At 65.5% G+C, this 47,286-nt stretch carries 41 protein-coding genes and 2 tRNA genes (1 of these 43 only partly in view); 11 read left to right on the top strand and 32 right to left on the bottom strand.

Annotated features, from left to right (window positions below):
• Positions 1-886, top strand: partial view of an NAD(P)/FAD-dependent oxidoreductase gene (locus A9975_RS20025; RefSeq protein ID WP_183034290.1) — the 3' portion only. 224 nt of this gene lie to the left of the window's left edge; 886 of the gene's 1,110 nt are visible here — the last part of the coding sequence; the start codon falls outside the window, past its left edge; it ends in the stop codon at positions 884-886.
• Between the two features lie 210 nt (positions 887-1,096).
• Positions 1,097-1,172 (top strand) — tRNA-Asn (locus tag A9975_RS20030).
• A gap of 176 nt (positions 1,173-1,348) precedes the next feature.
• On the opposite strand, the gene A9975_RS20035 is transcribed toward A9975_RS20030, so the two are convergent.
• From A9975_RS20035 to A9975_RS20060, 6 genes are all read right to left on the bottom strand, one after another.
• Entirely contained in the window at positions 1,349-2,434 is a 1,086-nt protein-coding gene (locus A9975_RS20035; RefSeq protein WP_255503320.1) for a tripartite tricarboxylate transporter substrate binding protein, read from the bottom strand.
• A 57-nt stretch (positions 2,435-2,491) separates the two neighbouring features.
• Positions 2,492-2,773 carry a hypothetical protein gene (locus tag A9975_RS20040; protein ID WP_183034293.1) on the bottom strand — a complete coding sequence of 94 codons (282 nt, stop codon included), beginning with the start codon at positions 2,771-2,773 and terminating at the stop codon, positions 2,492-2,494.
• A gap of 75 nt (positions 2,774-2,848) precedes the next feature.
• Complete coding sequence (fusA, locus tag A9975_RS20045) at positions 2,849-4,957, bottom strand: elongation factor G (protein ID WP_150983136.1); 2,109 nt, start codon at positions 4,955-4,957, stop codon at positions 2,849-2,851.
• 200 nt (positions 4,958-5,157) lie between these two features.
• Positions 5,158-7,560: a penicillin acylase family protein gene (locus A9975_RS20050; protein ID WP_183034295.1), complete on the bottom strand. Its 2,403-nt coding sequence runs from the start codon at positions 7,558-7,560 to the stop codon at positions 5,158-5,160.
• On the bottom strand, positions 7,557-8,753 hold the full coding sequence (locus tag A9975_RS20055) for an SDR family oxidoreductase (RefSeq protein WP_183034297.1): 1,197 nt from the start codon (positions 8,751-8,753) through the stop codon (positions 7,557-7,559). Before A9975_RS20055 ends, A9975_RS20050 begins: the two co-directional genes overlap by 4 nt.
• Positions 8,754-8,763: 10 nt before the next feature.
• Positions 8,764-9,498, bottom strand: a complete 735-nt coding sequence (locus A9975_RS20060) for a MipA/OmpV family protein (protein ID WP_183034338.1) — start codon at positions 9,496-9,498, stop codon at positions 8,764-8,766.
• Positions 9,499-9,753: 255 nt separating this feature from the next.
• On the opposite strand from A9975_RS20060, the gene A9975_RS20065 reads away from it, so the two are divergent.
• Together A9975_RS20065 and A9975_RS20070 are read left to right on the top strand one after the other, a co-directional pair.
• Complete coding sequence (locus A9975_RS20065) at positions 9,754-10,488, top strand: response regulator (protein ID WP_183034298.1); 735 nt, start codon at positions 9,754-9,756, stop codon at positions 10,486-10,488.
• Positions 10,489-11,826, top strand: a complete 1,338-nt coding sequence (locus A9975_RS20070; protein WP_183034300.1) for an ATP-binding protein — start codon at positions 10,489-10,491, stop codon at positions 11,824-11,826. It abuts the gene before it with no gap.
• A gap of 200 nt (positions 11,827-12,026) precedes the next feature.
• Here the strand turns inward: A9975_RS20070 and A9975_RS20075 are convergent.
• A tRNA-Met gene (locus tag A9975_RS20075) sits at positions 12,027-12,102 on the bottom strand.
• 129 nt (positions 12,103-12,231) lie between these two features.
• On the opposite strand from A9975_RS20075, the gene A9975_RS20080 reads away from it, so the two are divergent.
• Both A9975_RS20080 and rpsU read left to right on the top strand, forming a co-directional pair.
• A complete protein-coding gene (locus A9975_RS20080) occupies positions 12,232-12,429 on the top strand; it encodes a cold-shock protein (RefSeq protein WP_006158572.1) in 198 nt (65 codons plus the stop codon).
• A 34-nt stretch (positions 12,430-12,463) separates the two neighbouring features.
• Positions 12,464-12,676 (top strand): 30S ribosomal protein S21, encoded by a 213-nt coding sequence (rpsU, locus tag A9975_RS20085; protein ID WP_006158571.1) that lies wholly within the window; start codon positions 12,464-12,466, stop codon positions 12,674-12,676.
• A gap of 408 nt (positions 12,677-13,084) precedes the next feature.
• Here the strand turns inward: rpsU and A9975_RS20090 are convergent, their stop codons facing one another.
• Both A9975_RS20090 and A9975_RS20095 read right to left on the bottom strand, forming a co-directional pair.
• Complete coding sequence (locus A9975_RS20090; protein ID WP_174425066.1) at positions 13,085-13,702, bottom strand: LysE family translocator; 618 nt, start codon at positions 13,700-13,702, stop codon at positions 13,085-13,087.
• Between the two features lie 97 nt (positions 13,703-13,799).
• On the bottom strand, positions 13,800-14,333 hold the full coding sequence (locus A9975_RS20095; protein WP_174425065.1) for a PaaI family thioesterase: 534 nt from the start codon (positions 14,331-14,333) through the stop codon (positions 13,800-13,802).
• 202 nt (positions 14,334-14,535) lie between these two features.
• Between A9975_RS20095 and nodI the strand changes: the two genes are divergently transcribed.
• From nodI to A9975_RS20120, 5 genes are all read left to right on the top strand, one after another.
• Positions 14,536-15,447 carry a nodulation factor ABC transporter ATP-binding protein NodI gene (nodI, locus tag A9975_RS20100; RefSeq protein ID WP_370565052.1) on the top strand — a complete coding sequence of 304 codons (912 nt, stop codon included), beginning with the start codon at positions 14,536-14,538 and terminating at the stop codon, positions 15,445-15,447.
• Between the two features lie 24 nt (positions 15,448-15,471).
• Positions 15,472-16,332, top strand: coding sequence for an ABC transporter permease (locus A9975_RS20105; RefSeq protein WP_174425064.1), 861 nt, complete (start codon positions 15,472-15,474; stop codon positions 16,330-16,332).
• Between the two features lie 391 nt (positions 16,333-16,723).
• Positions 16,724-17,869 (top strand): efflux RND transporter periplasmic adaptor subunit, encoded by a 1,146-nt coding sequence (locus A9975_RS20110; RefSeq protein ID WP_370565063.1) that lies wholly within the window; start codon positions 16,724-16,726, stop codon positions 17,867-17,869.
• Positions 17,863-19,929, top strand: coding sequence for an ABC transporter permease (locus A9975_RS20115; RefSeq protein ID WP_183034304.1), 2,067 nt, complete (start codon positions 17,863-17,865; stop codon positions 19,927-19,929). Before A9975_RS20110 ends, A9975_RS20115 begins: the two co-directional genes overlap by 7 nt.
• A gap of 195 nt (positions 19,930-20,124) precedes the next feature.
• A complete protein-coding gene (locus A9975_RS20120; RefSeq protein WP_183034306.1) occupies positions 20,125-20,355 on the top strand; it encodes a hypothetical protein in 231 nt (76 codons plus the stop codon).
• Between the two features lie 29 nt (positions 20,356-20,384).
• On the opposite strand, the gene A9975_RS20125 is transcribed toward A9975_RS20120, so the two are convergent.
• From A9975_RS20125 to A9975_RS20235, 23 genes are all read right to left on the bottom strand, one after another.
• Positions 20,385-21,590: an O-succinylhomoserine sulfhydrylase gene (locus A9975_RS20125; protein ID WP_150983124.1), complete on the bottom strand. Its 1,206-nt coding sequence runs from the start codon at positions 21,588-21,590 to the stop codon at positions 20,385-20,387.
• Positions 21,591-22,014: 424 nt separating this feature from the next.
• On the bottom strand, positions 22,015-23,550 hold the full coding sequence (gene purF, locus A9975_RS20130) for an amidophosphoribosyltransferase (protein WP_043347975.1): 1,536 nt from the start codon (positions 23,548-23,550) through the stop codon (positions 22,015-22,017).
• Between the two features lie 98 nt (positions 23,551-23,648).
• Positions 23,649-24,146, bottom strand: a complete 498-nt coding sequence (locus A9975_RS20135) for a CvpA family protein (RefSeq protein ID WP_183034345.1) — start codon at positions 24,144-24,146, stop codon at positions 23,649-23,651.
• A 78-nt stretch (positions 24,147-24,224) separates the two neighbouring features.
• Positions 24,225-24,968, bottom strand: coding sequence for an SPOR domain-containing protein (locus tag A9975_RS20140; RefSeq protein ID WP_150983122.1), 744 nt, complete (start codon positions 24,966-24,968; stop codon positions 24,225-24,227).
• A gap of 110 nt (positions 24,969-25,078) precedes the next feature.
• On the bottom strand, positions 25,079-26,389 hold the full coding sequence (gene folC / locus A9975_RS20145) for a bifunctional tetrahydrofolate synthase/dihydrofolate synthase (protein WP_183034308.1): 1,311 nt from the start codon (positions 26,387-26,389) through the stop codon (positions 25,079-25,081).
• A 750-nt stretch (positions 26,390-27,139) separates the two neighbouring features.
• Positions 27,140-28,012, bottom strand: a complete 873-nt coding sequence (gene accD, locus A9975_RS20150) for an acetyl-CoA carboxylase, carboxyltransferase subunit beta (protein ID WP_043347984.1) — start codon at positions 28,010-28,012, stop codon at positions 27,140-27,142.
• A gap of 182 nt (positions 28,013-28,194) precedes the next feature.
• Positions 28,195-28,992, bottom strand: coding sequence for a tryptophan synthase subunit alpha (gene trpA / locus A9975_RS20155; RefSeq protein WP_183034310.1), 798 nt, complete (start codon positions 28,990-28,992; stop codon positions 28,195-28,197).
• A gap of 2 nt (positions 28,993-28,994) precedes the next feature.
• Positions 28,995-29,903, bottom strand: coding sequence for a site-specific DNA-methyltransferase (locus A9975_RS20160; protein WP_043347990.1), 909 nt, complete (start codon positions 29,901-29,903; stop codon positions 28,995-28,997).
• A complete protein-coding gene (gene trpB, locus A9975_RS20165) occupies positions 29,903-31,096 on the bottom strand; it encodes a tryptophan synthase subunit beta (RefSeq protein ID WP_043347992.1) in 1,194 nt (397 codons plus the stop codon). Before trpB ends, A9975_RS20160 begins: the two co-directional genes overlap by 1 nt.
• 127 nt (positions 31,097-31,223) lie before the next feature.
• Positions 31,224-31,925, bottom strand: coding sequence for a phosphoribosylanthranilate isomerase (locus A9975_RS20170; RefSeq protein ID WP_183034312.1), 702 nt, complete (start codon positions 31,923-31,925; stop codon positions 31,224-31,226).
• A complete protein-coding gene (truA, locus tag A9975_RS20175; protein ID WP_183034314.1) occupies positions 31,909-32,733 on the bottom strand; it encodes a tRNA pseudouridine(38-40) synthase TruA in 825 nt (274 codons plus the stop codon). Before truA ends, A9975_RS20170 begins: the two co-directional genes overlap by 17 nt.
• Positions 32,734-32,920: 187 nt before the next feature.
• The gene (locus A9975_RS20180; RefSeq protein WP_183034316.1) at positions 32,921-35,806 is read right to left on the bottom strand and encodes a FimV family protein; all 2,886 of its coding nucleotides are present in this window, start codon (positions 35,804-35,806) and stop codon (positions 32,921-32,923) included.
• 326 nt (positions 35,807-36,132) lie between these two features.
• On the bottom strand, positions 36,133-37,269 hold the full coding sequence (asd, locus tag A9975_RS20185) for an aspartate-semialdehyde dehydrogenase (protein WP_183034318.1): 1,137 nt from the start codon (positions 37,267-37,269) through the stop codon (positions 36,133-36,135).
• Positions 37,270-37,597: 328 nt separating this feature from the next.
• Positions 37,598-38,665 (bottom strand): 3-isopropylmalate dehydrogenase, encoded by a 1,068-nt coding sequence (gene leuB / locus A9975_RS20190; protein ID WP_183034320.1) that lies wholly within the window; start codon positions 38,663-38,665, stop codon positions 37,598-37,600.
• 48 nt (positions 38,666-38,713) lie between these two features.
• Positions 38,714-39,364, bottom strand: a complete 651-nt coding sequence (leuD, locus tag A9975_RS20195; RefSeq protein WP_183034322.1) for a 3-isopropylmalate dehydratase small subunit — start codon at positions 39,362-39,364, stop codon at positions 38,714-38,716.
• Positions 39,365-39,374: 10 nt separating this feature from the next.
• Positions 39,375-39,506 (bottom strand): entericidin, encoded by a 132-nt coding sequence (locus tag A9975_RS20200; protein ID WP_183034323.1) that lies wholly within the window; start codon positions 39,504-39,506, stop codon positions 39,375-39,377.
• A 16-nt stretch (positions 39,507-39,522) separates the two neighbouring features.
• On the bottom strand, positions 39,523-40,932 hold the full coding sequence (gene leuC, locus A9975_RS20205; protein WP_174428408.1) for a 3-isopropylmalate dehydratase large subunit: 1,410 nt from the start codon (positions 40,930-40,932) through the stop codon (positions 39,523-39,525).
• Between the two features lie 294 nt (positions 40,933-41,226).
• On the bottom strand, positions 41,227-41,928 hold the full coding sequence (locus A9975_RS20210; protein WP_183034325.1) for an ABC transporter ATP-binding protein: 702 nt from the start codon (positions 41,926-41,928) through the stop codon (positions 41,227-41,229).
• A complete protein-coding gene (gene livG, locus A9975_RS20215; RefSeq protein WP_150993320.1) occupies positions 41,928-42,707 on the bottom strand; it encodes a high-affinity branched-chain amino acid ABC transporter ATP-binding protein LivG in 780 nt (259 codons plus the stop codon). Before livG ends, A9975_RS20210 begins: the two co-directional genes overlap by 1 nt.
• Positions 42,704-43,978 (bottom strand): high-affinity branched-chain amino acid ABC transporter permease LivM, encoded by a 1,275-nt coding sequence (locus tag A9975_RS20220; protein WP_183034327.1) that lies wholly within the window; start codon positions 43,976-43,978, stop codon positions 42,704-42,706. The genes livG and A9975_RS20220 overlap by 4 nt, the downstream gene beginning before the upstream one ends.
• A 7-nt stretch (positions 43,979-43,985) precedes the next feature.
• Positions 43,986-44,912, bottom strand: coding sequence for a high-affinity branched-chain amino acid ABC transporter permease LivH (gene livH, locus A9975_RS20225; RefSeq protein WP_150993324.1), 927 nt, complete (start codon positions 44,910-44,912; stop codon positions 43,986-43,988).
• 195 nt (positions 44,913-45,107) lie between these two features.
• The gene (locus tag A9975_RS20230; protein WP_150993326.1) at positions 45,108-46,223 is read right to left on the bottom strand and encodes a branched-chain amino acid ABC transporter substrate-binding protein; all 1,116 of its coding nucleotides are present in this window, start codon (positions 46,221-46,223) and stop codon (positions 45,108-45,110) included.
• 643 nt (positions 46,224-46,866) lie between these two features.
• The coding region (locus tag A9975_RS20235; protein ID WP_304523911.1) for a citrate/2-methylcitrate synthase at positions 46,867-47,286 on the bottom strand (420 nt) is incomplete at its 5' end.

Here is a 47,286-nt window from a genome sequence, read left to right on the forward strand (position 1 = left end):
CATCTACGACATCCCGGCCGTGCCCATCTGCACCGGCCAGGAACTGACGGACAACCTGCTCAAGCAGATCGAGCCGTTCGAGCCGACCTTCCACCTGGGCCAGGAAGTGGCCGTGGTGGAGCGCCGCGAAGATGGCCGCTTCTTCGTCGAAACCTCGCTCGGCACCCGCTTCATCACCAAGACCATCTTCATCGCCGCCGGCGTGGGTTCCTTCCAGCCGCGCACGGTCAAGGTGGACGGCATCGACAAGTTCGACGGCAAGCAGCTGTTCTACCGCGTCAAGGATCCGAGCCGCTTCCACGGCCGCAACCTGGTCGTGGTCGGTGGCGGCGACTCCGCGCTCGACTGGACGCTGGACCTGGTCGGCAAGGCCGAATCGGTGGTGATGATCCATCGCCGCGACGGCTTTCGCGCCGCGCCGGCATCGGTCGCCAAGATGAAGGAATTGTGCGAGCAGATGGAAATGCAGTTCCTGGTGGGCCAAATCAGCGGCTACGAGGAAAAGGACGGCCTGCTCACAGAGATCAAGGTGACGGGCGCCGACGGCGTGACCCGCCGCCTGCCGCTCGACGACCTGCTGGTGTTCTTCGGCCTGTCGCCCAAGCTGGGCCCGATCGCCGAATGGGGCCTGGACCTGGAGCGCAAGCAGATCAAGGTGGACACGGAGAAGTTCGAGACCAACATCCCGGGCATCTTCGCGGTGGGTGACATCAACACCTACCCGGGCAAGAAGAAGCTGATCCTCTCGGGCTTCCATGAAGCCGCGCTGGCCGCCTTTGGCGCCGCGCCCTACATCTTCCCCGAGAAGAAGATCCACATGCAGTACACGACCACCTCGCCAAAGCTGCACAAGATCCTCGGTGTCGATTCGCCGGTGTTCGACTGAGCCTGGCGCGCCTGACTCAGTGCATGGTGCAAAAAAATCGCCCTTCGGGGCGATTTTTTTATGGCAAAGACCTGAAAGACCTTCTATAATGCGGCCCTGCCTCGGAACATCGGGGCGGAACCAGAAGTTCCGCAGCACTGGCAGTAAGAAATTACAGCGCAGGTATTGACGGATAAACGAGAAACTGGTTAAAATCCTTTTCTCAGCTGTTCCCTGATAGCTCAGTTGGTAGAGCGACGGACTGTTAATCCGCAGGTCGCTGGTTCGAGCCCAGCTCGGGGAGCCAAAGAATGTGAAAGGCCCGCAAGAAATTGCGGGCCTTTTCCATTTGTGCATTGCTGTTTGTGCATCGGAATCGGACTTGTTCGATGCATCGTGCTTCGGCACCGTAACGCGGCACCCAGCCGCGGAACCGCTGCGGGTCCCAGCCCCGCAGCCACATCCCGCCCATCCCACCTCCCCCTACTCGATCGCAATGCCGTTCTGCTTGACCAGCCGCGCCCAGCGCGTCAGCTCGGTTTGCAGGAATTGCCCGAAGGCCTGTGGCCCACTGCCGACCGGCACCACGCCAAGATCCAGCAGCCGGGCATGCACCTTGGGATCGTTGACCGCAGCCTGCACGGCCGCTGCCAGCCGCTCCACCACCTGCGGCGGTGTGCCCTTGGGCACGAAGAAACCATTCCACTCCAGCACGTCGAAGCCCGCCAGCCCGCTTTCCACCAACGTCGGCACGTCGGGCAATGCCGACATGCGCTTGGCGGAAGTCACCGCCAGCGCCCGCAGCTTGCCGGCCTTCACATAGGGCAGGCCCGACGCCGCGTTGGCGAAGTAGGCGTCGACCTGCCCGCCCATCACGTCGGTCAGCGCCGGTGCGCCGCCTTTGTACGGCACATGCAGCAGGTCGACCTTGGCCTGGCTCTTGAGCAGTTCCCCAACCATGTGTGCGGGGCTGCCGGGACCGTACGACGCATAGGTTGTCTTGCCGGGATGCTGACGTGCGTAGCCGAGGAACTCGCCAACCGTCTTGTAGGGGGCGTTGGGTGGCACCACCAGGATATTGGGCGCCGTGACCGCCAGCGAGATCGGCAGGAAATCCTTGGCCGCATCGAACGGCAGCTTGCGCAGCGCCGGATTGACAACGAAAGTGGACGCGTCGTACAGCACCACATAACCATCGGCCGGCGCCTGCGCGACCGCCGCGGCGCCGATGGTGCCGCTGGCGCCTGGCTTGTTGTCGATCACCACCTGCTGCTTGAGCAGCACGCTCATCTGGGCGGTGATGACGCGCGCCGCGTTGTCCGCACCGCCGCCCGCCGAATAAGGCACCACGACGCGAATCGGCTTGGAGGGATAGCTATCCACGGCCTGTGCCGCGACCAACGCCGGCAGGCCAAGGAGCGCGGTGGCGAGCCATGCGGCAAGTTGCCGGCGCCGGCCGGCACGCGCGGCCGGGGACGACGAGGCAAAATCCGGCGGGAAGGCAGGCGAAAAAGATGGCCAGAAAGAACGTACAAGCGCTGACATGCCTGCCGGCAAACCCTGCTGCATAGATTGTCTCCTAACTATTTGTTTGGCGCGGCAGGACGCCGCGCCGATACGTGGGCACTAGGCTGGCGCCTGCCCTGAAGGTTGCCCGAACAGGCCGCACTCGAGATCGCTCTCGAACTCCTCGATCCAGCCGGCCCCTTCGCTCGCGTCATACGCGCTCTGCGCATCCATCGCGGGGCGCCGCACGCTGACCTGGCGTTGCGCCGGGTCGCCGTCATCGGGCTGGAAGCCTTCGTCGGTGATCTCGAAGTCCTCCGGCACAAAGCCGAGCCGCGTGCACAGGGCCACGACTTCTCGTTGTTCGTCCTCGGGGAATTGGGAAAACGGATGCTTGGCCATTGCACTCTCCCGTCAGGTCGAAGCGGCGCCGCGTGGCGCGCGGCGCCATTTCTCTGCCCGGCCATTCCATGCACGCTAGCGCGTGTGCCGGCTGTTGATGACTGCCTCGGCCACGCTCGCCGGGGCTTCCGTGTAGTGCTTGAACTCCATGGTGTAGGTGGCGCGGCCCTGGGTCAGGGACCGCAGCGAGGTCGAGTAGCCGAACATGGTGGCCAGCGGCACTTCTGCGCGCACCGACTTGCCGCCTCCGCCCGCGATGTCCTCCATGCCGTGCACGATACCCCGGCGCGACGACAGGTCGCCCATCACGTTGCCAGTGAATTCCTCGGGCGTTTCGACCTCCACGGCCATCATCGGCTCGAGCAGGATCGGCTTGGCGCGACGCATGCCCTCCTTGAACGCCATCGAGCCGGCCATGCGGAAAGCATTCTCGTTGGAGTCGACATCGTGATAGGAGCCGAACACCAGCGTGGCCTTGACGTCCACCACCGGGTAGCCGGCCAGCACGCCCGACGCCAGCGTTTCGCGGATGCCCTTGTCCACGGCGGGAATGAACTCGCGCGGCACCACGCCGCCCTTGATGGCATCGACGAACTCATAGCCCTTGCCCGGCGCCTGCGGCGCCAGGTCGAGCACCACGTGGCCGTACTGGCCGCGCCCGCCGGACTGCTTGACGAACTTGCCCTCGATGTCCTTCACCGCCTGCTTGATGGTCTCGCGGTAAGCCACCTGCGGCTTGCCGACCGAAGCCTCCACGCCAAACTCGCGGCGCATGCGATCGACCAGGATTTCCAGGTGAAGCTCGCCCATGCCAGAGATAATGGTCTGGCCCGACTCCTCGTCGGTATGCACGCGGAACGAAGGGTCTTCCTGCGCCAGGCGATTCAGCGCCAGGCCCATCTTCTCCTGGTCGGCCTTGGTCTTGGGCTCAACCGCCTGCGAGATCACCGGGTCCGGGAAGCTCATGCGTTCGAGGATGATCACGTGATCTGGATCGCATAGCGTGTCACCGGTGGTGGCCTCTTTCAGCCCGACCGCCGCGGCAATGTCGCCAGCGCGCACTTCCTTGATTTCGCTGCGCACATTGGCGTGCATCTGCAGGATCCGCCCCAGCCGCTCCTTCTTTTCCTTGACCGGGTTGTAGACCGTGTCGCCGGAGTTCACCACGCCCGAGTAGACGCGGAAGAAGATCAACTGCCCGACGAAGGGATCGGTCATGATCTTGAAGGCCAGCGCGGAGAACGGCTCGTCGTCATTGGGATGGCGCTCGGCCTCCTTGTCGTCCTCGGTATGGCCGAGAATCGCGGGAACGTCCGCCGGCGACGGCAGGTAGTCGATCACCGCATCAAGCAGCGTCTGCACGCCCTTGTTCTTGAACGCGCTGCCGCACAGCATCGGCACGATCTCGTTGGCAATGGTGCGCTTGCGCAGCGCGGCCCTGATCTCGTCCTCCGTCAGCGGCTGGCCACCGAGATACTTGTGCAGCAGCTCATCGCTGGCTTCCGCCGCGGCCTCGACCATCTTCTCGCGCCATTCCTTGGCCAGTTCCAGCAGTTCGGGCGGCACCTCCCGATACTCGAAGTGCAGCCCCTGGCTGGTGTCGTCCCAGACGGTCGCCTTCATCTTGACCAGGTCGATCACACCCTGGAAGCCGTCCTCGGCGCCAATCGGTATCTGGACCGGCACCGGCGTGCCCTTGAGCCGCTCGGCAATCTGCGAGCGCACCCGGAAGAAGTCCGCGCCGACGCGGTCCATCTTGTTGACAAACGCGATGCGCGGCACCTTGTATTTGTTGGCCTGGCGCCAGACCGTCTCCGACTGCGGCTGCACGCCGCCTACCGCGTCATAGACCATGCAGGCACCATCGAGCACGCGCATCGAGCGCTCCACCTCGATCGTGAAATCCACGTGCCCGGGGGTGTCGATGATATTGATGCGATGTTCAGGATAATTGCCGGCCATCCCCTTCCAGAAGGCCGTGGTTGCGGCCGAGGTGATGGTGATGCCGCGCTCCTGCTCCTGCTCCATCCAATCCATGGTGGCCGCGCCGTCGTGGACTTCGCCGATCTTGTGGTTGACCCCGGTGTAGAAGAGGATGCGTTCGGTGGTAGTGGTCTTGCCGGCGTCGATGTGCGCGCTGATACCGATGTTCCGATAGCGCTCGATGGGGGTTTTGCGGCTCACAGTGATCTCCTGGTAGGCATCACTCAAAAGAGTAACACTTCTGCAGGCGCCGCATCGTAAGGCACGCCACGCGCGGCTCGCCGGGCCGGCACGGCCAGTGCCGGCCTACCTCGCCCTAGCTCATGCGCAGGCGATAAGTACCGTACAAATCACATTCACGATAGTACCGGGCGGGCAAGCGTGCCGCGAGCAGGCCCCCTTCATTGCGCGAGCTGCCTCTCGCTGAAACCAGGGTCGGCGTTAATCTCCGCGTCGGTAAATGGCAGGGCAATCCAGCGCTTGTCCGAAAAACGCTCGGTCTGGTCGGCTGCATGCGGCGACGCCGGGTCCGACGACTGCGAATAGGCAAGGAACGCTTCGGCATGCGGCCCCGCAACGCTGAACGACACCACTTGCAGGTAACTGGTGCCATGCACGACCTCGCGCTTGCCATCGGGCAGGTCCCGGGTTTCCATCATGTTGTAGACACCCAGCGCATCGGCGCCACCATGGATGGGAACCCTGCGCGTGCCGCGCTGTGCGCCCTGCACCTCGCCCCAGGTGATATCAGGCCGCATGCCAGTGCTATCCACCGCATGCACCGCGTCGGCCAGCGCCCGCCGCAGCAGCCCCGCGACGGCGGCATCGCCCAGCTTCAGGCCGCGCGGCGTGCGGGCCGGATCGCGCGCATCGAACGGCACGCCCCAGACCGAGGCTTGGGTGCCGATGGCTGCGAAGAATTTCTCGAAGTAGAGATAGCCGATATTGCTGCTCAGCTCGGCCTTTCGGTCCCATTGCGCCAGGCGTTCGCAGGCGGCGTCCAGCCTGACCGGCACACCATCGCGCGTCAGCGCTACCGGCGTGGTGCGGCACAGCGTGAGCACGTCATCCATCACCTGCTCCGCGAAGTACACGCGATTGCTCAGAGTCATGGCCTTGAGCTGCGCCAGCGACATGTGGCGCCCCGGCAGGCCATCTCTGCCTGCGAGCCGGGCTTCCAGCTGCGCGATGCCAATGCGTGTACGCCCACCTTGCGGATAGCCTGACTGGCTCACCAGTGGCGAGTACCCGGTAATCGGCGCGGCCGGCTGGGTCAGCCAGGCGCTGTCGTTCGCGTTCTGCACGTAGTCGTGGCGCTCGATGGCCGGCAGATGCGCGGCGTCAACGATGCCGCGTTGCGGCGTGTCTGGATATTCGCCCCAATGGCACAACTGCGTGCCGCGCAGCACAAACCTGCCTGCCACCCTGCCTCGCCCGCATTGGGCAAGCTGAGCCTCGCTGACATTCGGCACCGGCGTTGCCGCCATGAACAATGCCGTACCGCCGCTGTCCACCGCGATGGTGTTGTTCCACGGATTGCCCAGGCCCCGCTCGACCGACTCCCTGAGCTGGCGCAGCGAACGCGCACTGTTCATCGCATGCCACTGGGCCAGCATCCGGTGATTCTCGGTATTGGCATCGCGCAAGGCGTAGGCCTTGGCCACGGTCCAGCCGTAACCTGGCACGATGTCCGGCAGCGCCAGCACCATGCCAAAATCGCTTAAGTAGAACGTGTGCGACTCTTGCACGATGGTGCCGTCGGCGCGCCGCACGTCGATCGTCACCTGTTGGCGCCGCATCGGCCGGTAAGCGCCGCCCACGCGGTAGCGCGTGGGATCGGCCGGATCGAGCTCCAGCTCGAACAAGGTTTCATGCGCAGAGGATGTCGTGGTATGGGTCCAGGCAAACTCGCGCGTGAAGCCGATGCCAACCAGCGGGATGCCCGGCAGCGTGGCGCCCATCACGTCCATGCGGCCCGGCAGCGTGAGATGCAGCTGCACCATGCGCGTAATGCCCTGCCAGGGAAAGTGGGGATTGCCCAGCAGCATGCCCTGGCCATTCTCGGTAGCATCGCGGCCCAGGGCCACGCCGTTGCTGCCGGTCCGATACGCGCTCGCGCGCCCTGCCACCGCCGCCTGTGCAAGCGCGGCCCGCGCACGGCGCGCCGGCTCGGGCGCGGCATTGGCACGCGGCGGCTCGGCAGCCACCAACCATGGGGCGAACGCCACCACGCCGTCCAGCGAGGTGTAGAAGCGCATCAGGCGCAACAGGTCGCGCTCGGTGATATCCCGCACCCACGGCGCGTTGCGGCAGGCCTGAGGCAACGCCATCCGGCCGGTATCCTTCAGGAAGCGGTTGTAGCCCGCCGCATAGCCCTTGAGCAGCTGGCGCACTTCGGGCGGCTGCGCGCGCCACGCGTCGTCGAGCGCGCTGGCCTGGTTGAGCTGCGCGTAGAAGAAATCGGAGCCGCGGTTGTCGAAGAGCCGGTCCGGGTCAGCCATTGCGCTGCCACCCAGGTACCGCGCGCGCTCGCCCGCCACCGTCAGGAACTGGTCGGCCAGCACGCACACGCTATCCTCCGCCTGCGCATAGCCCACACCGAAACCCAGGCTCGCTTCATCGTTGGCCATCACATGCGGCACGCCGTAGCTCGTGCGGCGAATCTGCGCGCGGTAGCGCTCACCCTGTGCCTGGCCGCCCTCGTCCCCGCCGCAGGCGGCCAGCACGGCACAGAGTCCGCCGGCCAGCACCATGCCTCGGCCAATGACGACGCAAGCGGCCACGGCGCAACGCATGCCCGTCATGACTTGAAATCCCAGCTCATCTGCTCGAGGATGCCGACGCCGCGCGACGTGCGCATGCATTCGCTGACATAGTCCGTGATCGACAAGGGCTCGAAATCGATCTCCTCCCGGATACGCCCGTTGTCAAAGACATAGCCAAGCTCGGCAAAGCCCGAGTACAGCCGCAGTGCGCGCTCGATCAGGCGCCGGTTGCTGTTGCGCTCCTTGCGAGCCACGTCACTCGCCAGCGCAGGCAGCTCGCTGGCTGGGCACCTGCGATAAGCTGGCTCGCCATCGCTCGAAACCGCCTCGTCCATGGCGGCGATCACCTGCGCGATGGTGGGCGCGCGCGCGCCGGCCGAGAGATGGTAGGCATCGAAGGCTAGTTCGGGCTTGACCGCGAGCCGCAGCAGCGCCCGCGCGCAGTCGTCCACCGCGATCACGTCGATGCGGGTAAGCGGGCCCGCGGTGTAGCGGCGCGACTGGTGGATGATCCGGAAGAGCCAGAAGATGCTGGCCGAGGGCTGCGTGCCCAGCACGGTATGCCCCACCACGATGGAGGGACGCGCCACCACGAGCGGCAGGTCGGGGAAGCTGTGGCGCAGCAGCACCTCCACTTCCTGCTTGCTGCGCGTGTAAGGCACCAGGTGGCTGAAATCGCTGGTGCCGCCATGGCCAGCATCCCGCTCGGCAATCCTCGGCCCGCGCTGCGTGCCGCAGGCCATGGCGGTGCCGACATGAATGAAGCGCTGCAAGGCTGCGCTGCCCGCGAAGTGCAAGGCAAAGCGCAACGTATCTTGCACGTTGATGCGCGTGACCTGCGCATCGGCGGAGAACGAGGCCATCGCGGCGCAGTTGATGACATGGGTGACGCCAGCAATGCGCGCCTGCGCGGCAGGAGAAAAATCGCTGTCCAGCGCGCCAAGCAATACGTTGTCCTCGGTGAGCCAGTCCACCCGGCTGCGCAACAGGCCGCACTGGATGGCGTTCTCGCGCAGGCGAGCCAGTGCATCTGCGGCATCCACGCCGCGCACCAGGCAGAGCAAGCGCCGGGCCAGGCCGGCGTTGATGGCGGCCACCATCACATTGCCGCCGATAAAGCCGGTGGCGCCGGTCAGCAGCAGGGAGTCAACGCCGGGCAGGCGTGTGTCGCAGGCACGCGCACGGGCGGCGAGATCCTGCGCGGGCAGGCTGGCGTGCCAATCCCACATCATGGCGTTCTCCTCAGAACGTATAGTTGATCGAGCTCATGCCGAAGTACGACTGCTTGCTCTGCACGATCGGGCTTTTCGCCGCGTCCCCCAGCAGACGTGTCGCAGCAACCAGGGTGCGCACCGACCATTCCTTGGAGAGGGTGTAGTTCCATGCGAGCGACAGCGTCGCGGCATCGAATCCGGCCTTGGGGGCGTACGCGCTGAAGGCACTGTTGGCGGCCTGCGCATCGGTCACGCCGAACAGGGTCTGCATGTAGCGGCCCGAGCCGTAATGCACGCTCGGACCGAGCGTCACCATGTGCGCGCCCGACTGGATCACCGGCACGACCAGGTCAATGTGCCCGCTCAGCCCGCGTTCGCGATGCGTCAGCGGCGCGTCCAGCGTCACGCTCAATGTGGTGTCGCCGTACACGCGCGCGCCGAGCTGAAACGCGCCCATCAGCGAGCCCCGGATATCGCCCATGCCCTTCAGGTGATCGGAGCCAGGCAGGTCCACGCGGTTCTTGTCGGTACGGCCCAGCGCGTAGCCGAGCGAGGCGGTGGCAAACATGCCGTTGCCAAGCTTGTAGGTATAACCAGCGCCTTGCAGCATATCGATGAAGGCGCCGTTGCCGAAGTCGGCGCGCAGCACTGGCGCGCCGACAACCCGGTAGTCTCGGCTTCCCGCATAGCGCGGTGCGGCGCCGGCAGCCAGGCCAACGGAATAGGTTCTTTCCGCGTACGCTGCCGGGCACAGGCTTGCCATCGCGGCCACGAGAAGCGCGCCTTTGCACGCTACCGGTAACCTTGCCACACCCCCCTGATTTCTTGTTTGCTCTTGCACGGATGCTCCGCCTTGATGTCGAAGCACGCAGATTAGGGATGGCGCGCCGGGCTGTCTGTCCTGAAATCGCGCAAAATCTTGTTCAATTGTGCAAATTTGTCTTGAAGCGTCTCCGGCACCCAAACCAAGTCGTTCGCCGGATAGAATCGGCACTTTTCTGCCCCGGGGAACCCTGTCATGAGCGATACCATGGCCAAGTACAAGGTATTACTGGTCGAGGACGATGATCGCCTCGCGCAGCTTGTCAGCGAATATCTGGGCAACTACGAATTCGTGGTGGAGGTGGTGCGGCGCGGCGATATCGCGGTGGCCGCCGTCCAGGCGCTGCGGCCGGCACTGGTCATCCTCGACCTGATGCTGCCGCATATGGACGGCATGGAGGTGTGCCGCGGCATTCGCGCTTTCTCGCGTGTGCCAGTGCTGATCCTGACCGCGCGCGTCGATACGTATGACCAGGTGGCGGGACTGGAAATCGGCGCCGACGATTATGTGGTCAAGCCCATCGAGCCGAGGCTGCTGGTGGCGCGCGCCCGCGCCCTGCTGCGGCGTGCCGCGGCAGAGCGGGTTGCCGAGACCACCGCGCCCGCACAGCGGGACCATGAGCTGGTATTCGGCGCGCTGGTGATTTCGCCGCCGAACCGGCAGGTGACATGGCGCGGGCAAGAGGTGGACCTGAAGACCACCGAGTTCAACCTGCTGCTGATCCTGGCGCGCGCCGCCGGCACCGTGCTGAGCCGCGACGACATCCTCAAGGCATTGCGCGGCATCGAGTTCGATGGCATCGACCGCACCGTCGACTCCGGCATCTCGCGGCTGCGCCGCCGCTTCGAGGATGCCTCGCCCGAGCCGCACAAGATCAAGACCATCTGGGGCCGCGGCTACCTGTTCAGCCCGTCGGCATGGGAGGAATGAATGGTCCGCTCGCTACTCAAGCTCTATCTGCTGGTGATCCTGGCCGCAGCCGGCGCGGTGACCGTCATCAACAACACGTTTATCCCGCTGTTCCATGAGCATTTCACTGAGACCGAACGGGAAAGCCGCAAGGGTTATGCCTTTACGCTCTCCCAATTCCTCGGGCCGCACCGGGGCCCCGAGCGCGAAGCCGCGCTTTCCATCCTGCAAAAGCACTCGCGCGAGATGTTTGACCTGGTCGACGCCGCCGGCCTGACGCATCTCGATGCGCAGCAGCGCAGCGACCTTGCCGCCGGCAAGCTGGTGCTAAGCGAGGACGCCAAGAACTACTACCTGCCGCTGCGCGATGGCCAGATCCTGCACGCGTACAGCGAGGAAGACGACCACACCAACATCTCGGTGCTGGCCTACGGCTTGATCGCCCTCGCCACCTTACTGTCGATCATAGCCTGGGTGTGGTACCACTGGCGCGACCTGGACAAGCTGCAGCAGGCGGCAAGGGATTTCGGCAACGGCAAGCTGTCGACACGGGCCAACCTGCCCCGGCGCTCCAACATCTCCGCACTCGCCAGGCAATTCAATGAGATGGCCGAACAGATCGAAGCCTCGATCGTGCACCAGCGCGAGATGATGCACGGCATCTCGCACGAGCTGAAGACGCCCATCGCGCGGCTGGAGTTCGGCATCGCGCTGCTGCAGTCGGCCGGCACCGGCGAAGCGGAGCAGGCGCGCCAGGTGCTGCGGCTGGAAGACCTGCGCCGCGACGTGCGCGAGCTCGACGAACTGGTCACCGAGCTGCTGACGCTAGGCCAGCTTGAGCAAGGCGCGGCGCCGATGATGCTGATGCGCGTGTCGGTGAGCGAGCTGATCGATAGTGTCGCAGCCAGCGTGGCCAACGAGGTGGCGGATAACAAGCTCACGCTGTCGGCCTATGCCAGCGGCCCCGCGCCCCACCATGTCTGCGATCCGCGGCTGGTGGCGCGGGCACTGCTCAACCTCTGCCGCAACGCCACCCGCTACGCGTGCAGCGCCATCCACCTGCACGCCGAGACCGACGCGGCAGGTACCTTGACCCTGACGGTGGAGGACGATGGCCCCGGCATTGCGCCGGAGGAGCGCGCCCGCATTTTCGAGCCCTTCCACAGGCCCGACTCCAGTCGCAACCGTCATACCGGGGGGTTCGGCCTGGGGCTGGCCATTGTGCGGCGCATCGCGCTGCTGCATGGCGGCCAGGTCAGGCTGGGCAGCAGCAGCAAAGGCGGCGCGCGCTTTGTGATCAGCTTGCCAGCCATGGACGAGCCCGCCATGCCCGCCATGCCCGGCAAGCCGGCGAGTTGAGGAGCCGCACCCCATGAAATGGTCGACGATCGTGACCGTGTTGCTCGCGTGGATGGGCGCCTGCGCCGCCGCCGGCTGGCTGGCGATGGCGTTTTCCGGCCTCACGGCGCAGTAATAGCGCGGTAGTGACGGAATCTGCCCACACAACAAAACAAAAAGCCTGCCGGGACTCCGGGCAGGCTTTTTAGTAGAATACGGTCTGGTTGCGGGGGCAGGACTTGAACCTGCGACCTTCGGGTTATGAGCCCGACGAGCTGCCAACTGCTCCACCCCGCGTCAGAGGGGCGTACTATACGCCACCCTGACGGATTTGCATAGCTTTTCCGGCACGCTTTCTTGACAGCGTTTACGTAAACGTGTAAAAGCAAGTGGGCGCATTCTTTGCGCTCAAAAAAGGATTTTTCCATGGAAACTGGTACCGTCAAGTTCTTCAACGCCCAGAAGGGTTTTGGCTTCATCACCCCGGACGCTGGTGGCAAGGACTTGTTCGTCCACATCTCTCAGGTTCGCGGGGGTGCTCCGCTGCAAGATAACCAGCGAGTGCAATACCAGTCGCAACAGGGCAAGAAGGGTCCTGAAGCGGCCAATGTTTCCCCCGTTTGAACCCGCCGCTTTGCGGCAAAGCTAAAGGACAGAATTGACTAAGATCGTCTTGAAACCAGGTGAGCCCGTTGAAGTTGCAATGCGGCGTTTCCGTCGGGCCATCCTCCAGACCGGCCTGATCGTTGAACTCAAGAGCCGTACCGCTTACGAGAAGCCCACGACCGAGCGCAAGCGCAAGAAGAAAGCCGCGGAATCGCGCCTTCGCAAACGCCTGCGCATGCAGATGTTGCCGAAGAAGATGTACTGATTCGGCACAGCAAGCGGCGAGCGCGCTTCGACGCGTTTCTGCCGCAGGCCGCATAAATCCGCCAGTCATTGCCTGGCGGATTTTTCTTGTTTTAGCGGCGCCGTCGGATGTCCGGCCCTTCGTGGCCTGACATCCGCCGACCGGCCCTGATACCGCCCTGCCCATCGCTCCAAACGGATCGAGCGCGGCCGGCGCTATGCTTGCGTTCGCCCTTTGCGTGCGACACGGCCAGCACTTTTACTCCCCTCTTCGCTTTTTATTGGCTCCAGACGCACGTATGTGCTGCTGCTGCCGCCTTGCCTCGCGCTAAAGCTACAAAGCTAAGGCACTTGCCGCTGCAACTGGCAAAAAACAGGCCGCACAATGCATGGCGGCCCGCTTGCTCGGCAACGCCCTCCCTCCCCTGCCTCAGCTGCGCGCCGCAATCAGCGCGCCCGCGCCAATCAACGTGATGCCGCCCGCGCGCTGTACATTGGCCTGGGCGCGCTGGGTAGTGAGCCGCTTGGCCAGCGCACGCGCCAGCAGCGCGTAGACAGCGGCGTTGGCGGTCGCCATCACCACGAAGGTGGGAATCAGCACCACGGCCTGTGGCCAGAAGGCCAGGCGCGCGTCAAGGAACTGCGGCACGAAGGCCACGAAGAACACGATGCTCTTGGGATTGAGCGCGGTGACCAGCCATGCCTTGGCAAAGCGCTGGCGGCTGCTGCCGGACTGTGCCGTGACCGCCATGGCGCCGGCACGCGAGGCGCCGCGCAGGGCCTGGATGCCCAGGTAGACAAGATAAGCCGCACCGGCCCACTTCAATGCCGTGAACAAGGCCGCCGAGGTGGCCAGCACTGCGCCGAGGCCGGCCATCGACAGCGTGAACGCGGTCAGGTCGCCCGCAGCAACGCCGGCCACGGTGGCATAGGCGGAGCGGCCACGATGGGCAAGCGCATCGCCAATCACCAGCAGGATGGTCGGGCCGGGAATGATCAGCACGACGATGCTTGTCAACACAAAGGCCAGCCAGTGTTCGAAGGACATTGCGACTCCAGGTTTCGTTGATTGGGCACCCTCCGGGTGACGCATCAGTATAAGCAAAGCCGCTTGCCGCAGACAGCGGCGCCAGCCCTGCCACGTCTCAGCCAGCCGGCATCGGAAAAACCAGGCAGGTGGTAGTGGCGTAAGCGTACAGCTTGCCCTGCGTGTCGACGATGCGGCCCTCGGCAATGCCGATCTGCGTGGTCAGGCTGATGACCTTGCCCTCCGCGCGAATCGGGCCGGTCTTGGCGGTCAGCGGGCGCACGTAGTTCACCTTCAGCTCCAAGGTGGTGTAGCCCTTGCCGGCCGGCAGCATGGTGTGGACAGCGCAACCCACGCAGGAATCGAGCAGGGTCGCGGCATAGCCACCGTGCACGCTGCCGATCGGGTTGTAGTGCTGCGGGCCGGGTGTGCCCTGGAAGACGAAGCGTCCCGCTTCGAACTCCACCGGGAAGAAGTCCATCAGTTGCGCAATCGGCGCACCCGGCAGCTTGCCGGCCAGCATGTCCTCGAAGAACTGCAGCCCGGCACGTTCGCTCAACTGCGCGAGCGTTGCCACGCCAGGCCCTCCCAGCCTGGCGCGCGCCAGTCGTTCGGCTTCCTGCCACTGCGCCAGCGTGTCTTGCGCACTCATCTGCTTTGTCTCCATGATCCGCCCTGATCTGTTTTGGTGTCCCGTGCACGCAGCAACTTTTGCCGGCATGCGCGCCCCGGCGCGAAGCAGCAAGATAACCGCATCCGCGAATTCTTGCTGCAGCGCGCCACGGAGCATCCGCGCAGCTGCCTGCATAATGATGGATATTGCGCCCGCGGCGCGCCCAACTCCCGCTCCTGCCTTGACTGCCATTCTTGAACTACGCAATGTAAGCAAGCAATACGGCGACACCGTCGTGGTCGACGATCTCAGCCTGAGCGTGCAGCGCGGCCAGTGCTTCGGCCTGCTGGGCCCGAACGGCGCCGGCAAGACCACCACGCTGCGCTTGCTCCTGGGACTGACCACGCCGGCGTCCGGCACGCTCACGCTGTGCGGCGAGCCGATTCCGCAACGTGCGCCGCAGGCCCGCATGCGGGTGGGCGTGGTGCCGCAGTTCGATAACCTCGATCCCGATTTCACCGTGGTGGAGAACCTGCGCATCTTTGGCCGTTACTTCGGCCTGGAGCGCGCCGTGATCGAGGCGCGCGTGCCGGCGCTGCTGGAATTCGCGCGGCTGGAGAGCCGTGCCAAGGCGCAGGTAAGAGACCTGTCGGGCGGCATGCGCCGGCGGCTGACGGTGGCACGCGCCTTGATCAACGACCCCGACCTGCTGGTGATGGACGAGCCCACCACGGGGCTGGACCCGCAGGCGCGCCACCTGATCTGGGAGCGCCTGAAGTCGCTGTTGGCCAACGGCAAGACCATCCTGCTGACCACGCACTTCATGGAAGAGGCCGAGCGCCTGTGCAACTACCTGTGCGTGATCGACAGCGGCCGCAAGATCGCCGAAGGCAAGCCGCATGAACTGATCGACAGCCAGATCGGCTGCGACGTGGTGGAAGTGTATGGCGACAACCTGGAGCCCCTTCGCGGCGAGCTGCAGCCGCTTGCGACGCGCACCGAGATGAGCGGCGAGACACTGTTTTGCTATGTCAAGGAGCCCGCGCCATTGCTGGCGGCGCTGCACGGCCGCAGCGGCGTGCGTTACCTGCACCGCCCGGCCAACCTGGAAGACGTCTTCCTCAAGCTGACCGGCCGCGAGATGCGGGACTAAGGCCAGACTGACAACGGAATGAACATGAGCGAACAAGACCCCCGCCCCGCCGTCGCGCCGGCCGCCGCCACCGCGGCGCACCCTGGCGCCGCGCCGCGGCAGCATTACCCGCAGCCGCTGCTGCCGATGAACATGCGCAACTGGACCATGGTCTGGTACCGCAACTTCATGGTGTGGAAGAAGCTGGCGATTCCCTCGATGATCGGCAACCTGGCCGATCCGATGATTTACCTGTTCGGGCTTGGCCTCGGACTTGGCCTGCTGGTGGGACAGGTCAACGGCGTGTCCTATATCGCCTTTCTCGCGGCTGGCACCACGGCGTCCAGCGTGATGATGTCGGCGAGCTTCGAGTCAATGTATTCCGCCTTCTCGCGCATGCATGTGCAGCGCACCTGGGAAGCCATCATGCATGCGCCGCTGACGCTCGGCGACGTGGTGCTGGGCGAGATCATGTGGGCCGCCAGCAAGGCGGTGCTGTCGGGCATGGCCATCATGCTGGTGGCCGGCGTGCTGGGTTATGCGCAGTTGCCGGGCGCGCTGCTGGCGTTGCCCGTGATCGTGCTGGCGGGCATTGCGTTTGCCAGCCTGGCCATGATCGTCACGGCGCTGGCGCCCAGCTACGACTTCTTCATGTTCTACCAGACGCTGGTGATGACGCCGATGCTGCTGCTCTCCGGCGTGTTCTTCCCGCTGGAGCAATTGCCCGCGGGCGCGCAGGCCGCCACCCAGGTGCTGCCGCTGGCGCATGCAGTGGCGTTGATCCGTCCCATCATGCTGGGGCGCCCGGTCGACAACCTGGCGCTGCACCTGATCGTGCTCGGCGCTTACGCAGCCGTGGCGCTGGTCGTGGCGCTGATGCTGCTGCGCCGGCGCTTGCTGCGCTGAGGTTGCGATAGAGGCAAGGACTGCCGCAAGCGCCCGGGCCGGACATGCATCCGGGCGCGAGACGGGATGACAAGCAACCCGCGCCCTCCGTTCTGTTTCTGTTGCCCTACGGCTTGTGTTGCTGATCGCGCACTCTGTTACAATGCGAACGATTATCGTTTAGATTATCATTCCATCGCGCAGGTGAGCAGCTCATGCCGGCAGGCAACACATCGCTAGACCTCCATTCCCTCTATTGCTGCGACCACCACGGCTGGCTCCATGACTTGCGCCGCGCCGCCCTCGCTCGCCTGGACGTGCCGCACGCCACCAACATATGCCTGGAGACCGCCCCGTGAACCGCGCCCACCGCTTCCGCCCCTCCCCGCGCGCGCTTCGGCGCGGCGCGCTCATGCTGCTGGTCGCCGGCACCGCCGGCGCGCTGTGGATGGCACAGCGCCCGGCCGTCGACTACGTCACCGTGCCGGTGGCGCGCGGCGACATCGAGGCCACCGTCAATGCCATCGGCACGCTGCAGCCGCGCCGCTATGTGGACGTGGGCGCGCAGGTCTCCGGGCAGATCCTGCGCCTGCACGCGCAGCCCGGCGCGGTGGTCGACAAGGGCAGCCTGCTGCTGGAGATCGACCCGAGCGTGCAGCGCGCCACGGTGGATGGCGGCCGTGCCGCGCTCGCGGGACTGCGCGCGCAGTTGGCCGACCAGTTGGCGCAGCACCGGCTGGCGGGCCGGCAACTGGCGCGTCAGAAGGCAATGGCGGCCGACGGTGCCACCCGCGACGAAGACCTGCAGGTTGCCGAGGCCGCCTTCGATTCCGCCGCCGCCAAGCTCGACCGGCTGCGCGCGCAGATTGCCCAGACCCAGGCCTCGCAGCGTGCCGAGGAAGCGCGCCTGGGCTATACGCGCGTCTACGCGCCGATGGGCGGCACGGTGGTATCCGTCGAGGCGCGCGAGGGCCAGACCCTCAACGCCACCTACCAGACCCCTAACGTGCTGCGCATTGCCGACCTCTCCGGCATGACGGTATGGACCGAGGTGTCCGAGGCCGACATCGCGCGCGTGCGGCCCGGCATGCCGGTGTACTTCACCACGCTGGGCAGCAACGACCAAGGGGCACCGCGCCGCTGGACCGGCACGGTGCGCCAGGTGCTGCCGGCCCCGCCCAAGACCGCCAGCGCGGCAGCCAGCGGCGACGGCAATGCCCCCGCCGCGGCCACCAAGGCAGTGGTCTACACCGTGCTGTTTGATGTCGACAACGCGGACGGCGCATTGATGCCGCAGATGACGGCGCAGGTGTCCTTCGTTGCCGCGCACGCGCGCAACGTCGTCACCGTGCCGCTGGCGGCGCTGACGGCCAGCGCCGACGCGCCCGGCATCTTTGCGGCGCGCGTGCTCGATGCGAACGGCACGCCGCAGGCGCGCCGCGTGCGCGTCGGCGTGCGCAGCCGCCATCTGGCCGAAGTGCGCGAGGGCCTGCGTGACGGCGACCGGCTGGTCACCGGCGAGCGCGTTCGCGACGGCGTGCGGTGGCTGAAATGGTGAGCATCGCCAACGTCGACAGCAGCGCAAACGGCGCGAACGGCGCGAACGGGCAGCCGCTGATTTCGCTGCGCGGCATACGCAAGCGCTACGGCGGCGCCGGCAAAGGCAGCGCCGCGCACGGCAACCAGCCGCCCGCGGTCGAGGTGCTGCAAGGCATCGACCTGGACATCCATGCCGGCGAGTTTGTCGCTATCGTCGGTGCTTCCGGCTCGGGCAAGTCCACGCTGATGCATCTGCTGGGCTGCCTGGACCGGCCCAGCGCCGGCACCTATCACTTCAACGGGCACGATGTGGCCAGCCTGGATGCCGATGCGCTCGCCTGGCTGCGGCGCGAGGCATTCGGCTTCGTGTTCCAGGGATACCATCTGGTCGCCACCGACTCCGCCAGCGAGAACGTGCAGGTGCCGGCCATCTACGCTGGACTGCCCGAGGCTGAGCGCGCCGCGCGCGCGGCCGCGCTGCTCACGCGCCTGGGCATGGCAGACAAGCTTCACCATCGCCCCAGCCAGTTGTCCGGCGGCCAGCAGCAGCGCGTGTCGATCGCGCGCGCGCTGATGAACGGCGGGCGCATCATCCTGGCCGACGAGCCCACCGGCGCGCTCGACAGCAAGAGCGGCGCGGAGGTCATGGCGCTGCTACGCGAGCTGGCCGCTGCCGGACACACGGTGATCCTCATTACCCACGACCGCGGCGTGGCGGCGCAGGCCAGGCGCGTGATCGAGATCCGCGATGGCTGCATCGTCGCCGACAACGCGGGCGATGCCGCCCAAATGACAGCGGATAGCGACACGGCCGTCCTGCCGGCCTTGCCCATATTGCCTGCGTTGCAAATACCAGGCAGCGCACACGCCGATGGCGGGGCCACGCTGCTGGCCGACATCCGCGAGGCCGCGCGTACCGCCTGGCGCGGCATGCGGCTAAACCGCGTGCGCACCGGGCTAACGCTGCTTGGCATCATCATTGGCGTGGCGTCGGTGATCGTGATGCTGGCCGTGGGCGAAGGCGCGCGCCAGCGGGTGATGGCGCAGATGGGCACGCTGGGCACCACCATCATGTACCTGGGCAGCCGCCCTCCCCCCACCGGCGGGCCCGCCGGCCAGCTGACGCCGGAGGACCTGGAGGCCATTGCCGCGCTGCCCTCGATCCATAGCGTGATGCCGGTGATCGGCGACCCCATCACCGTGCGCCGCGGCAACGCTGACCGCCAGCTCTATGTGTTCGCCGCCAGCGAGGAAATGCCAGCCGTGCATCACTGGCAGGTGGCGCAAGGCCGCTACTACACCGCGGCCGAGGACCGCGACCTGGCGCCGCTGGTGGTGCTGGGCCACAAGGCGCGCGAGCACTTCTTCGCCAGCATGGCAAATCCGCTCGGCCAGCAGTTGCTGATCGGCAATTCGCCGTTCGAGGTCATCGGCGTGATGGCCGAGCGCGGCGCCGACTCCGGCGCGCAAGACTACGACAACATGGTCTTCATTCCCTACCAGGCAGGCCGCGCCCGCGTCTACCAGGCGCAGACGCAGCCCGACTATGTCGTGGTGGAGGCCGCCTCGTCGGCGCAGGTGCATGCCGCCGAAGCGGCCATGCACGCATTGCTGCTGGCCCGGCACGGCGGGCGCGAGGACTTTTCCATCGGCAATGCCGCCGCGCGCCTGCAGGCCGAGGTAGCCACGCGCCGCAGCATGTCGATGATGCTTGGGCTGATCGCGGCGGTATCGCTGCTGGTGGGCGGCATCGGCGTAATGAACGTGATGCTGATGACGGTACGCGAGCGCACCCGCGAGATTGGCATTCGCATGGCCACCGGCGCGCGCCAGCGCGATATCCTGCGGCAATTCCTGACGGAGGCCACCATGGTTACCGTGCTGGGCGGCGCGGTGGGCCTCGCCGCCGGCCTGCTGCTGGGGGCGGCGCTGATCGCCATGGGGGTGCCGACGGTGTTTTCCGTGTCGGCCATGGCGGGCGCTTTCGGCTGCGCGGTGGCAACCGGGCTGGTATTCGGCTACATGCCGGCACGCACCGCGGCGCGGCTGGATCCGGTGGTGGCGCTGGCGGGCGAATAGCGGTAGCGAGTGGCCCGGGGGAGAGTATGATGCCGGGCACGGCGCAAGGCGTTCCTGTGTACCCGGATACCTGGGCACCTGAGGCCGGCCGCCCACATCACCTCCACCGTCCCGCAAGCGCGAGCAGTGTTCATGCCATTTCCAATGTACGTCCGCGTCGCGCCAGCGAAGAAAAAGCAGCAGCGGAGCCGCGTCATGCGCGCTGCCGCAACGTTGGCCGCTTTGGGCCTGTGCGGCGCAATGGCCGCTTGCAGCGTGGTTGGCGCCACCGTGGCGGTGGGCAGTGCTGCGGTCTCTACCGTGGCCACTGTTGGCTCCGCGGCAGTGAGCGTGGGATCGACCGTGGTCGAGACGACCTACGACGTGACCAAGGCCGGGGTCAAGGCCGTGGCCGGCAGCAGCGACGACGCCGTGCCGGCGCACTGAGCGCTCGGGCGCCTTGGCGCCCTGATGCTTTAGCCCTGCAGGCCGCGCAGCAAGTCCGCCTTCAGGTCTGCTACCGACTCGAGGCCGACAGCCAGGCGGATCAGCCCTTCGCCGATGCCCGCGGCCGCCTTGGCTTCCGGGCTGACGCGTCCATGCGTGGTCGTGTAGGGATGGGTCACGGTGGTGCGCGTATCGCCCAGGTTGCCGGTGATCGAGCACACGCGCGTGTTGTCGATCACGCGCCAGGCATTGGCGCGCTGCTGCTCCGGTGACTCCCCCTTGAGTTCGAACGACACGATGGCGCCGCCGCCGCTTTGCTGGCGCTGGGCCACCTCGTACTGCGGGTGGGACTTCAGCGCCGGGTGATATACGCGCGCAACTGCCGGATGCGACTCCAGGAACTCGGCCAGTGCCAGCGCGCTCTGGCTGTGGCGCTCCATGCGGATCGCCAGCGTTTCCATGCCCTTGAGCAGCACCCAGGCGTTGAATGCCGACAGCGTCGGCCCGGCCGTGCGCACGAAGGGGAACACCTTGCCCATGATGAAATCGTGCGAGCCGAGCACCGCGCCGCCCAGCACGCGGCCCTGCCCGTCGATATGCTTGGTGGCCGAGTGGACCACGATGTCGGCGCCGAATTTCATCGGCTGCTGCAACGCCGGCGAACAGAAGCAGTTATCCACCACCAGCAGCGCGCCAGCGTTGTGGGCAATGTCCGCCACCGCGGCGATGTCGGCCACTTCGGTGAGCGGATTGGACGGCGTTTCCAGGAAGAACAGCTTGGTGTTCGGCTTGACCGCCGCGCGCCAGGCCGCCAGGTCGGTGCCATCGACAAAGGTGGTTTCCACGCCGAATTTGGCGAAGATGTTCGAGAACAGCGTCATGGTGGAGCCGAAGATGGCGCGCGAGCTGACCAGGTGATCGCCCGCTTGCATCGACGACATGACGATCGACATGATCGCGCTCATCCCGGATGCGGTTGCCATGCACGCCTCGGCGCCTTCCAGGGCGGCCAGGCGGCTCTGGAACATCGCCACCGTGGGGTTGGTGAAGCGCGAGTAGGTGAAGCCCGACTCCGAATTGGCGAAGCGCTCCGCGGCCTCGGCAGCGCTGTTGAAGCAGAAGCTGGAGGTCAGGTACATCGCCTCCGAGTGCTCCATGAACTCGCTGCGCATGGTGCCGGCGCGCACGCCAAGCGTATCGATGCCGAGGGAGTCGAGGGGAAGCGGTTCGTTCATGATGGGGAGGCGGTGGTACCCGCGCGGTTATCCGTGTAAGTGGTGGTAGCCTGGCTGCCCCGGATGCGCGCCGGCGGCAGCAATAAAAAAGCCCGTGCGATCTTTGGCCGGGGGCCGAATCGACGGGCTGCTTGTGTTCGTTGGGATAGGCCCCGCGCTGCGGCGGGAATCCGGCTTGCCAATGTGCCTGTGGTGCGCACAACCGGGAAGCCGGCGTTCCGCTTTAGCTGTTTCGGGCATTTCCCTGTGACGGGCAATTTCCTGTTCCGCGAGCAATGATCAACAACAACGATCAACCTATCGCTCCGGCAGTACCCGCGTCCGCAAGCTGACAATCAAATCGACGCCCGGCAATGTTACGGCCGGGCCTCGCTTCTCGTCAACTCCACGCCGGTCATCACGGCGATTGCGCGCGGGCGCCGTCTTACTCGTTGCCGCCGGAGCGTTGCAAGTGCAGTTGCGAGCGCTCGCTATCGCCAAGGCCGCCGGTGCCATCGCGATCGGCCTGGCTGCGCGCGGTTTCCAGGCGCTCCAGATAGGCTTCGTCGATATCCCCTGTGACGTAACGGCCATCGAAGCACGAGGCATCGAAGTCGTTCAGCTTGGGGTTGATGTCGCGCACGGCCTGCTTCATGGCTTCGACGTCCTGGTAGACCAGCTTGTCGGCGCCGATGATGCGGGCGATTTCTTCATCCGTGCGGCCGTAGGCAACCAGTTCGCTGCGGGTGGGCATATCAATGCCGTACACGTTGGGGAACTTCACCGGCGGCGCGGCCGAGGCAAAGATCACCTTTTTGGCGCCGGCTTCGCGCGCCATCTGCACGATCTCGAAAGACGTGGTGCCGCGCACGATGGAATCGTCCACGATCAGCACGTTCTTGCCCTTGAACTCCACGCCCATGGCGTTGAGCTTCTGGCGCACCGACTTCTTGCGTACCGCCTGGCCGGGCATGATGAAGGTGCGGCCGATATAACGGTTCTTGAAGAAGCCCTCGCGGTAGTTCACGCCCAGCTTGTTGGCCACCTGCATCGCGGCCGGACGGCTGGAGTCGGGAATCGGCATCACCACGTCGATGTCACCCGCGGAGACTTCGCGGCGGATCTTCTCGGCCAGGTAGTCGCCCATGCGCAGGCGCGCGTCGTAGACGGGCACGCCATCGATGCACGAATCCGGGCGGGCCAGGTAGACGTACTCGAAGATGCAAGGTGTGAGCACCGGATTATCGGCGCATTGCTGGGTGTAGAGCTTGCCGTCGAGGTCGATGAAGATGGCCTCGCCAGGCGCCACGTCGCGCTCGAGCTTGTAGCCGATGCCTTCGAGCGCCACCGACTCCGACGCCACCATCCACTCCTTGCCGGTCGGCGTTTCCACGCTGCCCAGGCACAACGGACGAATGCCGAACGGATCGCGCACGGCCAGCATGCCGTAGCCAGCGATCTGCGCGGCGATGGCGTACGAGCCGCGCACGCGGCGGTGCATGCCGGCCACGGCCTTGAAGATCGTGGGCGGATCCAGCGCCAGGCCGCTGCTGGCGCGCTGCAGCTCGTCCGCCAGCACGTTGAGCAGCACTTCGGTGTCGGAGTGCGTGTTGATGTGGCGGCGGTCGCGGCTGAACAGCTCCTCGTGCAACTGTTTCCAGTTGGTCAGGTTGCCGTTGTGGGCCAGGATCACGCCGTAGGGCGCATTGACGTAGAACGGTTGGGCTTCTTCCTCGCTCGAGGCCGAACCGGCGGTGGGGTAACGCACCTGGCCGATGCCGGCGGCACCCGGCAGGCCGCGCATATTGCGCGTGCGAAACACGTCGCGCACCAGGCCGTTGGCCTTGTGCATGTGGAAGGTGCTGCCGTTTGCGGTAGCGATGCCGGCTGCATCCTGTCCGCGGTGTTGCAACAGCAGCAGGCTGTCGTAAATCAATTGGTTAACGGGCGTGGATGAAACCACACCGACGATACCGCACATGCCAAGCTCCCAGGAAAGGCGTTTGAATCAGGGGGCGGCCCCGCCCTTCAGGGAGGAGCCCGCGTACTACCAGCCGGGCGGGTCTGCCCGGCTTCATGTCATGTCTTGACGTATTTGGCGACTTCGGGAGGCAGCCAGGGCCGCAGCGACTCCATCGCCTGCATCACGTAGGGTCGGGACAGCGCATCGCGCCAGAATGCCTCCTCAGGCAGTTTGGTGAACCCGGCCACGGTCACCACGAACATCACGACCAACGCGCCGCGCAGCAGCCCGAACACCAGCCCGAGGCCACGGTCGGCGGGCTTGAGCCCGGTGCTCTCCAGCAACTGGCCCAGCACCGTGCCGGCCAGTGCCGCGGCGATCACGGTGCCGATGAAGACCACCGCGAAGCCCAGTGCGCTGCGCGCCAGCTGCCCGCCGGGCACCGATTCGGGGATCCAGCCAGCCGCTGTGCCCGCGAAGTGGTAGGCCACCAGGAACGCCACCACCCAGCCGATCAGCGATAACACTTCCCGCACCAGCCCGCGCAGCACGCCGATCAGGCCCGAGGCGATGAGGATGAAAACAACGCTGTAATCGAAAAAAGTCGGCTGCATGCGTAATACGGTGTCCCGGTGCGGCGGCTGGGTAATGAGGATAGTGGGGCTCATGGGGCAACCAGCCCGCGCCGGGCTTTACTGTTCGATCACCTTGGCGGTCAGGCCTGCGGCGCGCACCCGCTTCTCGGCAGCGTCAGCCGCGTCGCGATCCGAAAAAGGACCGGCACGCAGCAGCACACGCTCGCCGTCGGCCAACACCTTCTTCTCGATATAAGCGGGCACCTTGCCTGCCTTGAGCTTGCTCAGCCAGAGCTTGGCCTTCTCCTCCGAGGAGAACGCGCCGATCAGCACCAGGAACTTGCCGCTGCCCGGCTTGGCTGCGGGGGTGGCCGGCTTGTCGGCGATTTTCTCGGCAGGCGCTGCCGCAGTCGCTGCGACGGTGGCCGCAGCGGCCGGCTTGGCCGCTGCCGAATCGGCAACCAGTTCTTCGCCGGCATCGAGCGCCTGGCTATCGAGCTTGGATTGCGGAGCCGGCGGCAACGGATCCGCCTTGCGGGCATCAGGCTTCACCTTGCCCGCCGCGCCCCCAGGGCCACCATCGATCTTGACCGCGATATTGTCGACGACCGGCCTTGGCTGGGTCTCGAAGACGATCGGCAGCACGATGACGGCAGCGGCCATCAGCACCACCGCGCCGATCAGGCGCCGGCGCGCCCGCTGCTTCTGCGGAAACTCCGGGTCGAGCGTGTCGTCCGCGTACTCCTCGGCCAGGCGCCGCGACGATGCGATGCCTGCACCCGGGTCCGAACGCGAGCGGCGCCCACGCTCCGGTGCCGGGGCGTTGCCCTTGCGGGAAGAAAACAGCGAAAGCAGGCCCATAGATTGGTTCGGTGCGACGGCCGCAAAACCGGCCGTTGAAATTGTCGCTCAGATTGCGCGGCGATTTGCCCCGGTGTTAGCCCCGGAAAACTGCCCGGCGGCCGCGCGACTCAATTTGCCCGGGTGGCGCGATATGCCATCACGCCCGCCACGGTGTAGAACGATCCGAAGACCAGAATTCTATCATCCTCGGTCGCTCTGCCGAGGGCATCCCGGTAAGCCGCCTCCGGGCTGGCAAAGCAGGCTGCCGTGGCATCTGGCCCCGGATGGAAACCGCCCTCTTCCAGCTTCTCCAGCAAGTCCGCCGCGCTGGCCGCGCGCGGCGTCGGCAGGTCGGCCAGGCACCAGTGGTCGACCTTGTCGGCCAGATGGCGCAGCACGCCTGCGATGTCCTTGTCCTCCATCGCGCCGAACACCGCGTAGGTGTAGCGGAAGAAGCCCATATTGTCGAGGTTCTGGCCAAGCGTGGCAGCCGCATGCGGGTTATGCGCCACATCCAGGATCACCGTCGGGCGCCCCGGCATCACTTGGAAGCGTCCCGGCAGTTCCACGAAGGCAAGTCCGTTGCGCACTTCCTGCGCACTCACCGGCAGCCGCGAGCGCATCGCCTGCAGCGCAGCCAGCGCAGCCGAAGCATTGAGCAACTGGTTGGCGCCGCGCAGTGCGGGATAGCCCAGCCCGTTGAGCTTGCGCTCGCGGCTGCTCCAGTCCCACTGCTGACGCTCCTGGCCCTTGGAAGCCTGCTGATGGAAGTCCCGGCCCACCAGCCAGAGATCCGCGCCGATCGCCTCGGCATGATCGATCACCGACTGCGGCGGCACCGGATCCGCCACGATGGCCGGCACGCCCGGACGGAAGATGCCCGCCTTCTCGTAGCCGATCTTCTCGCGCGTATCGCCCAGGTAACTTGTGTGGTCGATGTCTACGCTGGTCACGATGGCGCAATCGGTATCGATCACGTTTACCGCATCCAGCCGGCCGCCCAGCCCCACCTCCAGGATCATGGCATCCAAGCCGGCCGCGGCGAAAGCATGGATGATGGCCAGCGTGGTGAACTCGAAATACGTCAGGCTCACCGGATCCGCAAAGCTCGTGCGCGCCCGTTCCACCGCCTCGAAATGCGGCAACAGCTGCGCGTCGGTGGCGAACTCGCCATTGATGCGCGCACGCTCGTTGAACGCCATCAGGTGCGGCGACGTATGGCAACCCACCTTGTAGCCCGCCTCAAGCAGGATGCGCTCCAGCATGGCGCAGGTGGAGCCTTTGCCGTTGGTGCCTGCGACGGTAAACACCACTGCATCGATGCGCAGCCCCAGGGCCTCCTTGACGCGGGTGATGCGCGCCAGGCCCATGTCGATGCCGACCGGGTGGGCGGATTCGAGATGGGTTAGCCATTCGGGGAGGGAGGGGAAGATAGGCATGGTGGGGAGACGGCGTTAATCGGGGGGGTGGCTTATTGGAGCCGGTTTTGGGGTGAGTGGTTCTTTGCGGGGCGGATTGGTTGGGTTTGGAATTGCGTAGGGATGATGTTGGGGCGTGTTGGGGTAAGTCAAAGGTCTAACGTCAAAGGCAACTACAACTGCAGTTTCACCACCCCTGCGGGGCGGCGACCTACTTTCTTGTCTTGCCAAGAAAGTAGGCAAAGAAGGCGCGCCGGATGGGGCGACACCCCCTCGGGATTTCATGAAAAGAGCGGCCGGGACCCAAACTCGCATCGCCTTAAGGCGATACTCAGACATGGGTCCCTCTTTTCCGCTCTTTTCATGAAATCCCGAGGCGCCCCATACGGCCTTGGTACACCTCCACGGCTCGCTTCGCATCGCCATGGGTGTTTCCCGCCCCCAGGCGGGAAACACGGCCGACCCAGCGCGAGAGCGATGTCGTCAAATCACCATGCGGTGTAGCCGTGATTTGCGCCCCCAGGCGGAAATCACCTCCCCGCGATGCGAAGCGAGCCGTCTGGGTTTTCATCTCCCGTTATGGGGCGCCTCGTCCGGGTCGCTTCTTTGCCTACTTTCTTGGCGAGACAAGAAAGTAGGTCGCCTCCCCCCAGGGGAGGTGAAACTGCCTTTGGCTCTGCAGTTAAGCAGCTGCAATTAAACCCATCACCCCAAAAAGCGAAAAAGCGCGAACAACCGCCCGCGCCTGATCACCATCAACCAACCCAACCCTTATGCCACGGCATCTGCCGGCTGCTTCTGCAGCAAAGCCAGCAACTGCGCCAACTCATCCCGCAGCTTGCGACGGTCGACAATCATATCGATCGCACCCTTCTGCAACAGGAACTCAGCCCGCTGGAAGCCTTCCGGCAGCTTCTCGCGCACGGTCTGCTCGATCACGCGGGGACCGGCAAAGCCGATCAGCGCCTTGGGCTCAGCAATCACCACATCACCCAGGAACGCAAAGCTGGCCGAAACGCCACCCATGGTGGGATCGGTCAACACGCTGATGAACGGCAGCTTGGCGTTCGACAGCTGGTTCAGCATGGACGTGGTCTTGGCCATCTGCAGCAGCGACAGCAGGCTTTCCTGCATGCGTGCGCCGCCCGTGGCGGTTATGCAGATGAACGGCACCTTCTGCTCCAGCGCGGCCTGGGCGCCACGCACGAAGCGCTCACCCACCACCGAGCCCATGGAGCCGCCCATGAATTCGAACTCGAAGCAGCTCACCACGACCGGAATGGTGTGAATGGCGCCGCCGATCACGACCATGGCATCGGTCTCGCCGGTGTCGTCCATGGCGGCCTTGATGCGGTCCGGGTACTTCTTGGTGTCCTTGAACTTCAGTGCGTCGACCGGCAGGATTTCCTGGCCGATTTCATAGCGGCCTTCGGCGTCCAGCAGCCCGTCGAGGCGGGCGCGGGCGCGGATGCGCATATGGTGGTCGCACTTGGGGCAGACGTGGAGGTTGGCCTCGACGTCGGTCCGGTACAACACCGACTCGCACGACGGGCACTTGACCCACAGCCCTTCCGGAATGCCCTTGCGGGTGGAGGGGTCGGTCTGTTGAATCTTGGGAGGGAGGAGTTTATCCAACCAGCTCATGAAAGGCTCCTTTCGGCACATGCGCGGAACATGTCAGGCCGCGAATTTACCATGCCTGCGGTCCGCAGTCCCCGTTCCGCCGGGGCGATGCGCCTGTTGCGGCACAACGGCCGTCAAAATCAGTGTTTTTTGCTGCATTCACCGCCCGTGCGCCGACACGGGCAGCGGCGCCTCAATCACATTCAGGCATCCAGCGCCTGGCGGATTTCCGCGATGAACGACTGCAGCGATTGTACCGCCTGGTCGCGCGGCGCATCTTCCAGCAATTGCACCAGGCGGCTGCCGATCACCACGGCGTCGGCCACGCTGCCGATCGTGCGCGCGGTCTGCGCGTCGCGGATGCCGAAGCCCACGCCCACCGGCAGGTTGGCATGGCGCTTGATCAGCGGAATGCGGGCGGCCACGCTGTCGAGGTCAATGGTGGCCGAACCGGTTACGCCTTTGAGCGACACGTAGTACAGGTAGCCGCTGGCCAGCTTGGCCACGGCTTCGATGCGATCGTCGGTGGAGGTCGGCGCCAGCAGGAAGATCGGGTCCATCTCGTTGGCACGCATCTGCGCGGCGAAGGACTCGCACTCCTCGGGCGGATAGTCGACCACCAGCACGCCATCGACACCGGCGGCGCGCGCGGCCTTGGCGAAGGTTTCCTCACCCATGCGCTCGATCGGGTTGGCGTAGCCCATCAGCACCACGGGCGTCGCCGCGTTGGTCTGGCGGAACTCGGCCACCCAGGCCAGCACCTTGGTCAGCGTCACGCCCTGCGCAAGCGCGCGCTCGGAGGCACGCTGAATCACCGGGCCGTCGGCCATCGGGTCGGAGAACGGCACGCCAAGCTCGATCACGTCGGCCCCGCCCGCCACCAGCGCGTGCATCAGCGCGACGGTCAGGCCGGGCTCGGGATCACCAGCGGTGATGAACGGAATCAGGCCCTTCTTGTTCTGCGCGGCCAGCGCCGCGAAAGTCGTTTTGATTCGGGACATGGTCATTGGGCGAGAGTGGGCAGCGGCGTGGACGAGGCAGCCAGCAGGGGCTCATCGTTCGCGGCTGCGATGTTCAGGGTAGCGGGCGCGGCCTGCGGCGTCGTGATGCATGCCGCGACGCGCGCGCGCGCCACGTCGACATAGTCGGGATTCATCTCGAAGCCGACGAAGCGGCGCCCGTGCAACGCGCAGGCTACGGCGGTGGTGCCGCTGCCGGTAAACGGATCGAGCACCAGCCCGCCCGGCGGGCAGCTGGCCAGCACCATGCGTTGCACGATATGCAAGGGTTTCTGGGTTGGGTGATTGGCACGTTCCGGATCCTGCCGGTGGATACGCGGCACGCTCCACAGATCCTTCGGGTTGTAGCCAACTTCCAGCCACTTCTTGCCCTCGAAGCGCGGACGGCTGCGCGCCTTCTTGGTCTCGGCGTCGTACGGCACGCGCACCGGGTCAAGGTCAAAGTAGTAGTCGCGGGCCCGGGCAAAAAAGCCGATGTTGTCGTGCACCGAGGAATACTTGCGCGTGGTGCCGCCCATGCTCGGCACGCGCCGGTCCCAGATGATCTCGTTGATCATGGTCAGGCGCTGCTTGAGCATCACGAACAGCTCCGGCGAGTATTGCCAGGTGCAGAACAGGTAGAGCGAGGCGCGCGGCGCCAGCTTGGGCACCACCGCATCGATCCAGCTCGCGGACCATTCCAGGTAGGCATCCCCGGACAGGCGATCGGAGTCATTGCCATAGTCCTTGCCCAGGCCATAGGGCGGATCAGCGACGATCAGGTCGATGGAGCCGTCGGCTATGCGCTTGATGCCCTCCAGCACGTCTTCCTGGTAGAGCGTCAGTTGCGGTGCGGCGATAGGCGCGGACGGGGCGCCGCCTTCAGCGGCGCCCGGCGGGAGAAAGTCGCGCATCAGAGGGTCAGCCCCGAACGCTCGGCCACGGTATGCATGTCCTTGTCGCCACGGCCGGACAGGTTCACCAGCAGCAGCTTGTCCTTGGGCAGCGTGGGCGCGAGCTTGCAGGCGTAGGCGATGGCGTGGCTGGACTCCAGCGCCGGGATGATCCCTTCGATGCGGCAACAGTCGTGGAAAGCCTTGAGCGCCTCCTCATCGGTGATCGGGACATACTCGGCGCGGCCGATATCCTTGAGCCATGCGTGCTCGGGGCCGACGCCGGGATAGTCCAGGCCGGCGGAGATCGAATGGGTCTCGATGATCTGGCCGTTGGCGTCCTGCAGCAGGTAGGTGCGGTTGCCGTGCAGCACGCCCGGCGTGCCGCCGATCAGCGCGGCGGCGTGGCGGCCGGTTTCCAGGCCGTCGCCGGCGGCTTCCACGCCGATCAGGCGCACATCCTTGTGCTCGATGTACGGATAGAAGATACCCATGGCATTGGAGCCGCCGCCCACGCAGGCGATCACGGCATCGGGCTGGCGGCCCGTCATTTCCGGCATCTGCACCTTGGCCTCTTCGCCGATCACGCACTGGAAGTCGCGCACCATCATCGGGTAAGGATGCGGGCCGGCCACCGTGCCGATGATGTAGAAGGTGTTCTCGACGTTGGTGACCCAGTCACGCATGGCTTCATTGAGCGCGTCCTTGAGGGTCTTGGAGCCGCTTTCCACCGGCACCACGGTGGCACCCAGCAGCTTCATGCGGTAGACGTTGGCGGCCTGGCGCTTGACGTCTTCCGAGCCCATGTAGACCACGCACTCCATGCCGAAACGCGCGGCGATGGTCGCGGTGGCCACGCCGTGCTGGCCGGCGCCGGTCTCGGCGATCACGCGCGGCTTGCCCATGCGCTTGGCCAGCAGTGCCTGGCCGATCACGTTATTGATCTTGTGGGCGCCGGTGTGGTTGAGGTCTTCGCGCTTGAGATAGATCTGCGCGCCGCCGAGCATCTCGCTCCAGCGCTGTGCGTGATAGATCGGCGAGGGGCGGCCGACGAAATGCTTCAGCTCGCGGCGGTACTCCGCGTCGAACTCGGGATCCTTCTGGAAGTGCGCATAGGCTTCGCGCAGTTCGTCCAGCGCGTGCACCAGGGTCTCGGATACAAAGGAACCACCATAGGGGCCGAAATGGCCACGGGAATCGGGCAGGTCGTACATGAGTCAGCTCTTCTGAACAGGGCCCTTGCCGTTCTGGCAGGGGCCCGATGACGTTAGGGTCGTGCGCGGGGCAGGTGCGGTTTGCGGGGAATATGCGGGAGGCCGAACGCCTGGACGGCAACTTGACTCACCCGGCATCCGCGCCGCGCACCGCGCGCACGAAGGCGGCAATCCTGGCGTGGTCTTTCACGCCTTTGGCAGCCTCCACGCCGCTGCTTACATCGACAGCGTAGGGCCGCACGCGCTCAATCGCGCCAGCGACGTTTTGCGCGTTCAACCCACCACTCAAAACGATCCGAGGAGCGGCGCTTGCGGTCGGGTTGTGGGTGGGCGGAAGCCATGCCGGGGGTATCAGGGTCCAGTCGAAGACGTGCCCGCCACCGCCGTAGCCTTCGACGAAGGCATCAAGCAGCAAGGCAGCGGCATCACGATACAGATCTGCGAATTCTACCAAATCGAGGCCCGGCTGCACGCGTGCCGCGCGCAGAAACGGCAGCCGGCAGCGCTGGGCCACCAGCGTGCAGTCTTCGGGGCGCTCGTCGCCGTGGAATTGCAGTAGCGTAAGCGGCACACGCTCCACCACATGGGCAATATGGTCGGCCTCGGCATTGACGAACAGGCCCACCACCGACACGAAGGGGCCGGCGGCTTCGGCCAACGCCGCGGCGCGTGCCACCTCGACAAAGCGCGGGCTGCCCGGATAGAACACCAGGCCGATCGCGTCGGCGCCGGCATCGACCGCGGCGCGGACATCGTCCTCGCGCGTCAGCCCGCAGATCTTGATGCGGGTGCGGCGCGGCGCGCTGCCCGCTTCAGGCAACTGGGTCATTGGCAAACACTCCATGAAACAGGCTGGCGGCCGTGTCGGCGACCGGGATCTGGTACTGCTCAGGATACTTTACCCCGGCCAGGTAAAGGCCGTCGGGCATGAAAGTGGGTGCGGCATTGGCACGATTGCGCCCCGCCAGCACTTCGGCCAGCCATTCCGGCGGGTTGCGCCCCCGCCCTACCGCCACCAGGCAACCCATCAGGTTGCGCACCATGTGGTGCAGGAAGGCGCTGGCGCGAAAGCGCACGAACAGCCAGTCGCCGTCGGCCTTCAAGGTGATGTCGTACATGGTCTTGACCGGCGACTTCGCCTGGCACTCGGCAGCGCGAAAGGCCGAGAAATCGTGCTCGCCCAGCAGGCAGCCCGCGGCCGTGCGCATGGCGTCGACGTCCAGGCCCTTGCTTGGCGGCAGCATCAGGTAGCCTGCCCTGCCGTGCACCAGCGGCACACGGTGCGGCCCCACGTAGAGCGCGTAGTAATACATGCGCTCGAAGGCCAGGAAACGCGCATGGAAGCCGTCGTCCACCGGCTTGGCCCATTGCAGCGAGATGCTGGGCGGCAGGAAGGCGTTGACGCCGCGCACCCAGGAAAACGGTTCGCGCGTCAGCTCGGTGTCGATATGGATCACCTGGCCGAGCGCGTGCACGCCGGTATCGGTGCGGCCCGCCACCGTGGTCAGCACGCGGCTGCCGGCGAACTGCGCGATGGCGTCCTCGAGCCGGTCCTGCACCGTATTGCGGTGCGGTTGCGACTGCCAGCCTGAGAAGGCGGCGCCGTCATAGTGGAGGCCGAGGGCAATGCGGGTCATGGGGCGGAAATTGACGACGGAAGTTGACGATCAACGGGAGCTAGCGAAAACGGCGCGGCGCCGCTGAAAAACGCCCGGCTGCCGGCTCGCAAAAAACAAATGCGCCGGGAGCCACGCTCCCGGCGCATTGGTGGCGAGCTGCCGGGCGCATCGCTTGCGCACAGCCCGCCATTCTACAGCTTGCCTGTCAGGCCACGTCCCGCAGCAAAGTCTTGGCTTCGGTCAGCAGTGGGTCCTGCGACTGCTCCACCACTTCCTGCAGCAACTCCCGCGCGCCTTCCTTGTCGCCGATCTCGATATAGGCGCGGGCCAGGTCGAACTTGATCTGCATGTCGCGGCCACCATCGGCGGAGTCGGCCGACAACGTGCTCGGCGAGATGCCGCGCGCCGTGTCGAGCCCGCTTTCCGCGCTCACGCGGGACAGGTCGATCGGCTCGGACAGCTTGCCGTCGCGCAGCATGGTCGGCGCCGGCAGGGACGAGCTGAATGAGGCATGGGCCTCTTCATGCGCTTGCGCCGGGATGTCGGCCAATGCGTCGGCATGGCGCGCCGGACTGAGGTCCAGCGAGATGCCGGACATATCGAAGTCGAGCGGACGGCTACGCGTAGGCGTATCCAGCGCCGGGATGTCGTCATGACCGTCATGACCACCGATGCCATGGGTCTCGGGCAGATCCAGGCCAAGGCCATCGTCCAGGCGCGCGGCTAGCGCCGAAGGCGCCGCCTCGCCATTGCCGAACACGCGCGAGGCGGACTCGGGCGCGGTGATCGGCGCACCGGCTGCCGGCGCGGGGAACCCATCCAGCGGCAGTGCGAAGTCTGCCAGGTCCGCCAGCGGGGTTTCGCGCGGTGCCGCCGCCAGGTCTTGCGACGGATCGTGGGTGCGCCACTGGTCGGCCGGCAAGGTGGTGGTATCAACCGACGCGACATCGGGCGCCACACTCAAATACAAGGCATTGTTCGGATCAAGGCTACGCCCCATCTCCGTTGCCTGTGCCCACTCCGCCCCGTGTCCTCCAGTCTGGGCGAACATTTCTTCTGCAATCACGCGAAAACCTTCCACATCCTGACGAGTGTTGTAAATCTCCATGAGCTTCAGGCGGATCGCCTGGCGCTCAGGGTTTTGCTGCAGGGCTTCGCGCAGGATTTCCTCGGCCTGCACATCGCGCCCGTAGGCGATATAGACATCGGCCTCGGCGATCGGATCGACCTCGTTGGCTTCCGCGGCATTGTTGCCAATGCGGAAATCCGCTCCGAACACGCTGTGCTGCGAGGTGTCCACGCTCTGCCCGCCCGCGGTGCCGAACAGCGAATTGCCGCCGGCCATGACGGTGCTTTCCTGCGACAGGATGCTGTCACCGAAGGCCGCGCCGTCGCCGGTCTTCTGTTGCTGGCGCCGGCGATAGATCGCGTAGCCGCCCAGCAGGGCAATCAAGAGTCCGCCGCCTGGCAGCAGCATCGGATTGGCCAGCAGGTCTTCGATGAAGGACGGCTGGGCCACTGGCGCGGGCTGCGTCACGACCGGCGGGCGCTTGGCGGCAGGCGCTGAAGCGGCAGCAGGCTTGGCGGCAGCCGCAACGGTGGCGTCAGCGGCATTCGCGCCGGCGCTACTGGCGCCAGCAGCGGCCGCAGGCGCGGACGCCGGGGATGCTGCGAGCGGCGCGGCTGCTGCTGCGGCCGCCGTGGCCGCGCTGGCGCCAGCGCTGGCCGTTGCCAAGGCCGGCGCGGCTGCGTCGGCCTTGGCGGCCTCGGCCGGAACCACGGCAGGTGCGGCGGCTGCGGCTGCAGGGGCCGTGGCCGAGTCCTTGCCTGCCCCCTTCTGCACCTGGGCCAGCTTGGCGATCTCGGCGTTCTTCAGCTCGACCAGCCGCTGCATGTCGTTCACGTTCTTCTCAAGCTGCGCGAGACGTGCCTCGGCCTCCTTGAGCTGCCGTTCCTTGGCGATATTGGCTTCGGTTGCCGCAGCGGCAGCAGCCTGGCTGCCGCGATCGGGCTTGCTGAGCTTGAGCTCGTCGCGTGGGCCGGCGGCCGGTGCGGCCTGTTCCTGCACGCGCGCGGTGACGTTGCCCGACTGTTCGCGGCCACTGCCGGCCTCGACCGAGCGCCCCGCCGCCGCCGTAGCCAGGCGGCTGCGGTAGGCGTCGAAGCCCTGCGTGCGCGCCACCACTTCGCGGCGTGCCGCGCGGGGCGTGACCGATTGCGCCTCTTGCTGGCTAGGCACCTTGAGCACGGCGCCCGCCTTGAGGCGGTTCATATTGCCGCCGACGAAGGCGTTCGGATTGTTGCGATAAAGCGCGACCAGCATCTGGTCCAGCGATACCGAATCCTGTCCCTGGGACGCCTCGCCGGCAATGGCGGAGAGGTTGTCGCCGCGCTGTACGGTGTAGGTGCCGCCAGCCGCGGCGGCGCCGTCCGCGGAAGCCTGCGTAGCGGCGCGGTGCGGACGTGGCGCTGGCGCCTTGGCCTGGGGCCGTGGCGCCGGGCTAGCCGCGACGGGAGCCGGGGCCTGCACCGACGGCGCGGGCACGGGCGCAGCGCTTGGCGCGGGCGCCGCCGGGCTGGTGGCGCCGGATTCGTCGGGAGTGCCCGCCTGCACTACCGTGGTAGGCGAGAAAGTCTGGTTGGAAGGCTTGGCCCCTGCCGGATCCAGCAGGAAAGTGTACGCGCGCGACACCTTGCCGCTCGCCCATGTCATGTCGACCAGGATGTCGACAAAGGGCTCGCTGAGCGGCTGGGTTGACCGGACCCGTGCCACATAGCTCCCATTGGGGCGGCGCTCGACCTGCAGCCGCAGGCTGCTGACCGCCGGCAGATATGTCAGGCCGGCTTTGGCATACGCATCGGGCGACGCCAGCTTGACGGCCAGGCCGTCCGCTTCTTCCGCACTGACGCCACTAATATCGATTTCCGCTTGCAGCGGCTGACCCAGATTCGACTGTACCCGTAATTGCCCAAACCCCGCGGCGTAAGCGGCCGGCTGCGCGAGCAGCAAACCGAGTGCCGTGAAGGCCAGCGTTGACCAGCGCTGGCGGGCGGTAGGCGCATCTTTCCGGCGATGTTGGCTCACACTCACCTTGTGCTCCGTTGTGTTCTAGTAGTGAAATTAACTTAACATCAATGGTTTAGCGCAGCAAGTTAGCGTCCCGACTGAGCCCCGCGCCAACTCGTACGGACGTGCGGATGACCGCCCCGCAGCCCGGCATATGCCGCCTGTATTGTGACGCAACGCCGGGAAAAATAGGCGGCTGGGCGTGACAACGCCGCGCACAGGCGCGGCGTTGTTATCAAAGCCCGTGGTTTCTGTTGCCTGGCTGCAACGGAACCACGGAGGCCTTGCGCGGAGCCTCAAGACATGGACCAAGACATGACTCAAGCGCTCCTTGGGAGCAAGTCCCTGGCTCAGGCTTCGATCAGGATGCGCAGCATACGACGCAGGGGCTCGGCGGCGCCCCACAGCAGCTGGTCGCCAACGGTGAAGGCCGAGAGGTATTCCCCACCCATCTGCATCTTGCGCAGGCGTCCCACCGGAATGGTCAGGGTGCCGGTCACGGCGGCCGGCGTGAGGCCGGTCATGCTGGCCTCACGGGTATTCGGCACCACCTTGGCCCACTGGTTGTTTTCGGCCAGCATGGCTTCGATCTCATCGAGCGGCACGTCGCGGCGCAGCTTGATGGTCAGCGCCTGCGAATGGCAGCGCATGGCGCCAATGCGCACGCACAGGCCGTCCACGGCGATCGGTGCAGCGCCGGTCGCGCCCAGGAAGCCTTCGCCGCGGCCCAGGATCTTGTTGGTCTCGGCGCCGGCCTTCCATTCTTCCTTCGACACGCCGTTGCCCAGGTCCTTGTCGATCCAGGGAATCAGGTTGCCAGCGAGCGGCACGCCGAACTGCTTGGTTTCGTCGGCGGACAGGCCGTGCTGGGTCGCCAGGATGGTGCGGTCGATTTCCAGGATTGCCGATGCCGGGTTATCCAGCAGCGGCTTGACCGACGCGTTGAGCGTGCCGAACTGCGTCAGCAGCTCGCGCATGTGCTGCGCGCCGCCGCCCGAGGCAGCCTGGTAGGTCATGGACGTCATCCAGTCGATCAGGTCGTGCTGGAACAGGCCGCCCAGGCCCATCATCATGCAGCTGACCGTGCAGTTGCCGCCGATGAAATTCTTGACGCCCTTGGCCAGCGCGTCCTTGATGACACCAAGGTTGACCGGATCCAGCACGATGATGGCATCGTCCTTCATCCGCAGCGAGGACGCCGCGTCAATCCAGTAGCCCTTCCAGCCAACTGCGCGCAGCTGCGGGAAAATCTCGTTGGTGTAGTCACCGCCCTGGGCGGTGAGGACAACGTCGCACTTCTTCAGCGCTTCGATGTCGTTCGCGTCCTTGAGCTTGGTTTCATTCTTGGCCATGGCCGGAGCCTGGCCGCCAGCGTTGGACGTGCTGAAGAATACGGGCTCGATATGGTCGAAATCGCGCTCTTCCTGCATGCGTTGCATCAGGACGCTGCCGACCATTCCTCGCCAGCCGACGAGACCTACAATCATGACTAACCTCGGATGTGATTTGAACTTCCCCGCGCTTTCCTCGCCCGACGTGACTGCGCGGGGAAGACGAGCAGGCACGACGAACGATCTAGCCGATCGTTTTGGTAGTAATGGTTTTAATCGTCGTTGCGGTAAGCGGGTGGCCGTGCGAACCCAGGCCAACCGGGCTGCGGGTAGCAACCGGGGCGGCGATGGCAGTCGAGGGGGACTGGAAGATTCGGACCATTCGCAAAGTCTACACGATTTTGTGGCGCTGCCACACGGGGGAAATCGGGGACAAATGAAAGAAAAGGCGCCGCATGCGGCGCCTTTTCAACTTTAATGCGGCTTACAGTGCCGCGAGCACGGCCTCGCCCATTTCACGCGTGCCGACCTGCTTGCAGCCCGGCGTCAGGATGTCGCCGGTGCGGTAGCCCTGGGCCAGCACCTTCTTGACGGCGTTCTCGATGCGGTCGGCCTGCTCGGCACGGTTCAGCGAGAAACGCAGCATCATCGCCGCCGACAGGATGGTGGCCAGCGGATTGGCCACGCCCTTGCCGGCGATATCCGGAGCGGAACCGTGCGACGGTTCGTACAGGCCCTTGTTGTTGGCGTCCAGCGAAGCCGATGGCAGCATGCCGATCGAGCCGGTCAGCATGGCAGCCTCGTCCGACAGGATATCGCCGAACATATTGCCGGTGACAATCACGTCGAAGCTCTTGGGCGCCTTGATCAGCTGCATGGCCGCGTTGTCCACGTACATGTGCGACAGCTCGACTTCCGGGTATTCCTTGTGCACATCGATCACGACGTCCTTCCAGAACTGGAAAGTCTCGAGCACGTTGGCCTTGTCCACGCTGCACAACTTCTTGCCGCGCTTGGCCGCGGCCTGGAAGGCCACGTGGGCGATGCGGCGGATTTCCGGCTCGCTGTAGCGCATGGTGTCGAAGCCTTCGCGTGCGCCCTTGAAAGGACCGTCCGGGGCTTCGCGCATGCCGCGCGGCTGGCCAAAGTAGATGTCGCCGTTCAGCTCGCGCACGATCAGGATGTCCAGACCGGCCACCAGCTCAGGCTTCAGGCTGGACGCACCGGTCAGTTCCGAATAGCAGATCGCCGGACGGAAGTTGGCGAACAGCTGCAGGTGCTTGCGCAGGCCGAGGATGGCCTGCTCGGGACGCAGCGGGCGATCCAGCTTGTCGTACTTCCAGTCGCCCACGGCGCCGAACAGGATGGCGTCGGCTTGCTGGGCCAGCTTGAGCGTGGCGTCGGGCAGCGGATGGCCGCTGGCCTCGTAGCCGGCGCCGCCCACCGGGGCGGTTTCCATCTCGAATTTTTCGTCGAGCGCGTTCAGGACCTTGACGGCCTCCGCGATGATCTCGGGACCGATGCCGTCACCCGGCAGGACTGCGATTTTCATGCTTTGTCTTCCTTGTTTTGTCTCAGCGTCTCAGCGTACCAACCGGCCTCAGCCGACCACGCGGTTGTTTAACCACGGCATCCTGGCCACGCGCTCTGCCTCGTACGCCTTGATCTTGTCGGCATGGCGCAGGGACAGGCCGATATCGTCAAAGCCGTTGAGCATGCAGTACTTGCGGAATGGCGCGATGTCGAACGGGTAGCTGTTGCCGCCCGGCGTGACCACCAGTTGCTTGTCGAGATCGATGGTCAGCTTGTAGCCATTGAACGCATTGGTCTCGTTGAAGATGTGGTCGACCTGCAACTCGGTCAGCACCACCGGCAACAGGCCGTTCTTGTAGCAGTTGTTGAAAAAGATGTCGGCAAAGCTCGGCGCGATCACGGCGCGAAAGCCATATTGCGTCAGCGCCCAGGGTGCGTGCTCGCGCGAGCTGCCGCAGCCGAAGTTGCGGCGGGCAAGCAGGATCGAGCCGCCCTGGTAGCGCGGCTGGTTGAGCACGAAGTCCGGGTTCAGCGGGCGGCTGCTGTTGTCTTGCCCGGGCTGGCCCACGTCCTTGTAGCGCCATTCGTCGAACAGGTTCGGGCCGAAGCCGGTGCGCTTGATCGACTTGAGGAATTGCTTCGGGATGATGGCGTCGGTGTCGACGTTCTCGCGGTCCAGCGGCACCGTGAGCCCGCTGTGTACAGTGAACTTGTCCATGGTCGGTTCCTTACTTCTTTGCCGCGCTTTCGAACGAGCGGCCTGCGGCCTGTGTGTCCTTGCCAAGGCCGGCCATCGTATGGCAGCCGGCCAGTTGCAGCATGCCCAGGCATGCGAGCAACACAATCAGGGCTTGTTTCATGATGAGCCTGCGCGAATTAGCTGAGCTGGCGGATATCGACGAAGTGGCCTTCGATGGCGGCCGCGGCGGCCATCGCCGGGCTCACCAGGTGAGTCCGGCCACCCGCGCCCTGGCGCCCTTCGAAGTTGCGGTTCGAAGTCGACGCGCAGCGCTCGCCCGCCTCCAGGCGGTCTGCGTTCATGGCCAGGCACATCGAGCAGCCCGGCTCGCGCCACTCAAAACCCGCCGCCTTGAAGACCTTGTCCAGCCCTTCACGCTCGGCTTGTTCCTTGACCAGGCCCGAGCCCGGCACCACCATCGCCAGCTTCACGTTGGAAGCCACGCGCCGTCCCAGTTTCTGCACGACCCACGCAGCGGCACGCATGTCTTCAATGCGGGAGTTGGTGCAGGAACCGATAAAGACCTTGTCGATCTTGATGCTGTCCACTGGCACGTTGGGCTGCAGGCCCATGTACTCGAGCGCGCGCTCCATGGCGTTGCGCTTGTTCGGGTCTTTTTCCTTCTCGGGATCCGGCACGCGGTCCTCGATGCTGACCACCATCTCGGGCGAGGTGCCCCAGGTCACCTGCGGACGAACCTCTTCCGCGCGCAGCTCGACCACCTGGTCGAAATGCGCACCGGCGTCCGAATGCAGCGTGCGCCAGTAGCCCACGGCCTGCTCCCACTCCACGCCCTGCGGCGAGAACGGGCGGCCCTTGACGTACTCGAGCGTGACATCGTCCACCGCCACCAGGCCAGCGCGCGCCCCCGCCTCGATGGCCATGTTGCACACCGTCATGCGCCCTTCCATGCTCAGGTCGCGAATGGCTGAGCCAGCGAACTCGATGGTGTAGCCGGTGCCGCCCGCGGTCCCGATCTTGCCGATCACGGCCAGCACGATGTCCTTGGCGGTGCATCCGCGCGGCAGCTTGCCTTCCACGCGCACCAGCATGTTCTTGGCCTTCTTGCCCAGCAGCGTCTGCGTGGCCAGCACGTGCTCCACCTCGGAGGTGCCGATGCCGTGCGCCAGCGCGCCAAACGCGCCGTGCGTGCTGGTATGCGAATCGCCGCAGACCACCGTCATGCCCGGCAGCGTAGCGCCCTGCTCCGGCCCGATCACGTGCACGATGCCCTGGCGCAGGTCGTTCATCTTGAACTGGGTGATGCCGTACGCGTCGCAGTTGTTGTCCAGCGTATCCACCTGCAGCTTCGACACCGGATCGGCGATGCCCTGGCTACGATCCGTGGTCGGCACGTTGTGGTCCGACACCGCCAGGTTGGCGCTGATGCGCCAGACCGGGCGCTGCGCCAGCTTCAGGCCTTCGAACGCCTGCGGGCTGGTGACTTCGTGCAGCAGATGGCGATCGATGTACAGCATCGTGGTGCCGTCATCTTCGACGTGCACGGTGTGGTCATCCCAAAGTTTGTCGTAAAGCGTCTTGGCCATGATGCAGGGGGGGCGGGCCGGGACCGTTTGGTACAGCACGGTTGGCGGCGTCGCGCGGTAGTTTGGGGGATTTTTCGCAGGAATGCGGGCAACGAAATGCGGCTTGCTGCGATGCTTGACTTCGCAATCGATTATGCCACAGCGATAGCGCGCGACCGTGCCGTGGCCGGCCTGCGCGGCGGCGGAAATGTAATGTGATTGGCGAAAGGGGGATTTCGCCGATGGCGAAAAGGGGGATGGCGTGGGTCTTCTCCCGCTCGCCCGCCAGGCGGGTGAGCGGGAGAAAAACTGGGCTCAACCGCCCAGGTAAGCGCTCTTGATGCGGTCGTTGGCCAGCAGATTGGCGCCGGTGTCCGCCAGCACCACGCGCCCCGTCTCCAGCACATAGCCGCGATCCGCCACACCCAGCGCCTTGTTGGCGTTCTGCTCGACCAGGAACACTGTGACGCCTTCGTCACGAATGGTCCGGATGATGTCGAAGATCTGCGCGATCACCAGCGGTGCCAGGCCGAGCGTCGGCTCGTCCAGCAACAGCAGGCGGGGCCGGCTCATCAGTGCGCGGCCGATGGCCAGCATCTGCTGCTCGCCGCCGGACATGGTGCCGGCGCGTTGCGTGGAGCGCTGCTTGAGCCGCGGGAAGAGCTTATAGACGCGCTCGACGCCCGCCTCGATCTCGTCGCGCTTGCCGAAGAAGGCGCCCATCTTCAGGTTGTCCAGCACCGTCAGGCTGGGAAACACGCGCCGCCCCTCCAGCGAGATCGCCATGCCGAGGCGCATGATCTCGTGCGTGGGACGGCGCGTGATGTCCTGCCCTTCAAACATCACGCGCCCGCTCGACGCGCGCGGCGAGCCGCACACGGTCATCATCAGCGTGGTCTTGCCAGCGCCGTTGCTGCCGATCAGCGTGACGATCTCGCCCTTGTTCACCTCAATCGATACGCCAGACAGCGCTTCGATCGCGCCGTAATGGGTATGGACTTGTTCCAGCTTCAGCATCAGTCCTCTCCCAGGTAAGCCTTGATCACGCGCGGGTCGTTGCGCACTTCGGCTGGTTTGCCGACCAGGATCGGGCGGCCGTGTTCCATCACCAGGATGCGGTCGGACACGCCCATCACCAGGCTCATGTCATGCTCGATCAGCAGCACCGAGATCTTGAACTCGCGCCGCAGCTGGTCAATCAGCTGCGACAGCTCGACCTTTTCCTGCGGATTGAGGCCGGCAGCCGGCTCGTCAAGCATCAGCAGGCGCGGATTGGTGATCATGCAGCGCGCGATTTCCAGCCGGCGCTGGTGGCCATACGACAGCGTTCCCGCCTCGCGGTTGGCCACGCCACGCAGACCCATGCGCTCGAGCCACACCGACGCGCGCTCCAGCGCCTCACGCTCGGCGCGGCGATAGGCCGGCGTAGCAAACAGCCCACGCAGCAGCCCGGAGCGTACCTGCAGGTGTTGCGCCACCAGCAGGTTCTCGACCACCGTCAGTTGCTTGAACAAGCGGATGTTCTGGAACGTACGCACCAGGCCGCGGCGCGCCACCTGGTGGCTCGGCAGGCGGGCGATCGAATGCCCGTCCAGCATGACCTCGCCGGCGGTGGGCTTATAGAAGCCGCCCACGCAATTGAACACCGTGGTCTTGCCCGCCCCGTTGGGGCCGATGATGGCGAAGACCTCATCGCGGCGCACATCGAAATCGATGCCGTCGACCGCCAGCAGGCCGCCGAAGCGCATCTGCAGACCGGAGACTTTCAGCAGTTCCGCTGATTGAACTTGGCTCATTGCGGCAACTCCACATGGGGGCGGCTTGCGGGCAGCAGGCCCTGCGGACGCCACATCATCATCAGCACCATCACCAGGCCGAAAATCAGCATGCGGTACTCGGCAAAGCCGCGCGCCACTTCCGGCAGCGCGGTCAGCAGGATGGCGGCCAGGATCACGCCCAGCTGCGAGCCCATGCCGCCCAGCACCACCACCGCCAGGATCAGCGCGGACTCGATAAAGGTGAACGATTCGGGATTGACCAGGCCCTGGCGCGCGGCGAAGAACGCGCCGCCCAGGCCGGCAAACGCCGCGCCCAGCGTGAATGCCGACAGCTTGATGCGGGTCGGGTTCAGGCCCAGAGAACGGCAGGCGATTTCATCCTCGCGCAGGGCTTCCCACGCACGTCCCATCGGCATGCGGATCAGCCGGCTGGTGACGAACAGCGTGAAGCCCACCAGCAGCAACGCCAGCAGGTAGAGGAAGATCACCATGTGCTCGCCGCTGTAGTCCCAGCCAAGCAACTCATGAAAGGTCTTGACGCCTTCCACGCTAGAACTGCGCGCCATCTCGATGCCGAACACGGTCGGCTTCGGGATGCCCGACACGCCATCCGGTCCGCCGGTGAGGCTGGTCAGGTTGTTGAGCAGCAGGCGGATGATCTCGCCGAAGCCCAGCGTGACGATGGCAAGGTAGTCGCCGCGCAGCCGCAGCACCGGAAAGCCCAGCACGAAACCGAACAACGCCGACATGCCGGCGGCGATCGGCAGGCACTCCCAGAAGGTCAGTCCGAAGTATTGGTTGAGCAGCGCGTAGGTGTAACCGCCAACCGCGTAGAAGCCGACGTAGCCCAGGTCGAGCAGGCCGGCATAGCCCACCACGATGTTCAGGCCGAGGCCCAGGATCACGTAGATCAGCGCCAGCGTGGCCACGTCCACCGCGCCGCGAGAACTGAAAAACGGGAATACCAGGCCAACCGCCAGCAGCAGCCAGATCACCTTGCGCTGCTGGGTCGCGCCCAGCGCGGGCAGGCTCGGCACCTTGACACCGGCCGTGGCGCGCTGGAAGAGCGGCTTGAAGAGCTGGAACAGGAAGACCGCGCCGACCGCCAGCCACACCGGCTTCCAGTGCGGCTCGAGCACGACCTTGTAGCCGTCGAGCTTCAACTGCAGCCCCAGCACGGGAATGGTCAGGATGGCCGTCATCACGGCCGCGACGATGGCGTTCTTCAGGGTCTGCCCTGCCGGCGCGCCCTGCGCCAAACTGATTGGCGTAGAAATAGCTTGTGTCATAGCGTCCTCACACCTTTTCAACGTCAGGCTTGCCCAGCAGCCCGGTCGGGCGGAACAGCAGGATCAGCACCAGCAGGCCGAACGCCACCACGTCCTTGTACTCGGCCGGCATATAGCCGGAGGCAAAGGTCTCGGCCAGGCCCAGCAGCACGCCGCCGAGCATGGCGCCCGGGATGCTGCCGATGCCGCCCAGCACGGCCGCGGTGAAGGCCTTGATGCCCGCCACGAAGCCGATATACGGGTTGAGCTTGCCGATGGTCAGGCCGATCAGCACGCCGCCCACCGCCGCCAGCATCGCGCCCAGCACGAAGGTGAAGGAGATCACGCGGTTGGTGTCGATGCCGAGCAGGTTGGCCATGCGCATGTCCTCGGCGCAGGCGCGGCAGGCGCGGCCCATGCGCGAGCGGCCGATGAACAGCGTCAGCGCCAGCATCAGCACCAGCGTGACGCCGACGATCAGCAGGCGCGAATACGGTACGGTCACGGTGAAATCGCCGCCCATCTGGAACTCGATGGCGCCGGAAATCAGCACCGGCACCGACATGTCGCGCGCGCCCTGCCCGATCTGCACGTAGTTCTGCAGGAAGATCGACATGCCGATGGCGGAGATCAGCGGCACCAGCCGCGGACCGCCGCGCAAGGGCCGGTAGGCCACGCGCTCCACGGCGAAACCATACAAACCGGTGACCAGGACGGACACCAGCAAGGCGGCGCCCAGCACCAGCGGCAGCGGATAGCCCGCGCTCGCGCCGATGGCGGTGAGCGTCACCAGGCCCACGTAGGCGCCGATCATATAGATCTCGCCATGGGCAAAATTGATCATGCCGATGATGCCGTAGACCATGGTGTAGCCAATGGCGATCAGCGCATAGATCGCACCCAGCGTCAGGCCATTGACCAGCTGCTGGGTAAACTGTGGAAGGAACTCGTTCATGCGGGAAGCCCCATAACTTTGAAGCTGGAGACGCCGGCGTTGCAGGAGGTGCGCAAGCGCCGGGCCGGCTCCGTAATGCCGGATATGCCCAGGCCCCGGACGCGGTGGATAAACCGCGCCGGCCGGGCAACCGGACCCCGATACCAAAACGCCCCGCTCAAGCCATGAGCGGGGCGCGCAAAGCCAATGTGCGGCTTAGTTGGCAGCGGTCTTGGTGGCGTCCTTGTGCCAGGTGAACACAACGAACTTGAACGACTTCAGGTCGCCCTGCGCGTCGTACTCGACCTTGCCGATCGGGGTCTGGAAGGCGTTCTTGTGCATGTACGCGGCAACCTTGGTCGGGTCGGTGCTCTTGGCGCCGGCGATGGCGTCGCCAATGATCTGGACCGCGGCGTAGGCCGGCATCTGGAACGGACCGTTGGCGTCACGCTTCTTGTCGGCGAAGGCCTTGACCAGCGCGGCGTTGGACGGATCGGCGGAGAAGTCGGCCGGCAGCGTGACCAGCATGCCTTCCGAAGACGCGCCGGCGATCGCCGTCACGTCCTTGTTGCCCACGCCTTCAGGACCCATGAAGGTCGCCTTGACGCCCTGCTCGCGCGCCTGGCGCAGCAGCAGGCCCATTTCCGGGTGATAGCCGCCGAAGTAGACGAAGTCCACGCCTTGCGACTTGAGCTTGGTAATGACGGCGGAGTAGTCCGAATCGCCGGCGTTCACGCCTTCGAACACAGCCACGGGGATCTTGGCGGCTTCCAGGTCCTTCTTCACCGACGAGGCAATGCCCTGGCCGTACGACTGCTTGTCGTGCAGGATCGCGACCTTCTTGGGCTTGATCTTGGTGATGATGTACTGGGCAGCGGCCGGGCCTTGCTGGTCGTCGCGGCCGATGGTGCGGAAGATGAACTTGCGCTTCTTGTTCTCGGTCAGCTGCGGCGCGGTGGCCGACGGCGTCACCATGACGATGCCTTCGTTCTCGTAGATGTCCGAAGCCGGGATGGTCGAGCCCGAGCACACGTGGCCGATCACGTAATGGATCTTCTGGCTGACGATCTTGTTGGCTACCGCCACGGCCTGCTTCGGTTCGCAGGCGTCGTCCATCATCACCACTTCGAACTTGTTGCCGCCCGCGCCGCCAGCGGCATTGATCTGCTCGATGGCAGTCAGCGCACCAGCCTTGACCATGTCGCCGTACTGGGCAACGGAGCCGCTCATGGGGCCGGCAATGGCAATCTTGACGGTTTCAGCGTTGGCAGCGGCGCCGAAAGCGCACAGGGCCGTGGCCAGGGAGATGGACGTAAGACGGGACAGCGTCATTCAGGAGCTCCTCGATTATGGTTGGGTCATGGGCTGAGACGGCATGACCTGCGCAATCGAACAACACCCGCGAGCGAAAACCAGGGAAAGACGCCCGAGACGCGGAAGACGGGCCTGCAAGAAAAGAAGCGTGTGCGGGGCCCGGCATGTGTCAGCCCTCCTGTGCAATCCATGCAACGGAAGACCTTGGTTCGGAAAGACAACGTTGATGCGTTCTCTATTGCGCAGGTGATTCGCCTGCCCCGCTCGCCTCAACGCAGTCCGGAAGGGTGGCCCGGCTGCTGTCGGCAAAGCAGCCCGCATTATAGGGTCAATTTCCGCGCCGGATGGCACATTTGCACAACAAATGAGGATCTTAATGGTAGTAACACAGCACAAAGCGTCGGAAATTGGCGTTATCGCCACGTTTCACGCAACAAATCTTTTGCGCCGCACAAGCGCTCCCGGGCTTGGAAGACAAGGCCCTGTCGAGACCGGAGCGTCTGGTATTGCTGCGCCGCCCCGGCGAGTCGTTTCGCGTCCTGGCTGAAGGATCGGGGATCTGTACCTGTGCGCGCGCACAACAGCAAAACGCCCCGGCCAAGGCCGGGGCGTTTCATGATGCATGCGGCGCCGTGACTGCTGGCACCGCCTTACCGGGGCATTAACGCGTGCCCATATCCGGCACGTTGCGGCTTGCCGCGCCATTGAACAGCTGGCGCGGACGGCCGATCTTGTATTCCGGATCGGTGATCATTTCTTCCCACTGCGAGATCCAGCCCGGAGTGCGTGCCAGGGCGAAGATGCAGGTGAACAGCGACGTCGGGATGCCGAGCGCGCGTTGCACGATGCCCGAGTAGAAGTCGACGTTCGGGTACAGCTTGCGGCTGACGAAGTACTCGTCTTCCAGCGCGATCTTTTCCAGTTCCATGGCGAGCTTGAACAGCGGGTCGTTGTGCAGGCCCAGTTCGTTCAGCACTTCATAGCAGGTTTCGCGCATCAGCTTGGCACGCGGATCGTAGTTCTTGTACACGCGGTGGCCAAAGCCCATCAGGCGCACGCCCGAGTTCTTGTCCTTGACCTG

The organism is Cupriavidus sp. UME77 (genome assembly GCF_014170355.1).
In the GTDB taxonomy this organism is placed as follows: Bacteria; Pseudomonadota; Gammaproteobacteria; order Burkholderiales; family Burkholderiaceae; genus Cupriavidus; species Cupriavidus basilensis.

Excerpts from the sequence above, each read along its gene's own strand:
- leuB (WP_183034320.1), bottom strand. The coding sequence starts at position 38,665 with ATGAAAATCGCAGTCCTGCCGGGTGACGGCATCGGTCCCGAGATCATC.
- A9975_RS20230 (WP_150993326.1), bottom strand. The coding sequence starts at position 46,223 with ATGACGCTGTCCCGTCTTACGTCCATCTCCCTGGCCACGGCCCTGTGC.
- A9975_RS20115 (WP_183034304.1), top strand. The coding sequence starts at position 17,863 with ATGGTGAGCATCGCCAACGTCGACAGCAGCGCAAACGGCGCGAACGGC.
- A9975_RS20035 (WP_255503320.1), bottom strand. The coding sequence starts at position 2,434 with ATGCAGCAGGGTTTGCCGGCAGGCATGTCAGCGCTTGTACGTTCTTTC.
- asd (WP_183034318.1), bottom strand. The coding sequence starts at position 37,269 with ATGATTGTAGGTCTCGTCGGCTGGCGAGGAATGGTCGGCAGCGTCCTG.
- livH (WP_150993324.1), bottom strand. The coding sequence starts at position 44,912 with ATGAACGAGTTCCTTCCACAGTTTACCCAGCAGCTGGTCAATGGCCTG.
- A9975_RS20200 (WP_183034323.1), bottom strand. The coding sequence starts at position 39,506 with ATGAAACAAGCCCTGATTGTGTTGCTCGCATGCCTGGGCATGCTGCAA.
- truA (WP_183034314.1), bottom strand. The coding sequence starts at position 32,733 with ATGACCCGCATTGCCCTCGGCCTCCACTATGACGGCGCCGCCTTCTCA.
- A9975_RS20040 (WP_183034293.1), bottom strand. The coding sequence starts at position 2,773 with ATGGCCAAGCATCCGTTTTCCCAATTCCCCGAGGACGAACAACGAGAA.
- A9975_RS20060 (WP_183034338.1), bottom strand. The coding sequence starts at position 9,498 with ATGGCAAGCCTGTGCCCGGCAGCGTACGCGGAAAGAACCTATTCCGTT.
- leuC (WP_174428408.1), bottom strand. The coding sequence starts at position 40,932 with ATGGCCAAGACGCTTTACGACAAACTTTGGGATGACCACACCGTGCAC.
- trpB (WP_043347992.1), bottom strand. The coding sequence starts at position 31,096 with ATGTACGACCTGCCCGATTCCCGTGGCCATTTCGGCCCCTATGGTGGT.
- A9975_RS20160 (WP_043347990.1), bottom strand. The coding sequence starts at position 29,903 with ATGCGCGACTTTCTCCCGCCGGGCGCCGCTGAAGGCGGCGCCCCGTCC.
- A9975_RS20070 (WP_183034300.1), top strand. The coding sequence starts at position 10,489 with ATGGTCCGCTCGCTACTCAAGCTCTATCTGCTGGTGATCCTGGCCGCA.
- livG (WP_150993320.1), bottom strand. The coding sequence starts at position 42,707 with ATGAGCCAAGTTCAATCAGCGGAACTGCTGAAAGTCTCCGGTCTGCAG.
- A9975_RS20080 (WP_006158572.1), top strand. The coding sequence starts at position 12,232 with ATGGAAACTGGTACCGTCAAGTTCTTCAACGCCCAGAAGGGTTTTGGC.
- A9975_RS20125 (WP_150983124.1), bottom strand. The coding sequence starts at position 21,590 with ATGAACGAACCGCTTCCCCTCGACTCCCTCGGCATCGATACGCTTGGC.
- A9975_RS20105 (WP_174425064.1), top strand. The coding sequence starts at position 15,472 with ATGAGCGAACAAGACCCCCGCCCCGCCGTCGCGCCGGCCGCCGCCACC.
- A9975_RS20065 (WP_183034298.1), top strand. The coding sequence starts at position 9,754 with ATGAGCGATACCATGGCCAAGTACAAGGTATTACTGGTCGAGGACGAT.
- A9975_RS20050 (WP_183034295.1), bottom strand. The coding sequence starts at position 7,560 with ATGACGGGCATGCGTTGCGCCGTGGCCGCTTGCGTCGTCATTGGCCGA.
- A9975_RS20210 (WP_183034325.1), bottom strand. The coding sequence starts at position 41,928 with ATGCTGAAGCTGGAACAAGTCCATACCCATTACGGCGCGATCGAAGCG.
- A9975_RS20170 (WP_183034312.1), bottom strand. The coding sequence starts at position 31,925 with ATGACCCAGTTGCCTGAAGCGGGCAGCGCGCCGCGCCGCACCCGCATC.
- A9975_RS20095 (WP_174425065.1), bottom strand. The coding sequence starts at position 14,333 with ATGAGTGCGCAAGACACGCTGGCGCAGTGGCAGGAAGCCGAACGACTG.
- trpA (WP_183034310.1), bottom strand. The coding sequence starts at position 28,992 with ATGTCCCGAATCAAAACGACTTTCGCGGCGCTGGCCGCGCAGAACAAG.
- purF (WP_043347975.1), bottom strand. The coding sequence starts at position 23,550 with ATGTGCGGTATCGTCGGTGTGGTTTCATCCACGCCCGTTAACCAATTG.
- A9975_RS20135 (WP_183034345.1), bottom strand. The coding sequence starts at position 24,146 with ATGCAGCCGACTTTTTTCGATTACAGCGTTGTTTTCATCCTCATCGCC.
- A9975_RS20110 (WP_370565063.1), top strand. The coding sequence starts at position 16,724 with ATGCTGCTGGTCGCCGGCACCGCCGGCGCGCTGTGGATGGCACAGCGC.
- A9975_RS20120 (WP_183034306.1), top strand. The coding sequence starts at position 20,125 with ATGCGCGCTGCCGCAACGTTGGCCGCTTTGGGCCTGTGCGGCGCAATG.
- A9975_RS20220 (WP_183034327.1), bottom strand. The coding sequence starts at position 43,978 with ATGACACAAGCTATTTCTACGCCAATCAGTTTGGCGCAGGGCGCGCCG.
- A9975_RS20090 (WP_174425066.1), bottom strand. The coding sequence starts at position 13,702 with ATGTCCTTCGAACACTGGCTGGCCTTTGTGTTGACAAGCATCGTCGTG.
- accD (WP_043347984.1), bottom strand. The coding sequence starts at position 28,012 with ATGAGCTGGTTGGATAAACTCCTCCCTCCCAAGATTCAACAGACCGAC.
- folC (WP_183034308.1), bottom strand. The coding sequence starts at position 26,389 with ATGCCTATCTTCCCCTCCCTCCCCGAATGGCTAACCCATCTCGAATCC.
- A9975_RS20055 (WP_183034297.1), bottom strand. The coding sequence starts at position 8,753 with ATGATGTGGGATTGGCACGCCAGCCTGCCCGCGCAGGATCTCGCCGCC.
- A9975_RS20140 (WP_150983122.1), bottom strand. The coding sequence starts at position 24,968 with ATGGGCCTGCTTTCGCTGTTTTCTTCCCGCAAGGGCAACGCCCCGGCA.
- leuD (WP_183034322.1), bottom strand. The coding sequence starts at position 39,364 with ATGGACAAGTTCACTGTACACAGCGGGCTCACGGTGCCGCTGGACCGC.